Source organism: Myxococcus sp. AM011 (assembly GCF_013372595.1).
GTDB lineage: Bacteria > Myxococcota > Myxococcia > Myxococcales > Myxococcaceae > Myxococcus > Myxococcus eversor.
Genome location: NZ_JABXEM010000034.1, coordinates 1 through 54,988 on the forward strand (window position 1 = coordinate 1; position 54,988 = coordinate 54,988).

General features: G+C 69.5%; 49 protein-coding genes and 1 riboswitch. Of the genes, 26 read left to right on the forward strand and 23 right to left on the reverse strand.

Annotation, left to right across the window (positions count from 1 at the left end):
• Positions 1-2: 2 nt before the first annotated feature.
• The 3 genes from HUW62_RS09600 to HUW62_RS09610 form a co-directional block, all read right to left on the reverse strand.
• A complete protein-coding gene (locus HUW62_RS09600) occupies positions 3-524 on the reverse strand; it encodes an OsmC family protein (RefSeq protein ID WP_176434242.1) in 522 nt (173 codons plus the stop codon).
• Between the two features lie 119 nt (positions 525-643).
• Positions 644-2,056, reverse strand: coding sequence for an SLC13 family permease (locus tag HUW62_RS09605; protein WP_176434243.1), 1,413 nt, complete (start codon positions 2,054-2,056; stop codon positions 644-646).
• Positions 2,057-2,452: 396 nt separating this feature from the next.
• On the reverse strand, positions 2,453-2,884 hold the full coding sequence (locus tag HUW62_RS09610) for a CBS domain-containing protein (RefSeq protein WP_163864524.1): 432 nt from the start codon (positions 2,882-2,884) through the stop codon (positions 2,453-2,455).
• A gap of 226 nt (positions 2,885-3,110) precedes the next feature.
• A riboswitch (TPP riboswitch) is annotated at positions 3,111-3,221 on the forward strand.
• A 46-nt stretch (positions 3,222-3,267) separates the two neighbouring features.
• Here HUW62_RS09610 and thiC point away from each other — a divergent pair.
• A complete protein-coding gene (gene thiC, locus HUW62_RS09615) occupies positions 3,268-5,142 on the forward strand; it encodes a phosphomethylpyrimidine synthase ThiC (RefSeq protein WP_176434244.1) in 1,875 nt (624 codons plus the stop codon).
• Between the two features lie 140 nt (positions 5,143-5,282).
• Positions 5,283-5,672, forward strand: coding sequence for a DUF4870 domain-containing protein (locus tag HUW62_RS09620; RefSeq protein WP_163864526.1), 390 nt, complete (start codon positions 5,283-5,285; stop codon positions 5,670-5,672).
• Between the two features lie 102 nt (positions 5,673-5,774).
• Here HUW62_RS09620 and moaA read toward each other — a convergent pair whose 3' ends face one another.
• The 3 genes from moaA to thiO form a co-directional block, all read right to left on the reverse strand.
• Positions 5,775-6,788 (reverse strand): GTP 3',8-cyclase MoaA, encoded by a 1,014-nt coding sequence (gene moaA / locus HUW62_RS09625; protein ID WP_176434245.1) that lies wholly within the window; start codon positions 6,786-6,788, stop codon positions 5,775-5,777.
• 64 nt (positions 6,789-6,852) lie between these two features.
• A complete protein-coding gene (locus tag HUW62_RS09630) occupies positions 6,853-8,106 on the reverse strand; it encodes an HD-GYP domain-containing protein (protein ID WP_163864528.1) in 1,254 nt (417 codons plus the stop codon).
• A gap of 166 nt (positions 8,107-8,272) precedes the next feature.
• Entirely contained in the window at positions 8,273-9,391 is a 1,119-nt protein-coding gene (gene thiO, locus HUW62_RS09635; protein WP_163864529.1) for a glycine oxidase ThiO, read from the reverse strand.
• 313 nt (positions 9,392-9,704) lie between these two features.
• Here thiO and hisG point away from each other — a divergent pair, with 313 nt between their 5' ends.
• From hisG to HUW62_RS09685, 10 genes are all read left to right on the forward strand, one after another.
• The gene (gene hisG, locus HUW62_RS09640) at positions 9,705-10,565 is read left to right on the forward strand and encodes an ATP phosphoribosyltransferase (protein ID WP_163864530.1); all 861 of its coding nucleotides are present in this window, start codon (positions 9,705-9,707) and stop codon (positions 10,563-10,565) included.
• Positions 10,565-11,872, forward strand: a complete 1,308-nt coding sequence (hisD, locus tag HUW62_RS09645) for a histidinol dehydrogenase (RefSeq protein WP_163864531.1) — start codon at positions 10,565-10,567, stop codon at positions 11,870-11,872. Before hisG ends, hisD begins: the two co-directional genes overlap by 1 nt.
• A complete protein-coding gene (locus tag HUW62_RS09650; RefSeq protein WP_176434246.1) occupies positions 11,869-12,909 on the forward strand; it encodes an aminotransferase class I/II-fold pyridoxal phosphate-dependent enzyme in 1,041 nt (346 codons plus the stop codon). Before hisD ends, HUW62_RS09650 begins: the two co-directional genes overlap by 4 nt.
• Positions 12,906-13,499: an imidazole glycerol phosphate synthase subunit HisH gene (gene hisH, locus HUW62_RS09655; RefSeq protein ID WP_163864533.1), complete on the forward strand. Its 594-nt coding sequence runs from the start codon at positions 12,906-12,908 to the stop codon at positions 13,497-13,499. The genes HUW62_RS09650 and hisH overlap by 4 nt, the downstream gene beginning before the upstream one ends.
• Positions 13,496-14,212 (forward strand): HisA/HisF-related TIM barrel protein, encoded by a 717-nt coding sequence (locus tag HUW62_RS09660; protein ID WP_176434247.1) that lies wholly within the window; start codon positions 13,496-13,498, stop codon positions 14,210-14,212. Before hisH ends, HUW62_RS09660 begins: the two co-directional genes overlap by 4 nt.
• On the forward strand, positions 14,209-14,745 hold the full coding sequence (locus HUW62_RS09665; RefSeq protein WP_176434248.1) for an imidazoleglycerol-phosphate dehydratase: 537 nt from the start codon (positions 14,209-14,211) through the stop codon (positions 14,743-14,745). Before HUW62_RS09660 ends, HUW62_RS09665 begins: the two co-directional genes overlap by 4 nt.
• Positions 14,742-15,506 carry an imidazole glycerol phosphate synthase subunit HisF gene (gene hisF, locus HUW62_RS09670; protein ID WP_205522614.1) on the forward strand — a complete coding sequence of 255 codons (765 nt, stop codon included), beginning with the start codon at positions 14,742-14,744 and terminating at the stop codon, positions 15,504-15,506. Before HUW62_RS09665 ends, hisF begins: the two co-directional genes overlap by 4 nt.
• A complete protein-coding gene (gene hisN, locus HUW62_RS09675; RefSeq protein WP_176434249.1) occupies positions 15,503-16,285 on the forward strand; it encodes a histidinol-phosphatase in 783 nt (260 codons plus the stop codon). Before hisF ends, hisN begins: the two co-directional genes overlap by 4 nt.
• Positions 16,282-16,914, forward strand: a complete 633-nt coding sequence (gene hisIE, locus HUW62_RS09680; protein WP_163864538.1) for a bifunctional phosphoribosyl-AMP cyclohydrolase/phosphoribosyl-ATP diphosphatase HisIE — start codon at positions 16,282-16,284, stop codon at positions 16,912-16,914. The genes hisN and hisIE overlap by 4 nt, the downstream gene beginning before the upstream one ends.
• A gap of 272 nt (positions 16,915-17,186) precedes the next feature.
• Positions 17,187-17,639: a DofB protein gene (locus HUW62_RS09685; protein WP_141647391.1), complete on the forward strand. Its 453-nt coding sequence runs from the start codon at positions 17,187-17,189 to the stop codon at positions 17,637-17,639.
• An 11-nt stretch (positions 17,640-17,650) separates the two neighbouring features.
• Here the strand turns inward: HUW62_RS09685 and HUW62_RS09690 are convergent, their stop codons facing one another.
• Complete coding sequence (locus HUW62_RS09690) at positions 17,651-18,439, reverse strand: hypothetical protein (RefSeq protein ID WP_255203334.1); 789 nt, start codon at positions 18,437-18,439, stop codon at positions 17,651-17,653.
• A 221-nt stretch (positions 18,440-18,660) separates the two neighbouring features.
• Between HUW62_RS09690 and lpdA the strand changes: the two genes are divergently transcribed.
• From lpdA to lipB, 5 genes are all read left to right on the forward strand, one after another.
• Positions 18,661-20,058, forward strand: a complete 1,398-nt coding sequence (gene lpdA / locus HUW62_RS09695; protein WP_176434250.1) for a dihydrolipoyl dehydrogenase — start codon at positions 18,661-18,663, stop codon at positions 20,056-20,058.
• A 297-nt stretch (positions 20,059-20,355) separates the two neighbouring features.
• Positions 20,356-21,285 (forward strand): lipoyl synthase, encoded by a 930-nt coding sequence (gene lipA, locus HUW62_RS09700; RefSeq protein WP_163864541.1) that lies wholly within the window; start codon positions 20,356-20,358, stop codon positions 21,283-21,285.
• A gap of 56 nt (positions 21,286-21,341) precedes the next feature.
• Positions 21,342-22,598, forward strand: coding sequence for a dihydrolipoamide acetyltransferase family protein (locus HUW62_RS09705; protein WP_163864542.1), 1,257 nt, complete (start codon positions 21,342-21,344; stop codon positions 22,596-22,598).
• A 163-nt stretch (positions 22,599-22,761) separates the two neighbouring features.
• On the forward strand, positions 22,762-24,579 hold the full coding sequence (locus HUW62_RS09710) for a ClpX C4-type zinc finger protein (protein ID WP_176434251.1): 1,818 nt from the start codon (positions 22,762-22,764) through the stop codon (positions 24,577-24,579).
• A complete protein-coding gene (gene lipB / locus HUW62_RS09715; RefSeq protein ID WP_163864544.1) occupies positions 24,576-25,661 on the forward strand; it encodes a lipoyl(octanoyl) transferase LipB in 1,086 nt (361 codons plus the stop codon). The genes HUW62_RS09710 and lipB overlap by 4 nt, the downstream gene beginning before the upstream one ends.
• A gap of 21 nt (positions 25,662-25,682) precedes the next feature.
• On the opposite strand, the gene HUW62_RS09720 is transcribed toward lipB, so the two are convergent.
• The 3 genes from HUW62_RS09720 to glp all read right to left on the reverse strand — a co-directional run bounded on the left by HUW62_RS09720 (position 25,683) and on the right by glp (position 28,590).
• Positions 25,683-26,519, reverse strand: a complete 837-nt coding sequence (locus HUW62_RS09720) for an MBL fold metallo-hydrolase (RefSeq protein WP_163864744.1) — start codon at positions 26,517-26,519, stop codon at positions 25,683-25,685.
• Between the two features lie 49 nt (positions 26,520-26,568).
• A complete protein-coding gene (gene ribA, locus HUW62_RS09725) occupies positions 26,569-27,243 on the reverse strand; it encodes a GTP cyclohydrolase II (protein ID WP_163864545.1) in 675 nt (224 codons plus the stop codon).
• A 114-nt stretch (positions 27,244-27,357) separates the two neighbouring features.
• Complete coding sequence (glp, locus tag HUW62_RS09730; protein WP_163864546.1) at positions 27,358-28,590, reverse strand: gephyrin-like molybdotransferase Glp; 1,233 nt, start codon at positions 28,588-28,590, stop codon at positions 27,358-27,360.
• A 175-nt stretch (positions 28,591-28,765) separates the two neighbouring features.
• Between glp and HUW62_RS09735 the strand changes: the two genes are divergently transcribed.
• The 4 genes from HUW62_RS09735 (at position 28,766) to HUW62_RS09750 (ending at position 35,731) form a co-directional block, all read left to right on the forward strand.
• Positions 28,766-30,196 (forward strand): protease inhibitor I42 family protein, encoded by a 1,431-nt coding sequence (locus HUW62_RS09735; protein ID WP_163864547.1) that lies wholly within the window; start codon positions 28,766-28,768, stop codon positions 30,194-30,196.
• 111 nt (positions 30,197-30,307) lie between these two features.
• Positions 30,308-34,219 (forward strand): ribonuclease R, encoded by a 3,912-nt coding sequence (rnr, locus tag HUW62_RS09740; RefSeq protein WP_176434252.1) that lies wholly within the window; start codon positions 30,308-30,310, stop codon positions 34,217-34,219.
• Between the two features lie 422 nt (positions 34,220-34,641).
• The gene (locus tag HUW62_RS09745) at positions 34,642-35,403 is read left to right on the forward strand and encodes a hypothetical protein (RefSeq protein ID WP_240356251.1); all 762 of its coding nucleotides are present in this window, start codon (positions 34,642-34,644) and stop codon (positions 35,401-35,403) included.
• A gap of 106 nt (positions 35,404-35,509) precedes the next feature.
• Positions 35,510-35,731, forward strand: coding sequence for a DUF3185 family protein (locus tag HUW62_RS09750; RefSeq protein ID WP_176434253.1), 222 nt, complete (start codon positions 35,510-35,512; stop codon positions 35,729-35,731).
• A 24-nt stretch (positions 35,732-35,755) separates the two neighbouring features.
• On the opposite strand, the gene HUW62_RS09755 is transcribed toward HUW62_RS09750, so the two are convergent.
• From HUW62_RS09755 to HUW62_RS09785, 7 genes are all read right to left on the reverse strand, one after another.
• Positions 35,756-37,036: an MgtC/SapB family protein gene (locus tag HUW62_RS09755; RefSeq protein WP_240356252.1), complete on the reverse strand. Its 1,281-nt coding sequence runs from the start codon at positions 37,034-37,036 to the stop codon at positions 35,756-35,758.
• Positions 37,037-37,070: 34 nt separating this feature from the next.
• Positions 37,071-38,153 (reverse strand): aquaporin, encoded by a 1,083-nt coding sequence (locus tag HUW62_RS09760; RefSeq protein WP_176434254.1) that lies wholly within the window; start codon positions 38,151-38,153, stop codon positions 37,071-37,073.
• Positions 38,154-38,312: 159 nt separating this feature from the next.
• Positions 38,313-39,164, reverse strand: a complete 852-nt coding sequence (fghA, locus tag HUW62_RS09765; RefSeq protein WP_176434255.1) for an S-formylglutathione hydrolase — start codon at positions 39,162-39,164, stop codon at positions 38,313-38,315.
• Entirely contained in the window at positions 39,161-40,273 is a 1,113-nt protein-coding gene (locus HUW62_RS09770; protein WP_163864553.1) for an S-(hydroxymethyl)glutathione dehydrogenase/class III alcohol dehydrogenase, read from the reverse strand. Before HUW62_RS09770 ends, fghA begins: the two co-directional genes overlap by 4 nt.
• A 172-nt stretch (positions 40,274-40,445) precedes the next feature.
• Positions 40,446-41,234 (reverse strand): tetratricopeptide repeat protein, encoded by a 789-nt coding sequence (locus HUW62_RS09775; RefSeq protein ID WP_163864554.1) that lies wholly within the window; start codon positions 41,232-41,234, stop codon positions 40,446-40,448.
• A 292-nt stretch (positions 41,235-41,526) separates the two neighbouring features.
• Positions 41,527-41,682 (reverse strand): hypothetical protein, encoded by a 156-nt coding sequence (locus tag HUW62_RS09780; protein ID WP_176434256.1) that lies wholly within the window; start codon positions 41,680-41,682, stop codon positions 41,527-41,529.
• A complete protein-coding gene (locus HUW62_RS09785; protein ID WP_163864556.1) occupies positions 41,679-41,921 on the reverse strand; it encodes a hypothetical protein in 243 nt (80 codons plus the stop codon). The genes HUW62_RS09780 and HUW62_RS09785 overlap by 4 nt, the downstream gene beginning before the upstream one ends.
• 38 nt (positions 41,922-41,959) lie before the next feature.
• Here HUW62_RS09785 and HUW62_RS09790 point away from each other — a divergent pair, with 38 nt between their 5' ends.
• Both HUW62_RS09790 and HUW62_RS09795 read left to right on the forward strand, forming a co-directional pair.
• On the forward strand, positions 41,960-43,507 hold the full coding sequence (locus HUW62_RS09790; RefSeq protein WP_176434257.1) for an alkaline phosphatase: 1,548 nt from the start codon (positions 41,960-41,962) through the stop codon (positions 43,505-43,507).
• Positions 43,504-43,956, forward strand: coding sequence for a hypothetical protein (locus HUW62_RS09795; RefSeq protein WP_176434258.1), 453 nt, complete (start codon positions 43,504-43,506; stop codon positions 43,954-43,956). The genes HUW62_RS09790 and HUW62_RS09795 overlap by 4 nt, the downstream gene beginning before the upstream one ends.
• A gap of 5 nt (positions 43,957-43,961) precedes the next feature.
• Here HUW62_RS09795 and HUW62_RS09800 read toward each other — a convergent pair whose 3' ends face one another.
• The gene (locus tag HUW62_RS09800) at positions 43,962-45,191 is read right to left on the reverse strand and encodes a metallophosphoesterase (protein ID WP_176434259.1); all 1,230 of its coding nucleotides are present in this window, start codon (positions 45,189-45,191) and stop codon (positions 43,962-43,964) included.
• A gap of 176 nt (positions 45,192-45,367) precedes the next feature.
• Here HUW62_RS09800 and HUW62_RS09805 point away from each other — a divergent pair, with 176 nt between their 5' ends.
• Positions 45,368-46,138: an SDR family oxidoreductase gene (locus tag HUW62_RS09805; protein ID WP_176434260.1), complete on the forward strand. Its 771-nt coding sequence runs from the start codon at positions 45,368-45,370 to the stop codon at positions 46,136-46,138.
• Positions 46,139-46,183: 45 nt separating this feature from the next.
• Here the strand turns inward: HUW62_RS09805 and HUW62_RS09810 are convergent, their stop codons facing one another.
• From HUW62_RS09810 to HUW62_RS09825, 4 genes are read right to left on the reverse strand one after another with little or no spacing between them, the layout of a single operon-like run.
• Positions 46,184-47,389 (reverse strand): ABC transporter permease, encoded by a 1,206-nt coding sequence (locus HUW62_RS09810; RefSeq protein ID WP_176434261.1) that lies wholly within the window; start codon positions 47,387-47,389, stop codon positions 46,184-46,186.
• A gap of 26 nt (positions 47,390-47,415) precedes the next feature.
• Positions 47,416-48,882, reverse strand: a complete 1,467-nt coding sequence (locus HUW62_RS09815; RefSeq protein ID WP_176434262.1) for an efflux RND transporter periplasmic adaptor subunit — start codon at positions 48,880-48,882, stop codon at positions 47,416-47,418.
• A 43-nt stretch (positions 48,883-48,925) separates the two neighbouring features.
• Entirely contained in the window at positions 48,926-49,645 is a 720-nt protein-coding gene (locus HUW62_RS09820; RefSeq protein ID WP_163864746.1) for an ABC transporter ATP-binding protein, read from the reverse strand.
• An 8-nt stretch (positions 49,646-49,653) separates the two neighbouring features.
• Complete coding sequence (locus HUW62_RS09825) at positions 49,654-51,162, reverse strand: TolC family protein (protein ID WP_255203335.1); 1,509 nt, start codon at positions 51,160-51,162, stop codon at positions 49,654-49,656.
• 525 nt (positions 51,163-51,687) lie between these two features.
• Between HUW62_RS09825 and HUW62_RS09830 the strand changes: the two genes are divergently transcribed.
• On the forward strand, positions 51,688-52,968 hold the full coding sequence (locus HUW62_RS09830; RefSeq protein ID WP_240356254.1) for a sensor histidine kinase KdpD: 1,281 nt from the start codon (positions 51,688-51,690) through the stop codon (positions 52,966-52,968).
• Positions 52,969-52,971: 3 nt separating this feature from the next.
• Positions 52,972-54,321, forward strand: coding sequence for a sigma-54 dependent transcriptional regulator (locus HUW62_RS09835; RefSeq protein WP_163864563.1), 1,350 nt, complete (start codon positions 52,972-52,974; stop codon positions 54,319-54,321).
• Positions 54,322-54,367: 46 nt separating this feature from the next.
• Here HUW62_RS09835 and HUW62_RS09840 read toward each other — a convergent pair whose 3' ends face one another.
• Entirely contained in the window at positions 54,368-54,958 is a 591-nt protein-coding gene (locus HUW62_RS09840; RefSeq protein WP_163864564.1) for a hypothetical protein, read from the reverse strand.
• Positions 54,959-54,988 lie beyond the last annotated feature (30 nt).

The window sequence follows — 54,988 nt, forward strand, 5'->3', positions numbered from 1 at the left end:
GGTCAGGGGAGGGCGATGCTCACGGGGGGCTTCGCGAGAGGAGCGTCGGGCGCGGCGCGGGGGCTCGCGGCGCGGGCATGCCACGTCTCGACGACGGCCTCGATGCGCGGCGTTATCTGGATGACGGAGCTGGGGAAGCAGTGGGCGGGCAGCTCGGAGAAGATGAGCCGCACCACCTCCGCGTCCAGGTCCGTGGCGACGGCCACATGGGGACGCACGATGAGGTCGGTGAGGTGCGGCGGCTGGCCGGGCCCGCCCACGACGCGCGCCACCGCGCAGCTCTGGTAGAAGAGGACGTTGACGTCCGCCTCGCGCGCCCTCTCCAGGAACGCCAGCAGCGTGCGTCCCTCCACCGCGCCCACCAGCAGCGTCTCCGGAGCCCAGCGTCCGTCCTCCGTCGCGCCGGGCTCGACGAGCGGCAGACCGATGGGCACGGGAGGCGCCCGGTCGCTCGTCAGCACGGCACCCCGCTCGCCTTGCCAATACAGACGCGTTTCGTACTCAGTGATGGTCACGGACGTCATGGGCGCTCCTTCCGCCGGGCCCTGTTCCGGCATTGCCCTTTCAACCCGTGTGCCGCGGAGGTGCTTCATGGTGGACCGGGGATTCACCCTCCAGCCCCGGACGGGCGAGCGAGGGTAACTCATGGAAGCCCGAAGAGCCGTAGCACCGTGGGGCCCGTCAAGCTGACCAGCAGACAACCGGCCAACATGAGGGGAAGCCCCAACTTGAGCAACTCGGTGGTGTCGAGTCCCTCGCCCGCGGCCATGGCGTTGGGCGGGGTGCTGATGGCGAAGGGGATGCCGAACGAGCACCCCATGGCGACGAGGATGGGCGTGGACGCGGAGGGCTCCACGCTCAGGGCCAGGGGCATGAGCAGCGCGGCGGTGCCGGTGTTGCTCATCAGCGCGGACAGCCCCGCCGCGACGACGACGAGCGCCCCCAAGCGGGCCTCGCGAGGCCACGCCTCCAGCCGGGCGCCATCGAGTGCGTGGGCGACGAGGCCGGAGTGTTCCAGCAGTCTTCCCAGCGCGAGGCCACCGGCGATGAGCAGCATCGTGGACCAGTCGAGTCGTCCCAGGTCCTCGCGCTTGAGCAGTCCGGTGCCGAACAGCAGCGCGGTGGCACCGAGGGCCACCACCGGTGCGGGCACGCCGTGCAGCGGCTCCGTCAGCCAGGCCACCACGCAGGCGGCGCTCACCGCGAGCACCCGTCGACCGGAGCTGTCGAGCATGCGGGCTGGCTGTGCGGGCAAGGTCAGCAGGCCGCGCATGGGGAAGCGCAGCAGCACGAGGCCGAAGCCCAGGAGCAACATGAGGAGGGTGAGGGGCAGGGCAAAGGCCATCCAGCCCGCGAAGGTGACGTGTGCGTGAGCGCTGGCGGCGGAGACCGCGAGGGCGTTGGGGCCGCTGCCCACGGGCGTCGCCATTCCGCCCAGGTTCGCGCCCAGCGCCACGCCCGCGAGCAGGGCCGGTCGCAGCGGAGCGCCCGGAGGCGAGGCGAGCAGCAGGGGCCTCATCGCGGCGAGCATCATCGCCGCCGCGGCCACGTTGGACATCCACATGGAGAGGAAGGCCACGCCGCCCATCACCAGCAGGAGCAGCAGCCGGGGCCGGCCTCGCGACAGGCGGACGACGTGCCGGGCCACGGCGGAGTCGAGGCCGTGCCGCATGGCCGCCACCTCCAGCGTGAAGCCTCCGAGGAACAGGATGAGCACCGGGTCCGAGCACCAGGCGAGCACGGACGACAGCCGATACTCCGAACCCAGGGGACCGAGGACCACGGGGGTGGTGCCCAAGAGGAGCAGGGTGGGCACGAAAGGAGGAACCAGCTCCGTGAGCCACAGCACCAGGCACACGCCGGCCACCAGCACCGTGCGCGACGCGACGTCTCCTTGCACGCCGAAGCCCGCGAGTCCCGCCACCGCGCCGAGTCCCACCAGCGCCAGCACGGGCCGCGTCCAACGACGTGGCGACGAGGGCGGAGGAGTCGCCTGGAGAGGCGAGGGGAGCAGGGCCTCTGCGTCATCGCTTGTCGTGGCGAGAGGGGAAGTCATGCGGAGGGCTCGTCACGGAGGTCAGGGAGAGGGCAACAAGGGAAGGTGTCTCAGCGCTATCTCACTCACGCGAACGTGAGCGGCAACAGAGGAAGGCGTCTTGGCGCCGCCTCGCTCAGGCGGATGTGCGCGGCGAGAGCGGAAGGTGTCTTGGCGCACCTGCTCTTGTTTCGGCTGCCGGGCAGCGAGACTCGGCGCCCGGAGTGGGTGAGGCAGCCAACGGAGTGTCATGGACAGGGCCTCGGCGCCGAATCACGGCGTTGGCGGTTCCGCCGAGTTCTTCCGGCGGAGGCGGCACTCGAGCCGTCCCCCACCACCGTTGCTGAAGAAACGGCGCAAGGAGCAACAATCCTCCGCGCCCGCCATCCAGGAGAGTGGCGCGAGGCGACCCCGCGCTCAGGCGTTGAATTCCCTGGCCAGCTCGCGGCGGTCCTTGTCCTCGATGAGGTGCTGCGCGTAGCGCACCAGATCCGCCTCGGTGATGATTCCGAGCAGCGCGCCGTCCTGCCCGACGACGGGAAGGCAGCCGAACTTGTTGCGCAGCATCATCACCACCGCATCGCGCAGGGACGCATCGGGGGGCACCGTCGTCACGTCGCGGGTCATGATGTCGGCCGCCCACAGCGGCTGCGCGGCCGGGTCAGACGCATGCGTTGCCGCGGCCCGGAGCAGGTCGCGGTGGGTGATGAGGCCCACGAGCTTTCCCTGCCGGAGGACAGGCAGGTGCCGGATGCGGTGCAGGCGCAGCAGCTCCTCCGCCTTGCCCAGGTTCTGCGTCTCCTTGAGCGTGACCACCTCACGGGTCATCAGTTCGCCGACGATCTGCATGTGTGGGGCTCTCCCGGTCCTGGATTGAACTCTCCGGGAGGCCATTGCACGGCGGAGGCCAGCCCGGCTTCCCTCGGGCCGCTGCGATTCCCGCGCCCCGCGCGCGCAAGCTTTGCGCCTCCATGGGGTGTCCCGCATTCCTTGCGCGTGGGGGTGTTCACTGGAGCGCGCCCACCCCTGGCCTCCGGGTGGGTTGAAGCCCGTCCCCGTGTGCGCTAGATGCTCACCCAGTCGCTAGGGGTGCCCCTCGTAAGGGGCTGAGACGGCCGCGTGGCGCGGCCAACCCTTGGAACCTGAACCGGGTCATACCGGCGGAGGGAAGCGGCCCGGAAACCCCCTGGGGGCTTCCGTCTGCCTTCCCGCCCGTCCTCGAGGAGAGAGAGATGAGCGGAGCGTCCAGAAGCCTCAAGGTCGATGGCAAGGTGCTCGAAGGCATCAGCCAGGGCCCATTGCCAGCGTCTCGCAAGGTGTTCGTGAGTGGGGAGCTGCACCCCGACTTGCGCGTCCCCGTGCGCGAAATCAGTCAGACCCCCACCCGACACGGACCGGGCGCGGAGGCCCGGGTGACGGAGAATCCCCCCGTGTTCGTCTACGACTCCAGCGGTCCGTACACGGACCCGGAGAGGGACATCGACCTGCGCCGGGGGCTGCCCGCCACCCGCGAGCCCTGGGTGCTGCGCCGCGAGGACACGGAGGAGCTGTCGGGCATCACCTCCCGGTACGGCAAGGAGCGCGAGGCGGACCCCCGGCTGGCGGGGCTGCGCTTCGGCCACCGCCGCAAGCCTCGCGTCGCGCGCCAGGGCAAGAACGTCACCCAGTTGCACTACGCCCGGCGCGGCATCATCACCCCTGAGATGGAGTACGTGGCGCTGCGCGAGAACCTGCGCATGGACGCGTCACTGTCCGCGCAGCACGCGGGCCACTCCTGGGGCGCGTCCATTCCCCGCGTCATCACCCCGGAGTTCGTGCGCGAGGAGATTGCCCGGGGCCGCGCCATCATCCCCGCCAACATCAACCACCCGGAGCTGGAGCCGATGATCATCGGCCGCAACTTCCTGGTGAAGATCAACGCGAACATCGGCAACTCCGCCGTGTCCTCCTCCATCGAGGAGGAGGTGGAGAAGATGGTCTGGTCCATCCGCTGGGGCGCGGACACGGTGATGGACCTGTCCACCGGCCGGAACATCCACGAGACGCGCGAATGGATTCTGCGCAACGCCCCGGTGCCCATCGGCACGGTGCCCATCTACCAGGCGCTGGAGAAGGTGGGCGGCAAGGCGGAGGAGCTGACGTGGGACATCTTCCGCGACACGCTCATCGAGCAGGCCGAGCAGGGCGTGGACTACTTCACCATCCACGCCGGCGTGCTGCTGCGCTACGTGCCGCTCACCGCGAAGCGCCTCACCGGCATCGTCAGCCGAGGCGGCTCCATCCTCGCGAAGTGGTGCCTGTCCCACCACCAGGAGAACTTCCTCTACACGCACTTCGAGGAGATCTGCGAGATCATGAAGGCGTACGACGTCAGCTTCAGCCTGGGTGACGGGCTGCGGCCGGGCTCCATCGCCGACGCGAACGACGCGGCGCAGTTCGGCGAGCTGGAGACGCTGGGAGAGCTGACCAAGATCGCCTGGAAGCACGACGTGCAGACGATGATCGAGGGCCCGGGCCACGTCCCCATGCACCTCATCCAGGAGAACATGACCAAGCAGCTCGCCGTGTGCGACGAGGCGCCGTTCTACACGCTGGGGCCCCTCACCACGGACATCGCTCCGGGGTACGACCACTTCACCAGCGGCATCGGCGCCGCGATGATCGGCTGGTTCGGCTGCGCGATGCTCTGCTACGTGACGCCCAAGGAACACCTGGGCCTGCCGGACCGCGACGATGTGAAGGAAGGCGTCATCACGTACAAGATCGCCGCCCACGCCGCCGACCTGGCCAAGGGGCATCCAGGCGCTCAGGCCCGCGACAACGCGCTGTCCAAGGCCCGCTTCGAGTTCCGCTGGGAGGACCAGTTCAACCTCTCCCTGGACCCCGAGCGCGCCCGCGCCTTCCACGACGAGACGCTGCCCGCCGACGGCGCCAAGGTCGCCCACTTCTGCTCCATGTGCGGACCCCAGTTCTGCTCCATGAAAATCACCCAGGATGTTCGCGACTACGCGGCGAAGACCGGAGTCACGGACGCCGCCGCGCTCGACTCGGGGATGGAGCAGAAGAGTGAGGAATTCCGGAAGGCGGGCAGCGAGTTGTATCGCTGAGCCAGGCAACCCGAAATCGAGGGCGTCAAACGACCCGTTACATCACCTGTCCGAGACGTGACAATGAGAGTGGGTGCATGTCATGTTAGGGAGGCATGGGCGCGGCGTTCGCGCCCTCGATTATCTGGAGGGGATACTTCATGGAGACTCCGCCGCGGGAGCAAATGGGTTCGTACATCACCGGCGCGCCGATGCCGACCCAGGATGAGAAGACGATGGGGCTGATCGCCCACATGGGAACCATCCTGGCCAACTTCGTGGGCCTGGGCTTCGCGGTTCCGCTGGTGCTGATGCTGACCAAGGGCAAGGAGTCGTCCTTTGTTCGCGAGCACTCGGTGGAGTCGCTGAACTTCCAGATCACCCTCTTCATCGCCGGCCTCGTGGGCGTGGCCACGTCGTGTATCGGCATCGGCCTGGTGCTGCTGCCCATCGTCGGCATCCTGGCGCTGGTGTTCGGCATCATCGGCGGGCTGAAGGCGAACGAGGGTCAGTTGTACAAGTACCCGTTCGCCATCCGGTTGGTGAAGTAGTCGGCCGCGGCGCCGGCTCCCCTCGGGGAGCCTGGAGCCACTCGGGCGGGCCTTGCGCGAGCGCGTGGGCCCGCCCGTCGTCTTTCCGGCGTGACGCGCGGCTCAGCCGCCGATGCCCATCATCGACAGCAGCGTGGCGCCGTTGCCGGGCTCGGTGAAGCGGTGGCCCTCGGGCTTGTCGCCCAGGGCGCCGCGGATGGCTCGGGCCAGCTCCACGTCGGTGGCTCCGCCGCGGATGAGCTGGTGCAGCGGCGCCTGCGCGCGGCCCCCCAGGCAGCTTCGCAGGTCGCCATTCGACGCCACGCGCACGCGGTTGCACCCGCCGCAGAAGTTCTGCGTCAACGGGGAGATGAAGCCCACGCGGCCCCCGGGCGCCTTCCAGTAGCGCGCGGGACCGGACGTCACGGAGTCGGCGGCGGCGCCTGCCTCCTCGGGCTCGGCGGAGAGGTCCAGGCCCTCGGCGCGCAGCCGCTCCATCAGCTCGGCGGTGGGCACCGGGACGCCCTGGCCAAAGGGCATCAGCTCGATGAAGCGCGGGGTGATGCCGCGTGCGTGCGCGTACTCCACCAGCGCGCGGGCCTCGCCGTCATTCACGCCCCGCATCACCACGACGTTGAGCTTGAGCGAGGCGTAGTGGGAGGCCGCCGCCGCGTCGATGCCTCGGAGGATGGCGTCGAAGTCACCCTGCTTGGAGATGCGGCGGAAGGTCTCCGGCGACAGCGTGTCCAGGCTGAGGTTGAGCTGGTCGACCCCCGCCTCGCGCAGCGGGCTGGCCAGGGCCTCCAGATGGCTGGCGTTGGTGGTGATGGCCAGGTGCCGCACGCCGGGGAGGGCGGCGATGCGGCGGGCGATGTCCAGGATGTCCGGACGCAGGAGCGGCTCGCCCCCGGTGAGGCGCACGCGGCGGATGCCCAGCGCGGCGAAGATGCTGGCGATGCGTCCCAGCTCCTCCGCGTTCAACAGGTCCTTCTTGCCACCCCAGGACGCGGGCGAGCAGTACGCGCAGCGGAAGTTGCAGCGGTCCGTGATGCTCAGCCGCAGGTACGTCATCCGACGCCCCTGCGCATCCAGCAAGGGCGGGGCGAGCGGATCCGTCTGGAGGGCGGGCGTCGTCACGGGCGGCCTGACTTCATAACAGCCGCTCGGGGGACGTTCATCTCAATCCCCCGGCGTGAGGGCCTCAGCCCTCGCTGCCCGTCGCCGAGCGGATGACGGGTGGTGCCTTCACCTCGGCGGACTCGCTCGGGGTGGCGCGCGGGGCGGAGACGGGGGCGGAAGAAGGCTCCGGGTCGTCGTCCAGGTCCGTCAGCCGCGCCAGCTCCGCTTCGGCCTCGTTCGCCTCGGCCTCGGCCACGGGGAGATTCAGCTTCCTGAGCGCCATCTCCTCCTTGATGCGGATGAGGCCGTCCTCGCCGATGTCCAGGAAGGCCCGGACGACTTCCGGGTCGAACTGGGTGTTGGCGCAGCGGCGGATCTCCTGGATGGCGTTCGCGAAGGAGGTGCCCTTGCGGTACGGCCGGTCGCTCGTCATCGCGTCCAGCGTGTCCGCCACGGCGAAGATGCGCGCGCCGATGTGGATCTCCTGACGCTGGAGGTTGCGCGGGTAGCCCGCGCCATCCCAGCGCTCCTGGTGGGACAGGACGATGGAGGACGGCGTGGAGAGGAAGGGGATGGCTTGAATCATCTGGAAGCCGATCTCCGGATGCTTGCGCATCTCCAGCCACTCGTCGGGGGTGAGCTTGCCCGGCTTGAGCAGCACCGCGTCCGGCACGCCAATCTTGCCGATGTCGTGCAGGAGCGCGCCGCGGCCAATCTCCTCCAGTTCCTTGCCGCCGATGCCCATGCGCCCGGCGATGGCGGACGTGTAGCTGACCACTCGCAGCGAGTGGTCGCTCGTCTCGTGCTCGCGCGCGTCCAGCGCGGCCACCAGCGCCAGCAGCGTGTTCTGGTAGGTGTTGGCGATGTTGTGGAGCGCGCTGCGCAGCTCCGCGGTCCTGTCGCGGACCTTGCGCTCCAACTTCTTCTGGTAGCGCTTGCGGGCCATCTCGATGCGGCGCTTGGCGAGCGCGCGCTCGATGGCTCGGATGAGGTCGGTGAGCTTGGGTGGCTTGAGCAGGTAGTCCACCGCGCCCCGGCGCAGGCAGTCCACCGCGGACTCCGTGTCGCCATAGCCGGTGAGCATGATGACGGACGTGTCCGGCAGTCGCTCCCGCAGGTTCTCCAGCAACCAGAGGCCGTCCTTGCCCGGCATCTTCATGTCGCTGATGACGAGCGGCGTGTCCTCCTCGCCAGCCACGTCCAGCGCCATCTCGGCGCCGCTCGCGACGACGCAGTTGTAGCCCTCTTCACGCAGGAGGACGGAGATGACGTCTCGGACGGAGTCGTCATCGTCGACGATGAGGATTCGGGGTGGGGCAGGGGGGATGGCTTCCACGGCGGGAGATTCTAAAGGTTTCCGGGTTTCAATGGCGAATGAGTCAGGGAAATTACCACCTTCCTCCACTTGCAGGTTGACAGTCCAGTGCGCTGGTCCGGAAGACGACCCTGGGAGGGAGGGCGACCGGGCAGGCGTGGACGCACTCTGGGAGGAAGTCGAGCGTTCAGGCCCGGGCCCGGGCACCCGCGCGGTCGTACCGGAAGGGTGCCAGGTCCAGGGTGGCCCGCTCTCCGAGGACGGCCTCGGCCACGAGCTTCGCGGTGATGGGAGCCAGGAGGATGCCGTTGCGGAAGTGTCCGGTGGCGAGAAAGAGGCCCGGGGTAGGCCCCTCCCCGAGGTAGGGCCGCTTGTCCTCCGTCCAGGGGCGGAAGCCGGCCCACGTCTCGGTGATGGGGGCGGAGCCGAGCTCCGGACACAGCTCCAGGACCATGTCGAGGATGCGGGCCAGCCCCGCGGCCGTCACCTGCTTGTCGAAGCCCACCATCTCCATGGTGCTGCCCGCGATGATGCGGCCGTCCGCGCGGGGGACGACGTAGCCCTTCTCCGACGTGAGGATGTGCTGGAGCAGCGGCAAGCGCGTCTGGAGCTGGATCATCTGCCCGCGCGCGGGACGCACGGCCTTCGCCTCCACGCCCGCGCCCTGGACGAGGGACGACCACGAACCCGCGGCGAGCACCACCGCGTCCGCGCGCAGCACCTCGCCATCCAGGTCCACGCCCGCCGCGCGGCCCGCTTCGTGGACGATGCCGCGCACGTAGCCGCTTCGAAACCCGGCGCCCACGCGCGCGGCGGCCATCGTCAAGGCGCGGACGAGGAGCCGATTGTCCACTTGATGATCATCCGGGAAGTGGGCGGCGGCCACGGCCTTCGTGGACAGGCGCGGCTCCAGCGCGCGGGCCTGGGCGCCATCGAGCACCTCCGCGCGAAGGCCCTGCGCGCGTTGCCACAGCACGGTGGCTTCGAGGTGCCGCACCGCTTCGTCGCTGAAGGCGACCTTGAGGACGCCGCTGGGGCGGTAGGCGATGTCGACGCCGGACAGTTCGCGCAGCTCCTCGGCGAAGGCGGGGTAGAGGGCGAGGCTTCGCAGGCACAGGTCGAGGAAGGGACCGGGGCCGTCGGATTCCATCTGCGGGGCGAGCATTCCCGCGGCGGCGCTGCTGGCCTCGGCGCCGGGGATGGAGCGCTCCAGCACGGTGACGCGCGCGCCCGCCTGCCGAAGCCGCAGGGCGATGCCGCAGCCCATGATGCCCCCGCCCACGATGATGACGTCCGAGACTCGCATGGGCTTCTTTCCTGCTCGTCCCGTCGAGGGTTTGCAAGCAACTTGGACCTCGGTTCGAGAGGTCGGGTTGACGGCGAGGGGCCTTTGCCATTACTCATGGGGCCGTGCGTCTCTCTTCCGTGCATCCCCATCATGCGCATCATCGGCTCGGCCCCGACGGGACCGTTCGCCACGCGCATGCCTGGGTGAGCCACTAGACGCACCACCCTCCCGGCACCTGCCGCAGCGAATGAAGGCCCGTCCCCCCCGGACGGGCCTTTTTTCGTTTGCGCGCGGCCCTTCGATTCCCCCGCAACCCCCCGTAGGTCCAACCATGTTGCTGAAGATCGCTCTTCCCAACAAAGGCCGCCTTTCCGAAGAGGTTCGTGAGCTTTTCAACGATGCGGGCCTGGAGGTGCGCGGCAGAGGAGAGCGCGCACTCACCGCGTCGCTCGGTGGCGAGTTCGAGGCCATCTTCGTGCGCGCCCAGGACATCCCGGAGTTCGTCGCGGACGGCGCGGCGCACGCGGGTGTCACGGGATGGGATTTGGTGAACGAGGCGGGGCGTGAGCTCGAACACCTGATGGACCTGGAGTTCGGCAGGTGTCGGCTCGTCGTGGCGGCGCGCGAGGAGAGCGGAATCACCCAGGCCAGCGATGTCCGCGACGGCATGCGCGTGGCGTCGTGCTTCCCCCGGCTGACGCAGGACTACTTCGCGAAGCGGGGGCAGCGCATCACCGTGGTCCCCGTCTCGGGAGCGGCGGAGATTGCTCCGCACCTGGGCATCGCGGACCTCGTGGTGGACCTGACGTCCACGGGCTCCACGCTGAAGATGAACGGGCTGCGCGAGGTGGCCACGGTGCTGGAGTCCAGCGCGCGACTGGTCTCCAGCAACTCGAACGTCCCGGAGGCGCGCAAGCGGCTGGACGAATTGAAGCTGGCGCTGGGCTCGGTGCTCGCGGCGCGCGGCAAGCGCTACCTGATGGCCAACGTGCCTCGGGATGTCCTCACCGAGGTCCGGGAGGTTCTTCCCGGCCTCAATGGCCCCACGGTGGTGGACGTGCTGGGCGGAGGGATGTTCGTCGCCGTGCACGCGGTGGTGCCGGCGAAGACCATCTACCGCACCGTCAACGCGCTGAAGGCGCTGGGTGCCGAGGGCATCCTCGTCACCCGCATCGAAAGGCTGGTGGCGTGATGACGCCGCTTCCTTCGTTCCTTCGCTATCGAGGCCCCCTGGCCAGCCTGTCCCTGGAGGACCGGCGCCGGCTGTTGGACCGAGGCGGAGATGTGGACACGCGCATCTCCGCGCGAGTGCGGGAGCTCATCGCCAAGGTCCGGCTGGATGGGGACTGGGCGCTCTTCGAGATGGCGCGCCAGTTCGACCGCGCGGAGCTCGTCTCGCTGGAGGTGCCTCGGGCGCGCTGTGAGCAGGCGCTCGAATCGTTGGACCCGTCGCTGGCGCGGGCCCTGGCGCGCGCGGCGCGGAACATCGCGAAGGCGCACGAGGCACAGAAGCCTCGCGCGGTGGAGGTGGAGACCGAGCCGGGCGTGCTCGTGGGCCGCAGGCCGGACCCGTTGGGTCGGGTGGGCGTGTATGCGCCGGGGGGCAGGGCGGTGTACCCGAGCAGCGTGTTGATGGGTGTGGTGCCGGCGAAGGTCGCGGGTGTGGGGGAGGTCATCGTCTGCTCGCCTCCGGGGCCGGACGGACTGCCCCACGCGAGCGTGCTGGCGGCGGCGGTGCTGGCGGGCGCGGACCGCGTCTTCGCGCTGGGGGGAGCGGGCGCGGTGGCGGCCATGGCGTACGGCACGGAGAGCGTTCCCCGCGTGGACCGCATCGTCGGGCCGGGCAATGCGTACGTGGCGGAGGCGAAGCTCCAGGTGGTGGGCGCGGTGGCCATCGAAGCACCCGCGGGGCCGAGCGAAATCCTGGTCGTCGCGGACGAGACGGCGAGCCCGGACGCGGTGGCGAGGGAGATGCTGGCGCAGGCGGAGCACGACCCGGACGCGGCCTGCGTGACGGTGGCGCTGGGCGAGGGCATGGCGGACGCCATCTCCGAGCAGGTGCGGCGCCTGTCGCTGGAGGCGAAGCGGCAGGAGATTGTCACTTCGGCGCTGCGCTCACGAGGGGCCGTGCTGAGCGTGACGTCGCTGGAGGAGGCGTGGCCCTTCGTGGCGGACTTCGCGCCGGAGCACCTGTTGCTCGCCACCGCGTCGCCCTCGGTGGACCTCGCGCGCGTGCGCAACGCGGGGACCGTCTTCCTCGGGGAGCGCTCCTCGGTGGCCTACGGCGACTACATGACGGGCTCCAACCACGTGCTGCCCACGGCGGGACTGGCGAGGGCCTACTCGGGATTGAACCTCCTCGACTTCTACCGGTGGACCACCTACCAGCGCGTGGAGCGCGCCGCGTCCCAGGCGATGGCGGAGGACGTGGGCCTGCTGGCGGACAGCGAGGGACTCTTCGCGCACGCGGACGCCGCGCGGGCATGGAGGCTCGAGTGATTCCCTCGCGTGCGTCCTTCCGGGACATTCCGCTGTATTCGCCAGCGAAGCGGCCCTGTCGCGTGGACCTGAGCGACAACACCAACCTCTTCGGCGTGCCACCCGCGGCGGCGCGAGTGCTGCGTGAGTCCGCCGTGGAGTCGCTGTCGCGCTATCCCCGGGGCTATGCACCCGACCTGCGCGGAGCCCTGGCCGAGCAGCTCGGCGTGGGGCCCGAGTGGGTGACGACGGGCTGTGGCTCCGACGACGTCCTCGACAGCGCCCTGCGTGCATTCCTGGAGCCGGGCGAGCTGCTCGCGTTCCAGGACCCGACGTTCGTGATGATGCCGCTGTTCGCGCAGGTGAACGGACTGCGGACGGTGGCGGTGCCCCTGCGCGCGGACTTCGACGTGGAGCCCGAGTGGTTGGTGTCCACGGAGGCGAAGGTCATCTACCTGTGCTCGCCGAACAATCCCACGGGCACGGTGCTGTCGCGCGCGGCGGTGGAGCGCGTGGTGGAGCGCGCGCCGGGGCTGGTCATCATCGACGAGGCGTATGCCGACTTCGCGCGCGGGCCCGGATTCATGGACCTGGCGCGCACGAGGACCAACGTGCTGGTGACGCGCACGTTCTCGAAGGCCTTCGGGCTCGCGGGGATGCGCGTGGGTTGGGGCGTGGGACACCCGAGGCTCGTGGCCGAAGTCGAGAAGGCGCGGGGCCCGTACAAGCTCACCACGCTCGCGGAGGCGATGGCCGTGGCCACGCTGCGCGAGGACTCGGGCTGGGTGCGCGCTCGCGTGGAGGAGGCGGTGGCCAACCGGGAGCGCCTGCGGGGCGAGCTGGTGGCGATGGGACTGAAGCCGCTGCCTTCGGAGGGCAACTTCCTGATGGTGCCATTGCCCGGAGCGCCGGGAGTGGCGGAGCGGATGCGGGAGCGCGACGTGAATGTGCGGGCCTTCCAGGGGCTGACCGGAATCGGAGATGCGCTCCGAATCGGCAGTGCTCCCTGGCCCCTGCTGGAGACGGCGCTGGTGGCGCTGCGGGAGTCCTTGCGATGAGAGTCACCTTGTTCGATTACGGCGCTGGAAACATCCACTCGCTGGCCAAGGCGTTGGCCACGGCGGAGGGAGTCGATGTTCGCGTGGAGGTGGACCCGGCGCGGGCGGTGGACACGGAGGTGCTCGTGCTACCCGGTGTGGGGGCCTTCGGTGCCGCGGCGGCGCGACTGGCTCCCGGGCGCGAGGTGATGCGTTCGGCCCTGGAGCGTGGCCTGCCGTGCCTGGGCATCTGCCTGGGCATGCAGCTTCTCTTCGATTCGAGTGACGAGGGAGAAGGTCAGGGCCTGGGCTACTTCCCCGGGCGGGTGACGCGGCTTGCGGCGCGTCGAGTCCCCCAGATTGGCTGGAACCAGGTGGACGAAGACAGCACGTTGTCCGGCGCGAAGCTGGACACCGTGTACTACGCGCACAGCTTCGTCTGCCGCGCGGAGGATGCGTCCGTCGTGACGGGGTGGACGACGCACGAGGAGGACCGTTTCCCCGCCGTCGTCCGGCGCGGCCGGGTGGTGGGCGTGCAGTTCCACCCGGAGAAGTCCTCGTCCTCGGGCGTGGCCTTCGTGCGGGCCTTCTTGCGCGAGGTGGCGTCATGAGGGCGATTCCGGCCATCGACTTGCGCGAAGGCGCCTGCGTGCAGCTCGTCGGGGGCTCGTATGACGACGAACGCGTGCGCGTGAAGGACCCGCTGGACGCGCTGCTGCGGTGGCGTGCCTTCGGCTTCCGCGCCTTCCATGTCGTCGACCTGGATGCGGCGCTGGGAAAGGGTTCCAACGCGGACGTCGTGACGAGACTCACCGCGCATGAACCGGGGCTCACCTTCACGGTGGGCGGTGGCGTGAGGGAACTGGAGAAGGTGGAGGCCCTGCTGGAGGGGGGCGCCTCCGCGGTGGTGGTGGGGACTCGGGCCATCGAGGATCCGGCGTGGCTGGCGGAAGCCGCCAGGCGCTATCCCGGACGCGTGGTGGTGGCCGCCGACGTGCGAGGCCGCGAGGTGGTGACGCGAGGTTGGACGGCGGGCAGTGGCAGGACGGTGGGGGACGTGCTCGCGACGTTGGACCCGCTGCCGCTTGGAGGGTTGTTGGTGACGGCGGTCCACAAGGAGGGGCAGCTCGAAGGCGTGGACCTGGCGCTGATGCGGGAGGTGGTGGTGCGCAGCCGCCACCGGCTCTACGCGTCGGGCGGGGTGACGACGTTGGAGGACTTGAGGGCGCTGGCCTCGGTGGGGGCGTACGGGGCGGTCATCGGCATGGCGCTGTACACGGGACGACTGGATGCGCGCGACGTCGCGCGGGAGTTCGCGGAATGACCACCGTCACTCGGGAGACGAAGGAGACGCAGGTCCGTGTGGAGCTGTCCCTGGGCAAGGGCGCCACGCAGGTGGACACGGGGCTCAAGTTCTTCGACCACATGCTCGCGACCTTCGCGCGCTACGCGGGGCTCGACTTGAAGCTTCACGCGCGGGGCGACCTCACGCACCACTTGATGGAGGACGTGGCGATTACGTTGGGCACGGCGGTGCAGCGGGTGATTCCTGCGACGGCGGCGCGGTTCGCGGAGCGCACGCTCCCCATGGACGACGCGCTGGTGCAGGCGTGTATCGATGCGGGCGGACGGTTCTTCTACCAGGGGCCGCTGAAGAACCGGCTCTACGAGCACTGGATGCGGTCGTTCTGCGAGCACGCGAAGGTGACGTTGCACCTGCGGGTGTTGAGAGGGAAGGACAGCCACCACGTCACCGAGGCGGCGTTCAAGGCGCTGGGGCTCGCGTTGCGCGATGCGATGGTGGACTCCGGCACCGTGTTCAGCATGAAGGGCTCCGTGGCCCTGGAGGTGCTCTGATGCTGACCCGACGACTCATCGTGTGTCTGGATGTGAAGGGCGGCCGGGTGGTGAAGGGCGTGCGCTTCGAGGGACTCCGCGACGTGGGAGACCCGGTGGAGCTGGCCTTGCGCTACGAGCAGGAGGGCGCGGACGAGGTGACGTTCCTCGACATCTCCGCGAGCAACGAGGAGCGGGACACGCTCCTGGACCTGGTGCGGCGCACGGCGGAGCGGCTGTTCATTCCGTTGACCGTGGGAGGCGGGGTGCGCACGGCCGACGATGTGGGCCGAGCGCTTCGGGCGGGCGCGGACAAGGTGAGCATCAACTCGGCGGCGGTGGCTCGGCCCGAGGTGCTCACGGAGTGCGCGGAGCGCTTCGGTGCGCAGTGCGTGGTGGCGAGCATCGATGCGCGAAAGGATGGCTCGGGCTGGCGTGTCCATACGCACGGGGGGCGCAAGCCCACGGAGCTGGAGGCGGTGGCATGGGCTCGCGAGTGCGTGGCGCGCGGCGCGGGCGAAGTGCTGCTCACCAGCATCGACCAGGATGGAGCGCGCTCTGGCTATGACCTGGAGCTGACGCGCGCGGTGGCGGACGCGGTGGATGTGCCCGTCATCGCCTCTGGCGGCGCGGGCAATGCGGAGCACGTGCGTGAAGGACTCACGCGTGGCGGCGCGGACGCGGCGCTGGTGGCGGGCATCCTCCACGATGGTCTCACCACGGTGGGTGCCATCAAGTCGCTGCTCCGCGAGAGCGGCCTTCCGATTCGGAGCACGACATGACGACGAGCGCACAAGGATTGATGCAGGCCGCCGCGGAAGTCGCGCGCAAGGCAGGAGACGTGGCGCTGGGCTACTTCCGGAGCGGCATCGCCGTGGACACCAAGAGCGACGGCACACCCGTCACCGTCGCGGACCGCACGGCCGAGAAGACCGCGCGAGAATGGCTCGAGGCCCGCTTCCCGGACGACGGCATCCTGGGGGAAGAGTTCGGAGAGACGCGGCCGGGTGCTCAGCGTCGCTGGATCCTGGACCCCATCGACGGAACCAAGACCTTCATCCGTGGCGTGCCACTGTGGGGCACCCTCGTGGCCCTGGCGGAAGGGGAGCGCATCCTCGTGGGCGCCGCATACTTCCCCGCCGTGAACGAACTGCTCGTGGCCGCACCCGGTCAGGGTTGTTTCTGGAACGACCAGCGCGCGAAGGTGTCCGAGCAGGCCGACCTCTCCCGCGCGGTGGTGCTCACCACCGACGAGCGCTTCCGCCAGTACCCCGAGCGCGGTGATGCCTGGCGCCGCTTCACCTTCGACGCCGCCATCTCCCGGACCTGGGGCGACTGCTACGGATATCTATTGGTGGCCACCGGCCGTGCCGAGGTCATGGTCGACGAGCTGCTCTCACCCTGGGACGCCGCCGCGCTCCAGCCCATCATCGACGAGGCCGGGGGCGTCTTCACCGATTGGACGGGGCGACGGACCTCCTTCGGCGGCAACGGCATCGCCACCAACGCGGCCCTGGCCCGTGTCACCCGCGAGCGCCTGGGCGCGACGGAGGCCGAATGAACCTGGACCTGGACCGACTCGACTTCACCAAGGGCGGTGGTCTGGTGACGGTGGTGACGCAGGACGCGCGCACCGGTGACGTGCTGATGGTGGCGCACGCGGACCGCGAGGCCCTGGAGCGCACGCTCGCCACGGGACAGATGCACTACCGCTCGCGCACGCGCGGGCTCTGGCACAAGGGCGCCACCAGCGGGAACACGCAGCAGGTGGTGTCCCTTCGCGCCGACTGCGATGGAGACGCGGTGCTGGCCCGCGTCGAGAAAGCAGGTCCCGCCTGTCACACCGGAGACGTGACGTGCTTCGGTCCCGGAAGCGAGGACGCACTGGCCTCGCTCGATGCCACCCTCGCCGAACGCGCCGCCCGCCCCGATGCCCCGGGCGAGAAACCCAGCTACACACGCCGCCTGCTCGCGGACCGCAACCTGCGCCTCAAGAAGCTGGGCGAAGAGGCCGCGGAGCTGGTGACGGCTTGCGCGGATTCGGACGCCGGACGCGCGGCCGAGGAGGCAGCCGATCTCCTCTACCACCTGCTCGTCGCGGTAAGGCCGCTCGGACTTTCCTTGGAAGACGTGAAGGCTGTCCTCGCCCGTCGTGCCGCGAAGCCTCCGCTTCCTGGCAATGCTGGATGAGGAAGTCTCACCTCGCGTGAAGAGGACACGGGCTCTCAGGGCAATCCACGTATCAAACCCCGTTTTCAGCCCGTGTCAGCGTCGACCCGGATGGATTTCTCCGTCACCGCTGCATCCGGACAGCAGGGCCGCGACGGAGGAGTGATTGCGTGCAGCAGTGACTCTCTTCAACGAAAGGAGTGTTCCTGCTACACATCCAGACGCGCGGCGCTGTGGAGAACGCCGGCCGGGCGCTTCTTGGAATCGAAACCGTCCGCCTCACCGGAGGCATCGTGAACGGCCCCACCACGTACAAGGCAGAGCTCATCGACCGAGTCATCTTCTCCCGCTGGCAGAATCCTCCGACCAAGGAGGACGTGGCGGCGATGCTGGCTCAGATGGAGGAGGCCTCGACGCGGCTCAACTCGCGTCTCATCTACATCGGTTCCGTGAGCCCGAAGTCCAAGGTTCCCGACGCGAACGAGCGCACCATCCTCAACAACTTCCTCGTCGACGCGAGGAAGACGTGTGTCGAGCAGGCGTGGCTCATCTACGAGGGCACGGACCTGCAGCACAACCTCCAGCGCGTCATCATCTCCGGCGTGCTCATCCTCACCCGGACGTTCGACAACTTCCTTTCGGTCGCGAAGTCGGGCGAGTCCATCGTCAAGGACGTCAGCGCCGTCCTGAAGAAGGATGCGGCGCCCATCTTCCAACTCGCCAAGGACCGCGGTCTGGTCGCCTGACCCCCCGGCGCTCAGCGCGCGCCGAGGATCTCCAACTCGAGGAGCTTGCCGTCCGCGCTCTCGGGGAACACGCTGACCGCGTCCACATCCACCAGGGGCGCGGCGGGGTTGCAGGTCTCCCACTCGCCCGTGCCTCGGAACCGGCACACGGTGGGATTGACGAACGAGAAGCCCCCTTCCGGATCATTCAAGCCCACGCCCTTCGGCGTGCGGACGATGGCTCTCAAGGTGCCCGGCCCCTGGGCTCGGATGCGGAACCCCATCAGGTGCTTGAGCGTGGGCGCGTAGCCCGCGCGCAGCGCTCCATCCGCCGACCAGCGGTCGCCTCGCGTCGCGTTGCTCACCGCCACGCCCGTGACGATATCGCCGTCGAACGCCTGGAGCGCGGGCTGGGCCCCCAGGAGTTGATCCGGTTTCACGGGCGCGGACTCCACCGGCTTCGCGCTGGCCGCGGTGAGCAGCGCCGGGGCCTGGGCGCCTTGCTGCGCGGCGGCGGCGCGCAGCACCGACAGGGGCAGCAGCTCCGGGCCCTGGCACCGGGACACCAGCCCGTCCACGAGGGTGCGCACGGTGGGGGGAAGGTTGACCTCCGCCTGGGCCGCGGGCGCGAGCCCCAGTCGGGCGAGGGTGTCACAGGCCGCCGGAAGGGCCGGCCCGGCGTGATCCATGCTCCACTGGAGCTCGGGGATGTTCGGCGGCTGACCGATGGCCGTCTCCAGGAGCGCTCGGGACACGGTCTGCGCGCAGGCGTTGACGTTCGGGGGGCAGTGCTCGCAGAGCGAGGCGAGCAGTCCCCGCAACGGAGTGTCCGCCCCCTGGGAGAAGGGCGCGCGGGCGGGGCCTCGGACGTTTCATCCTGGTGCGTCACGCACCACAGCCGGGAGAAGGCGATCAACGCCACGAGCATCAGCAGGAGGGTCCTGAGCGGGAAACGGCGCACGAGCAATCTCCTTGATTCCAACCGGGAGCGGGGGTTATCAGCCCCACCGGGTTCCATCCGCAAATAATGACGGAGGCGTGCGTGGCTGAGACGTTCGACGTGGTGATCATCGGTTCGGGCCCTGGCGGCTACGTGGGTGCCATCCGCGCGGGGCAACTCGGGCTGAAGACGGCCATCATCGAGAAGGACAAGCGTCTGGGCGGTACCTGCCTCCACCGCGGGTGCATCCCCACCAAGTCCCTCCTGTGGACGGCGGAGTTGTTCCACCACGTCAAGGAGGCGGGGGACTTCGGCATCGACCTGTCGAGCCCGACGATCAACTGGCCGAACGCGATGAAGCACAAGGACAAGGTCGTCACCAAGGGTGCCAACGGCATCGACTTCTTGATGAAGAAGAACAAGGTGACGGTCATCAAGGGCCACGGCCGCATCGCCGGCAAGGGCAAGGTGGAAGTCACCGCCGAGGATGGCTCCAAGCAGGTCCTGGACGCGAAGAACATCATCATCGCGACGGGCTCGGTGCCCAAGTCCCTGCCGAACGTGCCGGTGGACCACAAGCGCGTGCTCAACAGCGACTCCATCCTGCAGATCGACCGCATCCCCAAGAGCATCATCGTCCTGGGCGCGGGCGCGGTCGGCTGCGAGTTCGCCTCCGTCTTCAACCACGTGGGCAGCAAGACCTCCATCGTGGAGTACCTGCCCGCGCTGCTCCCCATCGAGGACGCGGACATCTCCAAGGAGCTGGAGAAGATCTTCCGTCGTCGCGGCATCGACGTGCACACCGGCTCCGCGGTGGAGAAGGTGGAGCACACGGCGGATGGCGTGCGCGTCACCATGAAGGTGGGCAACGAGACCAAGACGCTGGAGGCGGAGATCCTCCTGTCCGCCGTCGGCCGCTCGCCTGTTACCGAGGACGTGGGCCTGGACAAGACGTCCATCAAGACCGAGCGCGGCTACATCAAGGTCGACACCATGCTGCGCACCAGCGAGGCCAACGTCTACGCGGTGGGCGACGTCATCCCCACGCCGATGCTCGCCCACATGGCCAGCGCCGAGTGCGTGCTCGCGGTGGAGCACATCGCCGGGAAGAACCCGCAGCCCATCAACTACGACCTCACCCCGTCCGCCACGTACTGCTACCCCGAGGTCGCCTCGGTGGGCCTGACGGAGAAGAAGGCGAAGGAGCGCGGCTACGACGTCAAGATCGGCAATGCCCCGTTCGGCGCGGTGACGAAGGCGGCCATCACCAACGAGGCCACCGGCCTCATCAAGATCGTCTCCGACAAGAAGTACGACGAGGTGCTGGGCATCCACATCATCGGGCCGCACGCCACGGAGCTGCTCGCCGAGGCCTGCGTCGCGCTGAAGCTGGAGATCACCACCGAGGAGCTGGCGGGCACCATCCACGCCCACCCGACGCTCTCGGAGATCGTCCACGAGGGCGCCGAGGCCACGCTGGGCCACCCGCGCCACTTCTAGGCCGCGTGTGAGTCCTGGGCTCCTCATGGGAGCCCGCTCGGGCCGTCCCGGAGCCGCGTCTCCGAGGACGGCCTTTTCGTGTCCGGGCGCTCGGAAGCACGGGTGGACGCCTGGGGAGCGGGCCCGCCGGAAGGAGCCGGGGTGGGCCGGCCCGAGGCGCTCCCCAGGGCTGCCCGGCCACGTCGGGAGCATTAGTAGGAAGACGACGCGCGCGAAGGGCCTGCCAGAGCTGACGCCTCGCGTTAGAGGCTTCAGGCTTGAACGTCTTCCGCCCAAACCATAGAAGGCCCGCGACCCATGGCGACTCCTGATCGGTTCCCGCTGCCCCAGGTGACTGAGACCACCCGCAAGCCGGACTGGCTGAAGGTCCGCCTGCCGCACGGCGAAGGGTACGAGCGGGTCAAGGCCATCGTGAAGCGCACGAAGCTGGCCACCGTCTGCGAGGAGGCCCGCTGCCCGAACATCGCCGAGTGCTGGGGCGGTGGCACGGCCACGGTGATGTTGATGGGCGAGGTGTGCACGCGCGCGTGCCGCTTCTGCCACGTGAAGGTGGGGGCGCCCCCGCCGTTGGACCCGATGGAGCCCATCCACCTGGCCCAGGCCGTCAAGGAGATGGACCTGGAGTACATCGTCGTCACGTCGGTGAACCGGGATGACCGGCCGGACGGCGGCGCCAGCCACTTCGCCTCCGCCATCCGCGAGCTGCGCCGGGAGAGCCCGCGCACCATCGTCGAGGTGCTCATCCCCGACTTCAAGGGCGTGGAGCAGGACCTGGCCACGGTGGCCGAGGCGAAGCCGCACGTCGTCGCCCACAACGTGGAGACGGTGGAGCGCCTCACCCCGACGGTGAGAGACCGCCGCGCGAAGTACGCCCAGTCGCTCAAGGTGCTCGAGTATTTGAAGAACCGTCCGGAGGGCCTCTACACGAAGACGTCCGTCATGGTGGGCCTGGGCGAGACGGACGCGGAGCTGGAGCAGACCTTCAAGGACCTGCGCGAGGTGGGCGTGGACGTGCTCACGCTGGGCCAGTACCTGCAGCCCTCGCAGTACCACCTGCGGGTGGAGCGCTTCGTCACCCCGGCGCAGTTCGAGTCGTACAAGAAGCTGGCCGAGTCCTACGGCTTCCTCTACGTGGCCGCGGGTCCGCTGGTGCGCTCCAGCTACCGCGCCGCCGAGTTCTTCATGAAGGGCCTGATGGAGCGCGAGCGCCTCGAGCGGCTCGGCTGACCGGGCCTCCATTCGTGGCTTGACGCAACCCCCGTTCCTCTCGGAAAGACACCCCCATGGCAACCTTCGAATTCAAGCTCCCCGACCTCGGTGAAGGCGTGATGGAGGGCGAGCTGGTCAAGTGGCACGTCAAGGCTGGCGACGTCGTCAAGGAAGACCAGGTGCTCGCCGAGGTGATGACGGACAAGGCCACCGTCACCGTCCCCAGCCCGAAGGCCGGGCGCGTCGTGTCGACGCACGGCAAGGAAGGGGACATCGCGAAGGTGCACCACCCCCTCGTCACGCTGGAGATCGAGGGTGCGGCTCCCGCGCAGGCCTCGGGCCATGGCGCTCCGGCGCAGGCGGCGGCTCCCGCGCAGGCCCAGGCGGCGGCTCCGGCCGCGGGGGCCTCGGCGCAGGCCTCGAAGGTGCTGGCCACGCCGGTGACCCGGCGCATGGCGCGCGAGCACGGGCTGGACCTGGCGGCCATCCCCGGCAGCGGTCCGCAGGGACGGGTGACGAAGGCGGACGTGGTGGCGGCGCTGGAGGGTGGCGGGGAGCAGAAGAACGTGGTGGCGGCTCCGGCGCAGGCGCGTCCGGCGGCGCCGGCCGTGTCGTCGGGTCGGGCGGACGAGCGCGTTCCCTTGCGCGGCCTTCGCAAGAAGATCGCCGAGAAGATGGTGCGCTCGAAGTTCACGATGCCGCACTTCGCCTTCGTGGAGGAGGTGGACGCGACGGACCTGGTCGCGCTGCGCACCCGGCTCAACGCGCAGCTCGCGGCGTCGGGTGACACGACGAAGCTGAACTACCTGCCGTTCATCATCAAGGCGACCATCGCCGCGCTGAAGAAGTTCCCGCACCTGAACGCCAACTTCGACGAGGCGGCGCAGGAGCTGGTGGTGCGTGGCGAGTACAACATCGGCATGGCGGTGGCGACGCCGGACGGCCTCACGGTGGCGGTGGTGAAGGACGCGGACCGGTTGACGCTGGCGGAGATTGCTCGCGAGACGGCGCGGCTGGGCGCGGCGGCCAAGGAGCGCAAGCTGACGCTGGCGGAGATGACGGGCGGAACCTTCACCATCACCTCGCTGGGGCAGAGCGGCGGCCTGTTCGCCACGCCCATCATCAACCACCCCGAGGTGGGCATCATGGGCGTGCACAAGCTCAAGAAGCGCCCGGCCGTGGTGAAGGATCAGATCGTCATCCGCGACATGATGAACCTGTCGCTCTCGTGCGATCACCGCGTCATCGACGGCTCGGTGGCCGCGGACTTCGTCTACGAAGTCATCAAGTACCTGGAGAAGCCGGACCTGCTGTTCCTCGCCATGGCGTGAGGTCGCGCCGAGCGGGGCCCGGGCGGGAGGCTCGTCCGGGTTTCGGGGGCCGGGAAGGCCCCTGGGCCGCCGGGGAGAGGGCTGACCGCTCGCCGGGCATTCCGTCCGGCGGCATGCGTCGAGGCCGGGCGGTGGTCCACCAAGACGGTTAGGCTCTGTCCGTATGGCCGAGAACCCTCGCGAGCTGATCCGCGCCGCGCAGTCCGCCGAGCTGCGGGGTGATGTGACTCGCGCCGTGGAGTGCCTGCTCAAGGCGGCGGCGCACTACCGGAGCGCGGGCAATGCTCCCCGAGCGCTCCAGTTGCTGCGCCATGCGCGCCGGCTGGACATGAGCCGCCTGGACATCCTCGAAGCGGTGAATCGCCTGGAAGGGATGGCGGAGACGGCGTCGTCCTCGGAGGACGAGGACTCCGGGTTGGCGGATGAGTTGGTTCGCTCCGTCGAGGCAGTGCCGCTCCCGGAACTCGCTCTTCGGCAACGGCTGATGGAAGAGGCGTTGCGCGACGTGGAGTCCCAGCCTCCGACGAAGTCCCCCGAGCTCGCGGCCTGGGTGTTGGACACGGAGGTGAGCGAAGACCTCCAGAGGCTGGAGGCCCAGCTTGTTCGCGTCGCGGCCTCCGTGGCGCCAGGGCCTTCCGAGGGGCACGGTCCTTCGGTGGCTCGGGAGGCTCCGTCCTTCCGCGCTTCGGAGTTCGTGCGTGCGGAGCGCCCACGTGGCGCCGTGGATGAGCAGCTCTTCGAGACGGCATGGAGGCCAGGAGGGGCGGAAGGGGAGGAGTCCTTCGGTGGAGGCCTGATGCTCACGCCGTTGGGGCAGGCCGACGTGCGTGACTTGGACTCGGATGGGGAGGTCCCCGCTTCGCATGTGTCGGAGGAAGCCACGCCGAGGCGCCGGCGCGGACCGCGCATCATCGAGCGTGGACCCACGCGCGCGGACGCGGCGCTGGATGCCTGGTGCTCGTTCTGTTGCCGCCCTCGCGCGGAAGTTGGCGACCTGGTCGCGGGACCTGCCGGGGCCTTCATCTGCAAGGCGTGTCTGACGGAATCCACCTCGCTGCTCGGGGACGTGAGCCCCGTGCCTCGTCCGGTGGAACAGCCGCGTTCACCGGTGCGCTCCGAGCCGGAGGTGGAGTTCGTGGGTTCGTCGGTACGCTCCGAGCCCGCGATGGGGCTCGTCGAGCTGCCACGTTCGTCGGTGCGCTCCGTGCCTGCGGTGCAGTCCGTGGGGCCGCCGAGTTCGCAGGTGCGCTCCGAGTCCGCGATGGAGTTCGTGGGTCAGCCCGACGTCCGTGTCGCGCTGGAGCGAGCGCTTCAATCGGGTGGTCGCTGCATCTTGCTCGTGGGCGCCGAGGGTTGGGGGAAGAGCACTCTCCTCCATTCACTCCAGCGTCAGCACAGAGGAGTCATCATCCCGGTGGCCTCGCTCGGAGAGGCTGCATCGGCCTCGTCCGTATCGACGGTGGCCTCGCTCGCGGATGTCGCATCGGCCTCGCCCGTGTTCATCGAGGACGTGGAGCGCCTGGGCTCTGAAGAGGCTTTCATCCTCTCCACCTTCCTGTCTCGTGAGGCGCGACCGTGCGTGGTGCTCAGCGCGCGAGGACTCGCCGCCGAGCCGGGGAAGCTCCTCCTGCGCGGAGGCGAGGAGTGCCTCTCCGTGCCCACGACGGAGGCCCTGTCGCGCACGGTGCGCGGGCTCATCCCCGTGAGCATCCTGGAGCACGTCCAGGTGCTGCTCTGCCTGCGTCAGCCCACGCGAGCGGACTACGTGGAGATGGCCCGCGCGCGACTCGCGCTGCGTGAGCCCAAGACAGTGCTGTCCGACAGCATCCTCACGGCCTTCGCCGCCGAGGCCGAGCGCTCACCCCGCGCCGGCCACGAGCTGCGGGCCCTCCTCCAGCGGGTTCCCCCAGGTACGTGGGAACTCGAGAACGTGACGAAGCCGACGCCCCCTCGAAAGGGCCGGCGGAAGGGAACGTCGTGAACACCATCACCGTCTACCGGCTCGGCCGGGTCGAGTACGAGGACGGCCTCAACCTGATGCGCCTCTTCGGCGATTCACGTCGAGAAGGACTCAGCGGCGACGTGCTGCTCCTGCTCGAACACCCACCCATCCTGACGCTGGGCCGGGGCGCGAAGCGGGAGAACATCACCGCCTCCGATGCGAGCCTCTCCGCCGAGGACGTGAATGTCTTCGAGACCAATCGGGGCGGCGACGTCACGTACCACGGGCCCGGACAGATTGTCGGCTACCCCATCTTCCTGCTCCCGGAGTCGCGCCGCGACGTCCGCCGCTACGTGCGCGACGTGGAGCGCTCCATCATGGAGGTGCTGGCCGAGTGGGGCATCACCGCGGGCCCCATCCCCAAGTGGCCCGGTGTCTGGATTGGTGAAGACGGCGCGCCCGACACGCGGAAGATCGCCGCCATCGGTGTCCACCTGTCCCGGTGGCTCACGACGCACGGCTTCGCGCTCAACGTGAACACGAAGATGGAGCACTTCCGCTTCATCGTGCCCTGTGGAATCCGCGAGGCCGGCGTCACGTCCATGCAGCGCGAGCGTGGCAGCCCGGTCCCCGTCCCCGACGTGGAAGAGGCGCTCGCCCGGAGCTTCTGCGCGGTGTTCGACAGCGAGCGCGTGGATGCGCCGCCGCCCCTGCGCACCGTCAGCATCGCCGTCGTCCGAGGCCACGGTCCGGAGGCGCGCGTGCTGCTCGGGCGACGTCGCCCCGAGCGCGGCGGCTTCTGGCAGATCCTCACCGGCCGCGTTGAAGTAGGGGAGTCACCTGCCCAGGCCGCCAGCCGCGAACTGGAGGAGGAGACGGGCCTGCGGCTCCCCACGGAGGACCTGGCCTACCGCCATTCCTTCGCCATCGGCGAGACGCTGCCTCCCGTCATCGCCGAGGAGAGCGCCTTCGCCGTGCACGCCCCGCCGGACGCCGAGGTCCGTCTGGGGCCCGAGCACGAGGCCTTCGAGTGGGTGGACGTGCCCACCGCGCTGGAGCGCCTGCCCTTCGTCGGGCTGCGCGAGGCGGTGAAGCGCGCGGTGTCGTGGCGCGGCGCCTGAGGCCGCGTCCACGTCGCGCGGCTACAGCTTGAGGACCATCGCTTCCTTGGCGGCGATGGCCTCCGGGCGATGCTTGCGCACCTGCCGCAGCAGCTTGTCCATGGCCGCGTCGTCGCGCCCGGGGTCGTGGTGGAAGAGCACCAGCGTCTTCACCTGCGCGGCATCCGCGGCGGCCACGGCGGCCTGCCACGTGGAGTGGCCCCAGCCCGTGCGCGCCGGCCCACAGCGGCCGTGGTACTCGTCCTCCGTGTACATGGAATCGTAGATGAGCAGGTCCGCGCCGCGCGCGAACTCGAACATCACCGGGTCCAACTCACTGCCGTGCTCCACGTCCGTGGCGTACACCACGGAGCGACCCCCGCACTCCACGCGGTACCCCAGGCTGCCTCCTGGGTGGTTCAGCTCCAGCCACCGCACCTCGGCCGGGCCAATCTGGAGCGTCCCACCCGGTGACAAGTCGCGGTAGGTGAGCTTCGCGCGGAAGGCTCCCTCCGCCGTCACCGGGAAGTAGGGCTGCACCATCTGCCCGCTCAGCAGCTCCCGCGTGGTGCGCCCGTTGCGCGACGGACCGTTCACGGTCAGCTCGCTCGTCGGGATGAAGATGGGCGCGAAGAAGGGAAGGCCCTGCAGGTGGTCGTAGTGGTAGTGCGAGATGAAGATGTTGCCGCGCACCGGACCCGCGCCCGGCGTGAGCAGCGAATCGCCCAGCGCCCGCGCTCCCGAGCCCAGGTCGAAGATCAGCAGCTCGTCCCCACACCGCACCTCCACGCACGGCGTGTTGCCGCCATAGCGCCTGGTCTGCGGACCGGGGGAGGGGATGGAGCCTCGCACTCCCCAGAAGCGCACCTCGAAGGGCACGCGGGCCTGATTGCGCACGACGGCGTTGCGCCGCCGCGCTGGCGTCTTCTCAGCCGGCCTTGGCTTCCGTGTCGTCGTCCTCGGCGAAGAGCTCAATCAGGTGCCCCGTACGCTCGCGCTTCGTCCTCAAATAGTCGAGGTTATGCGGATTGTGCTCGGTCCGGGAAGGGATTCGACGCAGGACGGGAATGCCTTCCTCCACCATCCCCGCGATCTTCAGGGGGTTGTTGGTGATGAGGTCCACCGAGCGTACGTCCAGCGAGCGCAGCATCTCCGCCGCGATGTCGTAGCTGCGCAAATCATCCGCGAAGCCGAGCTGACGGTTCGCCTCGTACGTGTCCAGCCCCTTGGCCTGGAGGGCGTACGCCTTGATCTTGTTCCCCAGGCCGATGCCCCGGCCCTCCTGACGCAGGTACAGCACCACGCCCAGCTTCTGCTGGGTGATGAAGTCCAGCGCCCGGTCCAACTGCTCGCGGCAGTCGCACTTCAGGCTGCCAAAGACTTCGCTCGTCAGGCACTCGGAGTGGATTCGCACCGGCACCCCCTCCACGCCCGACACGTTGCCCGCGACCAGCGCCACGTGCTCCCGGCCATTGCGGCGGTCCCTGAACACGATGGTCCGCAAGGGACCCCGCTGCGTGGGGATTTCCGCTTCCGAGAACCGCTCGAGGTGCTGCGTGGGCTTACGGGTCGGAAGAACCTGGGGTGAGCGAATGTCCGACATGTTGTTTCAGTCTCCAGATGCGAAGCACCCTGTTAGGTGCCCCCATGAGCGCAAGTCAAGGCGGACTCACCTGACGTTCACCCGAAGAGATGCACGACGGGCGACTCCGGTTTCTCAAGCCCCCCAGGAGAGCGGTAGCAATTCCACCGCGTCCCCATGAGACAAGCTGCTGGCTTCCCGGCCAAAGTGCAGCAGATGCGTGGCCGCCGCCGCTGAACGGAGCACGCCCGACGTCTGCGTGGCCAGGGGGCGGGCCCAGAGGTTGCCATCCCTCCAGGCGGCCGTCACCCGGACGAAATGCGCCAGCCCCGGAGGCTTGGACAGCCGACCGTCCAGGCGCCCGGGAACCCGCGCGGGCTCCACGTCCAGGTGGCCGAGCAGTCGGCGGATCGCCGGCCTGACGAACAGCTCGAACGTCACCAGCGACGAGGTGGGGTTGCCGGGCAGCCCGAAGAACAGGGTGCTGCCGCGCTTGCCCACCACCAACGGCTTGCCGGGCTTGATGGCCACGCGCCACAGGTGCTGCTGCACGCCGATGGCGGCGAGGACCTCCTTCACGTAGTCGCGCTCGCCCACGGACACGCCCGCGCTGGTGAGCACCACGTCGAAGCCCTGGGCCCGCGCCAGGAACTCCCCCACGGAGTCGCGGGTGTCCTGGGCGATGCCCAACAGGGACGGCTGCCCTCCCGCGCGGCGGACCGCCAGGGCCAGGGACGGGGCGTTGGTGTCGACGATGCGGCCCCGGGGCGGCTCGTCGGCGCGGCACAGCTCGTCGCCGGTGGAGAGGATGGCCACCCGGGGGGCGCGTGGGACGGGCGCGGACAGGATGCCCTGGGCCCAGAGCATCCCCAGCTCGGGGATGCCCAGCGGCGTGCCCCGGGCGAGCAGCAGCGCCCCTTCCTTCGCGTCCTCGCCCCGAGGCCTCACGTGCTGGCCCGGCTCCACGGCCTCCAGGATGTCCACCTGATCCGCGCCCCCGTCCGGCACCGGCCGGGCCCGCTCGCGCATGACCACGGCGTCCGCGCCCTGGGGGAGGGGAGCGCCGGTCATGATCCGCACGCAGGTGCCCGGGCGGACCTCCTGGCGTGGCGTGCCTCCCGCGTAGACGGTCTCCAACACCGGCAGTCTCACCGGCAGCGGGCCCGCCAGGTCCTCGGCGCGCACCGCGTAGCCGTCCATCGCCGAGTTGTCCCAGGGTGGCAGCGTCCGCTGGGCGAGCACGTCCTCCGCGAGCGTCCGGCCCAGGCCATCATCGAGGGCCAGCCACTCGGCGGACAGGGGCGTGGCCAGGGCCAGAACCCGGGCTCGGGCCTCGTCTTCCGGAAGCAGCGTCGCGGCGTCGTTCATGAGCGTCATCTTCAGCCCGGTTCGCACCGAAAGTCCGAGAGAAAATCAAGTGTTAGTTTGACAGCCCACCTGATCATCGTTACAAGCTTCAATCATCGCGAAGCCTGCCAGTCCTCCTGGGGGTGGCGTGGCAACCCGTTGAAAGTACACGGGAACTCTCAAGGAGACAGCGTCGATGGCCAAGCCCAAGTCCGGGGCCAAGAAGGCGACTCCCGCTGGAAAGACTGGCGCGAAGTCCGCCGCGAAGAAGGATAAATCCGCCCGGCTGGACCTGATCAAGAACGCGTCCAAGCGGGTCGCTACTTCGACGACGAAGGTGGTGAAGGCGGTCGCGGAGTCAGTAGCGAAGGGCGTGAAGGGTTCATCGAAGAAGGCGGCCGTCGAGACCGCTCCCGACAAGGAGAAGGTCGTCGAAAAGGACAAGGCTGTCGAGAAGGAGAAGGCCGCTGACAAGGCGCCTTCCAAGAAGTCAGCGGCGAAGCCCGCTCCCGCGGCGAAGTCCGCCACGGCGAAGCAGGCCGCCGCTCCCGCCGCGAAGACTCCCGCTGGGACGAAGGGCGCGTCGGGCAAGGGCTCCAAGTCCTCCGCTCCCGCGGTGCCCGCCGTGGAGAAGCCGAAGCCGCGCGCCACCAAGCTGCCGCCCCCGGGCGAGCCGCTCACCAAGCGTGAAATGGAGCAGCTGCTGACCGCCGGAGAGGGCCGTGGCGTGATGGGCGAGGGCAGCCTCAAGGGCCGCCTGGTCGTCCTCAACGAAATGCCCAACCTGGTGGTGGTGGGACGCGACAAGCGAGAGCTCACCTTCCTGCTCCAGGGGCCGGATCAGGAGGTCCTCCCGGCCTACGTGAATCACAAGGTCTCCGTCAGCGGGATGATCCGCAAGACGACCAACCACGGCGGCGTGGTGGACGTGCGCAAGTACTCCGCCAAGAAGCCGGAGGCGGAAGTCGTCGAGGCGCCGCCCGCGGACACCGAGCCCCGGCTGCGCTACCTGTCGCCCGGCGAGGTCTCCATGGTGACGGCGGCCGGCATGGGCGCGGGCATCAAGGGCTTCGCGGCCGTGCGCGGAAATCTGGAGATGAACGGCGAGGAGTTCATCCTCGTCGTCTCCAACGGCGGCACCCGCCAGCAGGTGTCCTTCCTCATCGAGGGGAAGGCCGCCGTGAAGAGCCTGCGCAAGAACGTGGGCCACACGCTGCAGGTCATGGGCGTGGTGGACAAGCTCTCCGGCTGGGGTGGTCGCATCATCGCGGAGAACGTGGAGCCGCGGCCGTCGGAAGCGCGCGCGGTGTCTCGCGATGAGATGGAGATGGTCCACATCGAGGGCGAGGTGCCCACGTCCGTGGACGTGAGGCTCAACCACGGCCTCACCGTGCGCCTGCCCGAGCAGCCTGGGTTCACCTGGGCCATCGAGCCCACGGCGGCCAAGCGCGTGGGCCTGCGCGAAGCCAATTTCGAGCCGGTTCCCAGCGGCGGTCCGGCGACCCGCGAGTTTTTCTTCACTCCCCGTAACCCGGGGACTTTCGAGGTGGAGTTCTTCCTGGCCAAGGCGCTGACGCCGGGCCTGGTGGATCGCTCCTTCAAGATCAACGTCACGGTCAAGCCCTGAAGAACGTCGCTTCCCGGAGGAAGGCTCCGGGAAGCAGTCGGTTGCCGGGGGGTTCCCGCCCGGCCGCTTCGGGCTTACCCGTTCCCGTAGCGGCCGAGCCGCGACCCCACCGTGAGCATTTCTTCAGACCTTCTCCAGCAGATCCTCTCCGAAGCCGACCACCCGCTGGGCATCAAGGAGCTCCTGCGACTCGCGGGCCTGCACCCTGGCCAGCAGACCGAGCTCAAGCGCTCCCTCCGGGAGCTGGTACGCCAAGGCCAGGCCGTCAAAGAGGGCAAGCGCTTCCTGCGCCCCGGTCCTCCCCCTGACGGCGGCCCGCCCGTGCCTCCGCCTGTCGTGCCGGAGGTCGCCGCCGTGCATGCGGATCCCCGGCCCCGTCATGAGCGGGCCCGTCCTCAGGACCCCCCCACGCGCGAGCGCCTCACGGGCCATGGTGCTCGAGGCCAGGAAGGCGGCTTCAAGGGCCGTGCTCCCGACGCCCGTGGCGCACGCGACTCCGGCCGCACGGACGGCGGCCGAGGGCGCGAGCGCCGTGACTTCAACAAGCAGGGTTCTTCACGCCGTGAAGAGGGCCGTGAGCGCTTCGGCCATCGAGGCCCGCGTCGCCCGGCCTTCGGCGAGGTGCTGGACACGGTGGAGGGCGTCCTCCACGTCCACCGCGACGGCTTCGGCTTCGTGCATCCCGTGGGAGGGGAGGGCGAGAACATCTTCCTGCCCCCGGCCGAGGCGCAGCGCGCGCTCGACAATGACCGGGTGGTGGTGGAGGTGGCGGGTCGGCCCGGCCGGTACGAGGGGCGCCTGGTGCGCGTCGTCGACCGTCGCCGCGAACTGGCGGTAGGCGTCTACACGACGCAGGGCCGCCACGCGCTGGTGCTGCCCACCGACACCAGCCTTCCCGGTCCCATCCGCGTGCCTCAGACGCAGATGGCGCAGGAGGGGGATCTGGTGAAGGTGCGCCTGGGCGTGGGCGCGAACCTGTTGGAGCCGGGGCGCGGGCTCTTCGGCGAAGTGGCCGGCTCGCTCGGCAAGCCGGGGACTCCGAGCTCCGAGGTGATTGGCATCGCCTACTCGCAGGGCTTCTCGGATGAGTTCCCTCCGGAGGTCATGGACGAGGCGGACCGCTACGCCGTGACGGTGTCGGCGGAGGAGGCGAGCGGGGAGGAGCGCAAGGATTTGCGCTCGATGCAGTTGGTCACCATCGACGGTGAGGACGCGCGCGACTTCGACGACGCGGTGTACGTGGAGGACCTCGCGGGCGGTTGGCGGTTGGTGGTCGCCATCGCGGACGTGACGCACTACGTGCGTGAGCGCAGCGCGCTGGATGCGGAGGCCTTGCGCCGCGCGACGTCCGTGTACCTGCCGGACCGCGTGCTGCCCATGCTGCCGGAGCGGCTCAGCAACGGCATCTGCTCCCTGAAGCCGGACGAAGACCGGATGTGCATGGTGGCGGACATGACGTTCGACGCCCAGGGCCAGCGGCGCTCGTCCACGTTGTACCCGGCGGTGATGCGCAGCGCGGCGCGCTGCACGTACAACGAGGTGCAGGACGTCCTTGATGGCAAGAGCGTGCCGCACCGTGATGCCTTCAAGCCGCACTTCGAGAAGATGATGTCGCTGGCCCGCGCGCTGATGAAGATGCGCAAGGAGCGGGGCGCCATCGACTTCGACATTCCCGAGCACAAGGTGGTGCTGGGCAAGGATGGCCTGCCCGAGCGCATGGACAAGCGCGAGCGCAAGGACAGCCACCGGCTCATCGAGGAGTGCATGCTCGCCGCCAACGAGGCGGTGGCGCGCTTCTTCCAGGACGAGGGCCTGCCCACGGTGTACCGGTTCCATGGCGAGCCGGACCCGGAGAAGCTGGCCGCCTTCGGGGCGCTGGCGCAGGCGTATGGCTTCAAGCTGCAAATCGATGATGGCGTGTCCTCGAAGGAACTGGATGCGTTCATCAGTCAGCTCGCGGGTCACCCGGAGCAGCGGGCGCTGAACCAGCTCCTGCTGCGTTCGATGATGCAGGCCGTGTACACGCCGTCGAAGGTGGGCCACTACGGGCTCGCGGCGGAGCACTACCTGCACTTCACCTCGCCCATCCGGCGCTATCCGGACCTGTTGGTGCATCGGTTGTTGAAGGCGCACTGGGCACGACAGGGACGCAAGCCGTCGCTGGCGATGTTGGACCGCGAGGAGGAGAAGCTGGAGGACATGGCGATGCAGTGCTCCGACAGGGAGCGCGCGGCCATGCAGGTGGAGCGGGAGGTGGTGTCCTTCTACGCGACCCTGATGATGAAGGACCGGGTCGGCGAGGAGTTCGCGGCCACCGTGGCGGCCATCACCGACTTCGGGTTCTTCGTCGAGCTGGACGCCGAGCACGTCGAGGGTCTGGTGAAGGCGGAGACGCTGGGGCCGGGCTCGAAGCTGGACAAGCAGACGCACTCGCTGGTGTATCCGAACGGGCGGCGCGTGCGCGTGGGACAGAAGCTCCGCGTGCGGCTGCTGTCGGCGAACCCGACGGCGCGGAAGATCGACTTCGACGCGCTCCAGTTCGAGGGCGAGGCGCCGTTGACGCGCCATGAGGGCGGCGCGGCCGCGCGTCGTCGCCCCGAGGCTCGCGAGCAGCAGTTGCCGTATGGCAAGCCCAAGCCGGGCAATCCGGGACAGTGGGAGCGCGACACGAGCAAGGGCGCACCGGCTCGTTCCTGGGCCGCGCGTGAGGAACCGTCGCGTCCTCGAGGGCGCTTCGTGCGAGAAGGGCGTCGAGAAGAGGCCGCCGTGCCTTCGCGCGGCGAGCCCACGTTCAAGAAGCCCTGGAAGGACGACGCGGCGAAGACGCAATCCGGTCCTCGGTCCGCGGGGGATGCGCAGGGGCCGAAGCGACGGATGTTCGTGCGGCCGGAGCAGGGGGCGGGCTCGGATGTGAGCAGCGTTCCCGTGCAGGAGGCACAGGAAGTCCGCGAGGAGGTTGTGCCCGAGGTGCCTGCCACGCCGACGTGGTCGGAGCCTGACGCGAGCGAGATCGCGGGGTCGTCACCGCATCCCGGGTTTGACCGGCTGCGTGCGTTGGCCTCGCAGGGCCAGCCCCCGAAGAAGGGTGGCCGGCCTTCGCAGCCGCAGTCGCGGCACGGGCATGGCGGACATGGAGGCAAGCCTTCGTCGAAGGATTCTCGCTTCAACCGCCCCGCGTCCGTCATCGTGCCTCCGAAGCCGCCCGCCGAGGTGAAGCCCGAGTTCGCGCCGGAGAACTGGCAGCCTTCCGTTCCGCCCGAGCCTCCAGCGAAGCCGCCGGTTCGCGAGCAACTGGAGCCCGTCGCGCGTTCGACGCCCGAGGTGGTGGCGGCGCGGACGGTGGAGGTTCCTTCGAAGCCGCCCGAGCGTTTGCCGACTCCGGCTGAAACGGTCATCGCTCCGCCTGCGGCCCAGTCGCCGGTGGCTCGGCCCGCCGTGGTCTCCACTCAGTCAGGACCCGAGAGCGTCACGTCGGCGCCCGAGAAGGCACCAGCTCGTGTGAAGCGCGCGGCCGCCGTCAAGCGCGGTGTGGCCACGGCGACCTCGAGCGCTGCCTCGACGAAGGCGGCGTCCAAGGTCGCCTCGGCGTCGCGTCAGCTGAGCGCGAAACCGAAGGCGATGTCTGATGCCACGTCGGCGTCGCGCACTCCGAGCGCGAAACCGAAGGCTGCGCCCCGTGTGGCGTCGGGCACTTCGACCGCGAAACCGAAGGCGGTGGGGAAGAAGTCCCCCACGCTGACGCCCGCGAAGCCGTCACGCGCCAAGTCGCCCAAGGCCCAGCCGCCGAAGACCAAGGCGTCCAATGCCAAGTCGCCCAAGACGAAGGCGTCCACGACCCAGGTGGCCAAGGCGAAGGCTCCAAAGGTCTCGGCGTCCAAGTCCCAGGCGAAAGCGCTGAAGGCAAAGCCCGTGAAGGCTACTGCCTCAAAGGCGAAGTCGCCCGCGAGCCAGGCGAAGCGCCCCGCCAAGGCATCCAAATCGTCGACGTCGGCAGGTAAGGGGAAGGGGCGCGCGAAGCGCTGAGGTTCGGCGTTCGCTCGCATCCTCGCGTCGGCCGCCATGTGCGGAAGGTGCGCGCGAAGCGCTGAGGTTCGGTGTTGCGCGAATCCGCGTGTCGGCCACCATCCGCGTATGAAGCGCTGAGGGTCAGCGTTCGCTTGCATCCCTGCGTCCGCAGGCAGATTCGGACGGAGCGTGAGCTCGCGAAGCGCTGAGGTCCGGAGTTCGCGCGCATCCGCGCGTCAGATGGAAATCACCAGACCGGGAGCGCAGGGCGCGTCGCGAGTGAATTTTTCCCCGGGGACGTCGTCCCGAGCGTGCCGTGCTGATGGACCTTCGGTGTCCTCGGCCAGGCATCCTGCTCAGCCCCCGGAGATGACATGTATTCGCGCGCCCTCGTTTCAGCCCTCGTTGTGTTCGCCTTCGCCGGTTGTGCGGGCATGACCATGACCACGACCTCGACGGGACTCGACGGCAAGACGACCGTACGCAGCTCCGACCCGGCGGAGCAGGCTCGTATCGACGCGAGGGAGCGTGAGAATGAGGACTACGCCAAGGCCATCGCCGAAGCGCCTCGGCGCTCGCCTCAGGCTCCCATCCAGGTCGCCGTGTTCGAGACGACCGTCGCCGAAGCGCTCTCCAAGTCACTCGACCGGAAGCAGTTCGACGAATCTCTCCGGCGCGAACTCTCCGCCGACCCGCTGTTGCGCATCGTGGCGGTGACGGGCCTGTCTGGCAGCGCGACGCGAGTCGGTGCGTCGGACGAGGAGCGCATCTCCGCCGCCCGCGAGAAGGGCATCTCTCCGGATGTGTGGATCCTTCCGCATGTCATGCTGGAGGACGCGGTGGGGACGAGTGGCGGGAAGCTCGTCTCGATGAAGGCCTTCACGCTTCGCAGTGGCGTGGTGTCCGCCTACGGCACCGGCACGTCGAGGCCCGAGGCGCAGGGCTCCATCTTCCAGAACGCGCAGGTGGTGGCGGGCGCCGCGATGAAGATTCGTGCCGCCGTCGTGGGGGAACTCGGGCCCAACCTGCCCGACCGCGAAGCAGTGGCCGGACTGCAGAGGGCACGGCAGCAGAAGGCGGCGGACTCCATCGCGGAGCAGGCCGGCATCCTTCCCGAGGACGACACGGCGACCCGGATGAGGAAGCTCATGGACCTGGCGAAGCAGCCCAAGCAGCCGGCGCAGTCGTCCGTGCAGGAGTAGGCCTCACCCGTCGGGATGCCCATCCCCAACGCCACACCGCCCCTCATTTCCACCGAGGGGCTTCCCGGAGCGCTATAACGCTCACGGTTCAACTCGAGGAGTCTCCGTGGGAATCATCCGGTTGGTGGGAGTGATGCTCGCCGTCGCGGGCGGCGTGTTGCTGTGGACGGGGCTGAATGCGCGCGAGTCGCTGACCGAGCGCGCGACGCAGGTCATCACGGGCAAGTACAGCGAGAACACCACGCTGTACATCGCTGGCGGTGGCGCCGCGCTGGCGGGCGGCATCCTCCTCGCGCTGTTCGGAGGCGGCTCGCGCAAGCGTCGCTAGCCACGGACCGACTCCCCCCAAGGCTCAAGGGAGCAGCGCGCCGATTCGGGTCTGGACGAAGGCCCCGGCCAGTCCCAGGGCGAACACCGCGCCGAGCGCCCAGCCCAGTCGCACGGTGAGCGCCCGTTGCCCGGAGACGCGTGCCACCACCACGAAGCTGACGGCGGCGCTCGCGAGTGACGCGATGGTGGCGCCGACTCCCGCGGTGGTCGGTGACAGCGACCCATGTGAACTCAGTGACGCGGCCGAGGCCACCGCCGACGCGCTCGACACCAGTCCTCCCAGCGCGCTCACCGCATAGAAACCCGCGTGGCCCAACAGGCTCTGTCCCACCGTGCCCACCACCTGGAAGAAGAGCAACATCGCGCCGAACTTGAGCGCGGACTTGAGCGAGAAGGGGCTCTCCAGGGGCAACGACGGCGCGGCGCCCGCGCTGCTCGGGGCCTGGCGAACCCTCACCAGCGCGAGCCCCATGCTCGACAGCAGGATGAGCGAGAGCGGCACCACGGAGTTCACCATCGCGCGATACGACAGGATGCCGAGCAGGACGGCATTGCGCAGCGCCATCGCCGCCGTGGCCAGCATGACGCCTCGGTACGCGACGTCCTGGAGCCGTCCGTCCGTCTCCTTCACGCGATGGGCCAGCTCCGTCACCGTGACGGTGCTGTTGACGAGTCCGCCCAGGAACCCCGTCACCTCCACGCCGCGCGTGCCGAAGAGCTTGAGCAACACGTAGTTCACGAACCCCATCGCCGCGACGAGGATGACCGTCACCCACGCGACGCGAGGCACGATGAGCCCCCAGGGGTCCACGGGCTCGGTCGGCAACACCGGGTAGATGGCGAAGGCGAGGATGGCCAGCAGGATGGCCGAGCGCAGCTCCTCTGCGGTGATCTTGCTGCTGAAGCCCGCCAGCCGCTCCTTCCACGTGAGCAACCCCGCGCTCGTCACGGCCACCGCCGCGGGCGTCACCACATGCCCCAGGCCACACAGCACTCCCGTGAAGCCGGTGACGAGCAGCGCGGCGGAGGTGGTCAGCTCCGCGCCCTCGTTCGCGCGCAGCGACTGCCAGTTCAGGAAGCCCACCAACACGCCCAGCAGGGCCACCGCGGTGATGGCGAACGGAGTGCCCAGCAGCCCGCCCATGGCACCCAGCAGCGATGCGAAGCCGAAGGTGCGCAAGCCGGCTTCCTTGCCACGCCACTCACGCTCCAACCCCACGAACAGGCCCACCCCCAAGGCCAGCGTCAAGCGCATCAACGTCTCGAGCGGCGGCCACGCAACGGCCGGCGGAAGTCCTTCCATCAAGGGGGTGCCTCTCCTTCGTGGAGCGAAGTCTTCAAGTGGTGTGGCGCGGCGCCTCGCGCGCGGCGTCGCCGACGGCATGCAGCCGGGACCATCCCCGCTCACGCAACAGATGCTGGATGGGTTCTCGCAGCGATGCCCGGAGGCGCTGCATGGCGTCCGGAGTCCCGTCTTCGCTCACGGACACCCGCCAGGAGGTGCCCCCGCCTACCAGTGGCGGCGCCTCCTCACCGGGCAGGATGAGTCGCACCACGAGCGGCGGCGGCCCGTGCGCATCGCCTTCACCTGCGGCGCCATCCACCGTGGCCCGAGCCCGGTCCCCCGCGGAGAGGCCATTGAAGACGGTGACGGCCTGCTCGGCCACGGTGGGGCGCGAGCATTGGAAGATGACGCGCCAGGGGCGGCGCGCGGGTTTCTCCGTGGGCATCATCAGCCAACGGAAGAGCAGCACGGCGAGCGTGGCGCCGAGCATCTGCGCGGCGACGAAGGACTCGACATCCATCGCATGCAGGGCACTGGCGCGGGTGCTCACCGCGCGCGCGAGGATGAGCGCGGGATTGGCGAGCGAGCGTGAATCGGTGAACCAGACGGTGGCGGCGACATAGCTGGCGACGACCAGGGGCGTGGCGGACGGACGGCCGCGCACGCACCCTCGCACCACCACCAGCAGGCCGAACGTGGCGACCAGCTCCGTGAGGAACTGGGAGGAGCTGGCGGAAGGCGCGCGCGTCGCGATGAGCAGGGGCTCGCCGCACATGAGATGCGCCACCAGCCGTCCGACCAGACCCCCGCCGAGCTGGGCGAGCACGTAGCGAGGCACGTCCTTCCACGGCGTGCCGTCCTCCAGCGCGTCCGCGAAGGTGAGGGCGGGATTGAAGTGCGCCCCGGACAACGGCTGGAGCACCAGCGTGAGGCAGGCGAGGACGGCGCCCGCGGCCAGGGACATGAAGAGGCGCCCGTCGGTGGCGCTCACACCCAGGTGCTCCGCGCCGTGGTGGGCGCCCTCGAGTGCCACCACGAGCAGCCCGCAGCCGAGCGCTTCGACCGCGAGCCGGCGGGGCCGGTTCAGGCGCCCCGTGCCGGACGATGTCGTCGTGGATGGAAGTGCACCCGTCATCGCCTGACCCTCCAGCGGATCTCCCACCCTATGCCTCGACGAAAGGGTCGTCAAAGCCGGGCGCGAGGGTTCGCGCGAATGCCGACGAGCAGACAGACGGGCTCGCTCGCGGGGGCTCGGACGTCTCTGTCTCCGAGCCCCCACGAGCTGTCCGCGAGGCTATGCGTTCAGCGCCGCGGCGTGGTGCCGCAGGTGGTCCTCCATGAACGTGGAGATGAAGTAGTAGCCGTGGTCATACCCATCATGGATGCGCAGCGTGAGCGGCTGCCCCGTGGCGTCGCAGGCCTCCTTCAGCAGCTCCGGCTTGAGCTGCTCCTGGAGGAACTTGTCGCCCGTGCCCTGGTCCACCAGCAGCGGGGGAAGCCGCGTCTTCGCGGAGCGGATGAGCTCCGTGGCGTCGTACTCGCGCCACGTGGCCGTGTCCTCGCCCAGATAGCCCTTGAACGCCTTCTGTCCCCAGGGCACGCGCATGGGCGCGACGATGGGTGCGAAGGCGGACACGGAACGGTAGCGCCCCGGATTGCGCAGCGCGCACACCAGCGCGCCATGGCCTCCCATGGAGTGCCCGAAGATGCCCTGGCGGTCCTCCCGGGCGGGGAAGTGCTCGGTGATGAGCGCGGGCAATTCCCGGGTGACGTACGTGCCCATGCGGTAGCGCGCGGACCAGGGCGCCTGGGTGGCGTCCAGGTAGAAACCCGCGCCCACGCCGAAGTCCCACGCCGCATCCTCGCCGGGATAACCCGCGCCGCGCGGACTGGTGTCGGGGGCCACCAGCATCAACCCCAGCTCGGAAGCCACGCGCTGCGCACCTCCCTTGATGAGGAAGGTGTCCTCCGTGCACGTGAGGCCGGCGAGGTAGTAGAGCACCGGCACCTTGCGCTCCCGCGCCTGCGGCGGAACGAAGACGCCGAAGCGCATCTCACCCCCGCACGCCTCGGACCCGTGCTTGTAGAAGCCGACGGTGCCGTCGAAGCAGCGGTGCTGGCTCAGCAGTGTGGGGGCCGCCGTCATGAGTACTTCACCACGCTGCGGATGGACTCGCCCCGGTGCATCAGGTCGAAGCCCTGGTTGATGTCCTCCAGCTTCAGCGTATGGGTGATGAGGTCGTCGACGTTGATCTTCCCGTTCATGTACCAGTCGACAATCTGGGGCACGTCCGTGCGGCCCCGCGCGCCACCGAACGCGCTGCCCTTCCACACGCGCCCCGTGACGAGCTGGAACGGCCGCGTCTTGATCTCCTGCCCGGCTCCCGCCACGCCGATGACGATGCTCTCGCCCCAGCCCCGGTGGCAGCACTCGAGCGCCTGGCGCATCGTGTTCACGTTGCCGATGCACTCGAAGCTGTAGTCCGCGCCGCCGTTCGTCAGGTTGACGAGGTAGGGCACCAGGTCCCCCTCGACTTCCTTCGGGTTGACGAAGTGGGTGAGGCCGAACTTCTCCGCCATCGCCTTGCGCGCGGGGTTGATGTCCACGCCGACAATCTGGTCAGCGCCCACCATGCGCGCGGCCTGCACCACGTTGAGGCCGATTCCACCGAGCCCGAAGACGACGACGCGCGCGCCCGCCTCCACCTTCGCCGTGTACACCACCGCGCCGATGCCCGTCGTCACGCCGCAGCCGATGTAGCAGACCTTGTCGAACGGAGCGTCCTCGCGAATCTTCGCGACCGCTATCTCCGGCAGCACCGTGAACTGCGCGAAGGTCGACGTGCCCATGTAGTGGTGCACGCTCTGCTTGCCCAGCCGGAAGCGACTGGTGCCGTCCGGCATCAGCCCCTTGCCCTGCGTCGCGCGGATGGCGGTACACAGGTTCGTCTTGCGCGACAGGCACGACTTACACTGCCGGCACTCCGGCGTGTACAGCGGGATGACGTGGTCGCCCTTGCGCAGCGTCGTCACGCCCGGCCCCACGTCCACCACCACGCCCGCGCCCTCGTGCCCGAGGATGGCGGGGAACAGCCCCTCCGGGTCCTGCCCGGAGAGCGTGAACTCGTCCGTGTGGCAGATGCCGGTGGCCTTCAGCTCGATGAGCACCTCTCCCGCCTTGGGCCCCTCGAGGTGAACCGTCTCGATGCTCAACGGCTTTCCTGCCTCGAGCGCCACCGCCGCGCGCACGTCCATACACGAGCCTCCCTGTGAAGTTTGAGGCCCCAGCGTAATGCGCGCGGTGCCCCCGGGGCACGACGGAATCACCGCGTGACGCCCAGGAAACGCTTCTGCTGGCCTAGAAAAGAAGAAGGGCCTGGAACCGGTGCGCGGTTCCAGGCCCTGGAGCTTCAGGAAGGCGAGGGGACTACGGCGTGCCCGCCGCGGCCTGGGCCTTGGTGGCCTTCTGCGCCTCGCTGAACTTCTTGGTCATGTCCGCGAACTGGACCTGGAAGTCGTCCATGCGCTTCTGGTGCTCGGCGGCGCGGGCGTTCGCCTCGGCGACGACGGCCGGGTCCTTCGCGTTCTCGGCGGCCTCCGACAGCGCCATCTCCTTCTGCTGCCGCTCGTACTCCATGAGGCGGCCCATCACCACGCGCTTGTTGAGGTACGTGTTGGCGTGGTTGGGGTTGATGGCGATGACCTGGTCGTAATAGTTGAGCGACTTCTCCAGGTCGGCCTTGACGATGGGCGCCGCCATGGAGCGCGCGCCACCGCGCTGGGCGTAGATCTCCGCGATCCACCCGAGGGACGCATCGTCCTTCGGTTCCAGCTTCAGGGCCTCGTTGAAGTACTTCTCGGCCGATTCCGTGGCGCCGCCCTGCATGTTCATGCTGGCGAGCGTCCGGTATGTCTCGGCCCTCTCCGCCGGCGTGGTCTTCATCTCGAGGATCTTCAGGACGGCCTCGCTGGCCTTGTCGGTCTCCCCGAGCTGGAGGTGGGCGAACGCCTTCTTCTCCCAGACCTTCTCCTGCTTGGGGTCCGCCTGGAGCGACAGCGCGTACGCCGCGGCGGCCTCCTTGTACTCCTTCTTGCTCAAGTGATTGCTGCCCTTGATGCGCTCCGCCTTGCCGACGTCCTCTTCGCCTTTACAGGCCACCGTGCCGCTCAGGGCGAGAACTCCGAACACCAGACCGACTCGTGCCAGTCGCTTCATGTGTATGAACCTTTCGAGCGGGCCTGGGGAGTCGACCCCGGCCCCATCCATCCTGCTGTCCGCTCATCGTGTGGGACCCGGCCTCACGGGTCCGAAAGCCCGGCAAGCATACCCGAAGTCCCGCTCCCAGCACCCATGCCAGGCGAGCCTGCCCTCCAAGCATTCGGCCTCCCTCGGTCCCCCCCGAGTCTCGCCCCCCGTCCAGCCCTGGCGGTGACTCGGGGTACGGGTGGAGGAGGCGCGGCCCTGTCCCCCCGACCCGGACCTTGCCCGGCGTCGTGCCCGTGGACCGTTAGGGGCCCGTCGCGCGAATCGAGTCGATGTCGAACGCGATGCCCACGCCCGACACCGGGTCCAGGCGCAGGTCGGTGATGGTCCCGTTCCACCCCGCGACGCCCTGCATGTTGAACGTGAGCGTCTGGTAGGTGCCGCCGCCGGGGTGGTTCACGGTCGCCAGATCCAAGAGCTGGCCGGCGTGCGGTTCCGCACGTCGTTGAGCTGATTGTCGGAGGGGGGGACCTCCTCGCCCGGCAGGGGACGTCGGGTGAGCAGCGCCACGTTGCGCTTGATGACGTTGAAGCGCTCGCTGCCGTCCTCCGGGAACACGCCGTGGCCGACGTGCTCGAAGAAGAACGCGTGACTTTCGGGTGGCGGCGGTGGTGCTGGATGCCTGGCGGGAGTGGCCATAGTGTGAAGGCTGGTTCCTTCTTCGGAGCGTGCGCCCCTTGACTGTCCTCACTCGACGAACCGTGCTCCAGGGGCTCGCCGTCACCGCCGCGGGGTGTGCCTCGACGCGGCCGATTCGCGCGCCGCGTCCCGGGCCGTCGCTGCCACTGGGCGCGCAGCTGGGAGACGTGCGCACCGGCGCCGTCACCGTCTGGGGCAAGGCGGACCGGGCCTCGCGTCTCGTGGTGGAGTGGAGCGAGGACTCCCGGCTCGTGAAGGGCGTGCACCGCATTGAGGGCGCCGCGCTCACCGAGGCCACGGACTACACCGGCGTGGTGGATCTCACCGGCCTGCCGGCGGGGCGCGAGGTCTTCGTGCGAGTGCTCGCGGAGGATGGCGGCGGGACTGGCGAGGAGTGGCGTGGGCGGTTCCTCACGTCACCGGACTCGGCCCGGGACGTGTGCTTCGCGTGGAGCGCGGACGTGTGCGGTCAGGGTTGGGGCATCAACCCGGAGTGGGGCGGGTACCGGGGCTTCGCGGCGGTGCACGCCTTGCGTCCCGACTTCTTCCTTCACGTCGGCGATGTCATCTACGCGGACAACCCGCTACTCCCAGAGGTCGTCCTCCCGGATGGGCGCGTATGGCGCAACCGCGTGACGCCCGCGAAGTCGAAGGTCGCCGAGACGCTGGAGGAGCTGCGCGGGAACTTCGCCTACAACTTCCTGGATGAGTCCCTGCGGGCCCTCGCGAAGGACGTGCCCATCGCGTACCAGTGGGATGACCACGAGGTGCGCAACAACTGGTATCCGGGGCGCAGCCTCGCAGGTGACGCCCGCTACACGCAGGTCGCGGACGAGGCGGTGCTCGGTGCTCGGGCGCGTCAGGCGTTCTTCGAGTACTCGCCCGTGGGCGGCGCCGCGCGAGCCGAGGGACGCATCCATCGCCAGCTCTCACAGGGCCCGATGCTGGACGTGTTCATCCCGGACGTGCGCGCCTTCCGGGCGCCGAACTCCGTCAATCGCCAGGAGCAGCAGGGGCCGGAGACGGCGTTCCTCGGACGCGCGCAGCTCGATGGGCTCAAGCAGGCGCTGGCGGCGTCACGGGCGACGTGGAAGGTGATTGCCACGAGCATGCCGCTGGGGCTCATCGTCCCGGCGGAGAAGCTTCCGGACGGAGCTCACATCATGGAGGCGTGGGCCAACGGCCCGGGTTCGCCGCTGGGTCGCGAGTTGGAGCTGGCGGAGCTGCTGTCCTTCTTGAAGGAGCGGAAGGTGCGCAACGTGGTGTTCGTCACCGCGGACGTGCACTACCCGGCCATGCATCACTTCCACCCGGACCGGGCGCGCTTCCGCGACTTCGACCCGTTCTGGGAGTTCGTCGCGGGGCCACTCAATGCGGGCACGTTCGGTCCGAGCGCGCTCGATGAGACCTTCGGTCCGGAGGTGAAGTGGCATCGGCCAGCGACGGTGATGAACGCGGCGCCGTGGGAAGGGCAGCAGTACTTCGGCAGCGTTCGCATCCAGGGGAATAGCGGCGTGATGACCGCCGCCATCCATGACCTGACGGGCAAGGCGCTGCACTCCGTGGAGCTGGAGCCGTACCGATGACGCTCATGTTCATCGTCCTGCTGGTGGGGCTGGGCGTGGCTGCGGCCCTCTTCTTCTCATCGAAGCGCCCGTTGGTGCTCCCGGTGCCGAAGCGCTCCGCGCTGGAGGTCTGCAATCACTGCGGCCAGGCGCGGACGCTGCTCGACGAAGAGCTGGACGACGTCCACTTGAACGATGAACAGCGCCGGCAGGAGCAGAGCGGCGCCGTCGACTATCACGTCTGGTGGTGTGGCTACTGCGAGGACGGCGTGGTGACGCGCAATGCGCAGTTCGTCCAGACGGTGGGCGTGTGCCGGGCATGCAGCGGTCGCGCGGAGCAGTCCATGAAGACCGTCGTTCCCGCCACGGTGACCCGCGGTGGAGAGCTCCAGGTGGAGCTGGCCTGCCAGGGCTGTGGCCATCTCCAACGCTTCTGGCGGTACACGCCCCGCGTCACGCTCGCGAAGTGAGCCTGCTACGTCGTGAGCACCAGTTTGACGAGCTCCGGGGGACTGCCGACGCGCATGGGCGGCCCCCAGAAGCCGCAGCCCCGGCTCACGTAGATATGCGAGTCCTGGTGCTGGTAGAGCCCCGCCGCGTGCTCCCACGCGAAGCCGATGAACAGCGTCATCGGGACGAGCTGCCCGCCGTGGGTGTGGCCTGAAATCTGGAGGTCCATCCCTCGCTCGGCGGCCACCTTGAAGTTCGCGGGCTGGTGCGCGAGCAACACGGCCGCCCGGTCCGGCTCTCGTCCCGCGAGCGCCAGGTCCAGGTCGTAGCCCTTCCGGTTGTTCCGTCTCCAGCCACTCCAGTCGTCAACACCGACCAGGTCCAGAGAGGCGCCCGCGTCGCCGACGCGCACATGGCGGTTGCGCAGCGTCTGGATGTCGAGCGACTGGAGGAACGCCGTCCACTCCTCGTCACCGGAGTAGTAGTCATGATTGCCGGTGACGAAGTAGCTGCCGTAGCGGGAGCGCAGCCCTTGGAGCGCGGCCACCGCGCCGCCCAGCGTGGGCACGTCACCGTCCACCAGGTCACCGGTGATGGCGACCAGGTCCGGCTTGAGGGCATTCGTCTGCCGCACCAGTTCGTCCATGTAGCGGCGCTCGATGAACGGACCCACGTGGATGTCCGTGAGCTGGACGATGGAGAGCCCATCCAGCTCGCGTGGCAGCCTGGGAATCCGGATGGCCAGCTCCGTCACCAGCGGCGGTGCGAACGCCCGCCAGTGGCCGTACGACGCCAGCCCTCCACCCGCGAGCGCCGCGCCTCCCGCGAGCGCGCGTCCGAGGAACTTCCTGCGCTCCTCGTCCACGGGTGGCTCGGTGGGTGATGGAGCCTCCTGAACGGAGGTCGAGAGCGCGGGTAGGGTGGCAGTGTCTCGCCGCCGTCGGACCCATCGTCCCAGACCGACCAGCGCCCGCAGCAGATCCATGGCCAGGAGCGCGAGCACCAGGCAGAGCGCCACGCCCATCCAGGTATACGTGGCCACCGTCACGGTGCGCTCCAGTCCCTCCGGGAGCGCATCCAGCAGCGTGCGCCGCATCCCCAGCAGCAGCGTCAGAAGCCCGAGCACGACGATGGCCACGAAGCGGGCCGCGCGACTCCGCACCAACTCCCGGACCAGCCGTCGGTAGAGGTACAGGTGGCCCAGCACCGCGCCGAGTCCGATGAGCATCGAGAAGGAGAAGAGACGGAACGGCATGCGCGAGCGACCCGAGGCGAGAACGAAAGGGAAGGGTAACACGGTGCCCATGCCGGGGCCGCTCTGTCGACAGGATGGCGCCCGCGTCCTCGCGATTGAACAGAGTCCCTTCCAGGTCCGCTTCGGGCGGGTAGATTCCGCGGCGCGCGACAGGCGAGCGTCACGAGGGGACACGCATGGACAAGGTCATCGTCATCACAGGGGCGAGTGGAGGCATTGGCGCGGGGCTGGCTCGCGTGGCGGGAGCGCGTGGGGCGAAGCTGGTGCTGGCCGCTCGCCGTCGGGCAGAGCTGGAGGTCGTCGCCAATCGCTCCGGTCGCGACTCGCTCGCCGTCGTCACCGACGTGACGTCGCGCGCGCAGGTGGAGCGGCTTCGCGACGCGGCGCTGGAGCGCTTCGGCCGCATCGACGTCTGGGTGAACAACGCCGGACGCGGCATCACCCGCTCCGTGGCCGAGCTCACCGACGAGGACCTGGAGTCGATGTGGCACGACAATGTCCACAGCGCGCTCTACGGGATGCAGGCTGTCCTGCCGCACTTCCAGGCGCGCAACGCGGGACAGATTCTCAACATCTCCAGCACGCTGGGGCGCCTGCCCGTCGTGCCCCATCGTTCGGCGTACAGCGCGGCCAAGCACGCGTTGAACGCGCTGAGCGCCTGTCTCCGGCTGGAGCTGCGCCAGACGCACCCGGGAATCTCCGTCACGGTGGTGATGCCCGGCGTCGTGGCCACGGAGTTCGGTTCGAACGCGCTGGGCGGCGGGCCGGACTCACGCGCGCTTCCCGGAGCCCAACCCGTCGAGGAGGCCGTGGAGGTCATCCTCGACGCCATCGCCCACCCACGTCCGGAGGTCTTCACGAAGGCGTCCACGCACGCCGAAGTGGAGCGCTACTACCACGACGTCGCCGCGTTCGAGGCGGACCCGGGCATGCGTCCCGGGCGATGAGCGTGTCGTGACGCCCGGGAGTCGTGGTGCTCCCGGGCGCGTGCGTCACTCGTAGCGGAGCGACTCGATGGGGGCCAGGCTCGCGGCACGTCGCGCGGGCCAGATGCCGAAGAACACGCCCACGGAGGCGGAGAAGGCGATGGCCACCACGATGGCCTCGGGGGCCACCACCATGGTCCACCCCATGAGCTTCTGGAGCACCGCCGCGCCACCCACGCCCAACACCAGGCCGAGCGTGCCACCGGCCAGACACAGCACCAGGGACTCGACGAGGAACTGGAGCAGGATGTCCGTGCCCGTGGCTCCCAGCGCCTTGCGCAGACCAATCTCGCGCGTCCGCTCCGTCACGGAGACGAGCATGATGTTCATGATGCCGATGCCTCCCACCAACAGGGAGATGGCGGCGATGCCGGCCAAGAGCAGCGAGAAGGTCTGCGTCGTCTCCTGCACCGTCGCGAGCAGCGAGGCCTGGTCCCGGATGTTGAAGTCGGCCTGCTCCTCCGGGCGGAGCCGGTGCTCCCGGCGCAGCTTGAGGTCGATCTCCGCCATCGCGTCATCCATGCCCTTGTCGGTGGCGGCCTGCACGGCGATGGAGCGGATGCGGTCGCTGCCCATCACCCGGAACTGCGCGGTGGACAGCGGGATGTAGAGGCTCTCGTCGGGGTTGGCGAAGCCCTGCGAGCCCTTCTCCGCGAGCACGCCGATGACCTCGAAGGGGATGCCTCGGATGCGTACCGTCTCGCCCACCAATGCCGAGGAGTCCCGCAGGCCGAGCTGCGCGCCCGCCAGCGCTCCCAGCACCACCACGCGACGACGGCCCCGGTCCTCCGCGTCGGTGAACAGCCGGCCCGCCACGATGTTGGACTCGTTGATGGTGAAGTAGGCCGGCCACGTGCCCACCACCGACAGGTTCGCGTTGCCCGCGCCGTACTCCACCTGGAAGCGCGACTCGATTTCCGGCGCCACGGCCTGGATGTGCTTTGCGTTGGTGCGCAGCGCCTCCGCGTCGTCGATGGTCATCGTCGCCTGGCCTCGGCCCAGTCCTCCCGAGAACGACTGTCCGGGGCGCACCGTCAGGACGTTCGTCCCGAGCGTCTTCAGGCGCTGCTCCACCGAGCGCTGGGCCCCTTCGCCCAACGCCACCATGGTGATGACCGCGGCGATGCCGATGACGATGCCCAGCATGGTCAACAGCGACCGCAGCTTGTTGGCGAGGACCGCGTCGAACGCGACCAAGATGATTTCACCCATGACCTGCCTCCTCCTCCGCTCACCCGCTAACGCCCGCCGCGCCCACCACCCGCACCACCACCCATGCCCGGCATCATTCCGCCGGTCGCCGCCTTCATCCTCTCGTTGCGCTGCTGTTGCTGCTGCTGGAGCTGCGCCACGGACACCAGCAGCACCTGCTCGCCCGCCTCCAGCCCGCTGACGACCTCCGAGCTCTCCCAGTCACTCAGGCCCAGCATCACCTTGCGCGGCTCCGGTCCTTTCGGGCCCTGCACGAAGACGAGCCCCGGCCGCGTGTCACCCGTCGCCTGCCCGCCTTCGCGACCACCCCGATTGCGTCGCCCCTCGCCCGCGCCCTCCGGCGCCCCGGCCGTCGTCGGCGTCGCCACGTTCACCGGCGTGACTGTCCCCGCGGCCACCGCGCCCTTGTCTCCGGCGGGAGGCGTGCCCTCGGTGCCGCTCGTCGGAGCCGCGCTCGTGCCACCCGTGCCCGAGCCGCCCCGTCCACGACCTTCGCCCGCTGGACGCATCAGCGAGCGCACCGAGTCCTCCGTGAGCCCCACCGCCAGCGCCGCGGCGCGAGCATCCCGCAGGCTGACCACGGCGGAGTTGGGGACGGTGATGGCGTCGCGGCGGCGCGAGATTTCAATGGCCACCTCCGCGTTCATTCCCGGGCGCAGGAGGCCGTCCGGGTTGTCCAGGCGCACCAGCACCGGGAAGAGGGTGACGTTCTGCTCCACCAGCGCCTGCGGTTCGATCTTCACGACCTCGCCGACGAAGGTCTTTCCCGGGTACGCCTCCATCGTCACGCGCGCCTTGAGGCCCGCCTTGATCTGGCCCACGTCCGTCTCGTCCACCTTGGCGCGCACCTGCATGACGGACAGGTCCGCCATCTTGAACAGCGTGCTGCCACCGGACACGTTGGAGGTGGCCGACGCGATGATGAGCCCGGGCTGAATCGTCCGCTCCAGCAGCGTCCCGGCGCTGGGGGCGCGGATGGTGACGTCGCGGCTGCGCTCCTTGGCGAGCTGGAGGTTCGTCTCCGCGCGCACCTTGGCCGCTTGCGCGGTGGCGTAGGCGTCCACCGTCGTCTCGAACTCCTGCTGGGTGACGTAGCCGGACTGGCGCAGCGTCTCCATGCGCTGGCGCTGGGCCGACGTCGTGTTCAGCCGCACCCGCGCGGACTCCAGGTCCGCCTGGGCCTGGGCCAGCGCGTTCTGCACGTCGCGCGGATCTATCTCCGCGAGCAGCGCGTCCTTCTCCACCTTGTCGCCGGTGTCGAACAGCACGCGCAGCACTTCACCGGAGGCCTTGGACTTCACCTCCACCACGCGCAGCGGCTCCACCAGGCCGGCGGACTCCGCGACGACCTCCATGTCGCGGCGCTCCACCACCGCCACGGCGGCCGAGCGCTCCGGTGTCTTGGGCTCCGTGCTCCGCTGGGTGGCCCAGACGCCCGCTCCAATCAGGACCGCCGCGACACCCGTGATGACCATCTTCTTCGCCTTGCTCACGACGTCCTCCAGGTCTTCGTGGCCGCGCGGTGCGCGGTCCGGCTCAATTCCGCTTCAGCTCATCCCGCTCGATGACGCCGTCCTTCAAGAACAGCACCCGCCGCGCGTACGCCGCGATGTCCGACTCGTGCGTGACGATCATCAACGTCTGGCCCTGGGAATGAAGCTCCCCGAAGAGGGCCATGATCTCCTCACCCGTCTTGCTGTCGAGCGCGCCCGTGGGCTCGTCCGCCAGCAGCAGCGCCGGCTGCGTCACCAATGCGCGGGCAATGGCCACGCGCTGACGCTGACCGCCGGACAGCTCGTTGGGCCGGTGGTCCTTGCGTCCGCCCAGGCCCACCTTCTCCAGCATCGCCGCCGCGCGCTCCTGGCGGACCTTCTTCGGCACGCGCGCGTACACCAGCGGCAGCGCCACGTTGTCCAGCGCGGAGGCGCGGGGCAGCAGGTTGAAGCTCTGGAACACGAAGCCCAGCTCGCGGTTGCGGATGCGCGCCAGCGCGTTCTCCGTCATGCCCGCGACGGGCTGGCCGTTGAGCCAGTACTGCCCGCCGCTCGGCACATCCAGGCAGCCGATGAGGTTCATGAAGGTGGACTTGCCGGAGCCCGAGGGGCCCATGACGGCCACGTACTCGTTGCGGCGGATGGTGAGGTCCACGCCGCGCAGCGCGCGCACCACCTCCGAGCCCATCGTGTAGTCCTTGCGCAGGCCCTCCACGCGGATGACCACGTCCGCGATGTCCCGCGCCGTCGCGTTGCTCTCCATGGCGGTGCTCACAACGGCCTCCCGGCGAGCGCTTCCAGCTCGGCGCGCGCGATGCGGTAGTCGAACCGAGATGACACGAGGTTGCTCTCCGCCTGGACCAGGTTCTCCTGGGACGTCAGCAGCTCCAGGATGGTGGTGGCGCCCAGACGGTAGCGCTCTTCCTGCACCTTGAGGTCCTCGCGCGCCACTTCCACGGCCTGCTCGGACAGGGTGATGCGGTCGGCCGAGAGGCGAAGCTGAGCCAGCGCCTGGCTGGCCCCCGACCTCACCGCGCGCCGCGTGTCAGCCAGCTGCGCCATGGAGGTGACTTCCTGAGTCTTGGCCCGCTGCACCCGCTCCTCACGCAGGAAGCCGTCGAAGATGGGGTAGGAGAGGCCCAGGCGCACCGACCAGCTCGTCCTGCCGCCGGTGAAGCTCGGGTCCTGGTTGAGCCAGTCATAGCCTGCCGTCAGACGCACGTTCGGCAGGTAGGTCGCCTTCGCGACATTCACACCCGCCTCGGAGGCGCGCAGCGTGGAGGCCGCGGCGAGCACCGCGGGCGCGTTGGACTCCAACTCGGTGATGAGCGCCGCCTCGGTGAGGGTGAACGGCTGGGGGCCCAGGTTCTCGCTGGCCTGGGCTTGCGCCGGACCGTCCTCGCCGATGAGGCGTCCCAGCGACAGGGCCGCCGAGGTGCGCTGGGTCTCCGCCGTCCGCAGCGCCTCTTGGGCCGTGGTGTAGTCCAGCCGCGCCCGCAGCAGGTCCGAGCGCGTCGCCGAGCCCACCGCGAGCCGCCGCTCCGCCGCATCCTCGTTCTGCTTGGCCCGCTCGATACGCGAGCGCGCCACCGCTTCCAGGCCTGTCGCCCGAAGGGCTTCGTAGAAAGAGCGCTGGACGTCGAGCACCGCGCTGGCGCGCTGCGCGGTGAGCTGCGCCCCCGCCGCGCCGGACTGTGCGCGGGTCTGCTTGCGCGTGGCGCTCCGCTGCCCGCCGGTGAAGACGTTCCACGAGGAGGAGACGCCCGCGCCGTACGTGTCATTGGAGCCGGAGACGACGGTGCCCGTATCGCCCAGGATGCGCTGGCTGCTGGAGAGCGAGCCAGACGCGCTCGCCGAGAGCGAGGGGATGTAGGCGCCCACCGCGCTCAGCTCCGCGGCCTCGGCGTTGGTGACGGAGCCCTCGGCCTGCACCACCGCGGGATTCGTCTTGAGCGCCCGCGCGATGGCCTCCTCGAGCGTGACAGTCACGCCCTCGGCCGCGACCTGGGCCGTGAGGCTCTGGGCGGGGGCCTGTGCCTGCGCGCCGTCCTGAGGTGTGGCCTGGGCCGGCGCGGAGGCATTCTTCTGGGCCGCATCCTGGGTGGGCGCATCGGCCGGAGCCTTCTGCGTCTGGGCGGCGTTCTTCTCCGTGCCGGTGGCCTGGGTGGGCGCCTGCGCCGCGCCCATTCCCGGCGTCGCGACGAGGCCGAGCAGGCCCAGCGTCAGCGCCGTCATCCGGTGGGGCCGTCTCTTGAACCACGCTCTCTTGAGCATCGTCATCGCAGCCATGTCCCGTTGAGGGCCGGTGCGCTTCTGGCGCGTCCGGCGGTTCCGAAGCAGGGTGACTGCATGCTCCTTGCCAGTTTTCAACACATCGAAATCTCAGGGGAAACCCGCGATGGGCCTGTGAGCAGCGCCGCTTGAGTGCGGATTCCGCATGCGGTCCGCACGGCCTGGGCCGGCCTGGCCCGCGCGGCGTGAGGTTCGCGCTCCATGGAGAGGGGCCGTGGAGAGGGGCCACCTGCGGCGGGTGGAGGTTGGGCCTCGTGCTTGCACAAGGAGGCCGCGTCGGATGGGCGCACCTCGCGTCGCGGCCCGCTCGACCTCCATTGTCGCGGCCCCCTCGCCGCGCCCACCCTCGGGGAGAGACATGCACATGGGCTCGACAGCAACCAGCCAAGGGGTAGCCCGCGCGGCGCCACGCCATGTGAGAAGGAAGTGCGGATTCCGCACCGTGCATGCAGAGTTCGCAGCGAGCGGAGGCACCTCATGGAGTGGGATTCACCTCGAGAAGGGGCATCGTCGATGAGCGGCGTGTCCCGTTGGAGACCGCGCGGTCCCTGGATGCCCTGGGTGGCGGCGGGGTTGATGTGCGCCGTGCTCCTGTCCGCGGTGCTCTTCATCCGCAGGTCGGCGATGGAGTCCTCCTCGTTGGTGGTGCGAGGCATGGCCAACGTCCTGATGCTCGCCGGGTTGGAGGCCTTCCGGGAGGGCACCGGCGTCCCGAGCCAGCAGTCCTTGGACGCCTTCCTCGCGGCGAACCAGGAAGGGGGCCTGCGCTACGTGGCCATCATCGAGGATGGAAAGGTGCTGGAGTCGGCGGGTGAAGGCTCGCTGGGAGAAATCCAGGACGGCCCCTTGCTGCGAATCGAAGCGGGTCGAGGCCGCTTCATCCATCGACTGCGCAAGCCCAAGCCAGAGACTCCGGCCGTGGCGAACGCGGGCACTCCCCCCGTGGAACCGGCGGCCCCCCAGGAGCCGCGCCGCAATCTGCGCATCGGCTACGAGTACGAGCCTGTCACCGCGCTGGAGTTGACGGACCGCGCGCAGCGCCTGCTGTTCATCGCGGCGGTGTCGTGCGTGGGAATCCTGGGCCTGGCCTTCGCCTTCTCGCGCTCCCTGGCGCAGCGCGAGGCCCTGGCGGCGGAGCTGGAGCGCGGGCGCAGACTCGCCGCGCTGGGCACCATGTCCGCCGTGCTGGCGCATGAGCTGCGCAACCCGCTGGCCTCGCTCAAGGGACACGCGCAGCTGCTCGCGGAGCGCGTGGAGCGCGACGAGGTGCTGCGTCCCAAGGCGGACCGCATCGTCGGCGAGGCGGTGCGGCTGGAGCAGCTGATGAATGACCTGCTGTCCTTCGTGCGCAGTGGAGAGCTGCGGCGCACGGGGACGGACCCCAACGAGGTGCTGCGCGCGGCGGTGGAGGCCACGGGCGAGGCCAGTGTGAATGCGCACTACCTGCCGGACCGCGCGAAGTGGGAGCTGGACCCGGGACGCTTCCAGCAGGCGCTGGAGAACGTGCTGCGCAACGCGGTGCAGGTGAGCCCTGCGGGGCAGCGGGTGGAGGTGGACGTGGCGCAGGAGGGCCAGTCGCTCGTGTTCATCGTGAGGGACTACGGGCCGGGCATTCCGAAGGGGGACGAGGAGCGCATCTTCGAGCCCTTCGTCACCGGGCGGCTGCGCGGCGTGGGGTTGGGGCTCGCCATCACCCGGCGAATCGTGGAGCTGCATGGCGGCTCGGTGAGCGCGAAGACTCATTCTGGCGGCGGCGCGGAGTTCCGGCTCACCGTCCCGGCGAGGGGGACCTGAGCCATGGCGCGCATCCTGGTGGCGGATGACGAGGAGGGCGTGCGCTCGTTCATCGCGGAGGCGCTGGAAGTCGAAGGCCACGTGGTGACGCAGGCGGCGGACGGTGAAGAGGCCGCGCGGCTCCTGGCGAAGCAGGGCGTGGATCTGCTGGTGACGGACCTGCGGATGCCGGGGATGGACGGGCTGACGCTGCTGCGCAAGGTGCGCGAGGAGCAGCCGGACGTGGAGGTCGTCGTCCTCACCGCGGTGGGCTCGGTGGAGAGCGCGGTGTCGGCGATGAAGGCCGGCGCCTTCGAGTACCTCCTCAAGCCCGTGGGCAGCCCGGCCGAGCTGCGGCTGACGGTGGCGCGGGCCCTGGAGCGCCGCGCGCTGTTGAACTTGAAGACGGAGGTGCGTCAGTCCACCACCGAGGTGGTGCTGAGCTGGGGCGCGCCGTCGATGGGACCGGTGGTGGAGGCGCTGCGCAAGGTGTCACCCACGCAGGCCACGGTGTTGCTGGTGGGGGAGAGCGGCACGGGCAAGGAGGTCGCCGCGCGCGCGCTGCACCAGTGGGGTGAGCGCTCGGAGGGGCCCTTCGTCGCGGTCAACTGCGCGGCCCTGACGGAGACGCTGCTGGAGAGCGAGCTGTTCGGCCACGAGAAGGGCGCCTTCACCGGCGCGGTGGCGCAGCGGCGCGGTCGCATCGAACTGGCCCAGGGCGGGACGTTCTTCCTGGACGAGGTGGGGGAGCTGAAGGCGGAGCTGCAGGCCAAGCTCCTGCGCGTGCTCCAGGAGCGGCGCTTCGAGCGCGTGGGTGGCACGCGGACGCTGGAGGCGGACGTGCGCTGGGTGGCGGCGACCAACCGCGACCTCAGGACGATGATGGCCCATGGCGAGTTCCGCGAGGACCTCTACCACCGGCTGGCGGTGTTCCCCATCCGGATGCCCTCGCTGAGAGAGCGCCGCGAGGACCTGCGTCCCCTGTCGGAGCTGCTGTTGCGCCGCATTGGCGACGAGCTGGGGCGCCCGGGGCTGAAGTTGTCTCCGGAGGCGTCCGAGCGATTGGAGGCCTTCTCCTGGCCGGGCAACGTGCGCGAGCTGCGCAACGCCCTGGAGCGCGCGGCCATCCTCGCGGACGGCGCGGTGGTGGAGTCGCGTCACCTGTGGCTGGACCCCACGAGCGCACCGGCGACGACGCTCGCGCCCGTCACGGGCACCGCGCGCCTGCCGGACAAGACGCTGGAGGAGTTGGAGCGGATGGCGATCGACCAGGCCATCGCGGACGAGGGTGGCAACCGGAAGCGCGCCGCGCAGCGGCTGGGCATCGGGTTGCGCACGCTCTACGACAAGCTGCGGCGCTACGGAATGCAGTGAAGCCCGGGGGGCGCGAGCGACAGCCGCCGCGCCCCTCGGTTCGACATCACGGAGGGCCGTAGCCCTGCACGCGGGAGTTCAGCTCCACCGCGGTGGCGTAGATCTGCGCCCACGTCTTGAACTTCAGCTTGTCGCCGAAGCCCTTCTGGTCATTGGCGTAGTCGAACAGGTCCTTGCGGAAGAGGGCGTCGGCCGCCTTGCGCGCGCTGCCGTCCAGGGGCGTGCCCTTGCGGTCGTAGTACCGCAGCAGGTCATAGCCGTAGTCGTGCGTCTTCGCGGCCGGGTCGAACTCCTTGTCCGGGCCAATCTTGCCGGGCGCGGACGCGGAGCCGTGCGGATCCTGCATGCGCTGACCGTGCTTCGTCTGAATGGCGTAGGGCTTGTAGCCCATGACCTTCTCGAAGTCGGCCGGAGGCGGACGAGCACCCGTCAGGTACTCGTTCATCAGCTTGCCGTGGTCCCCGGCGGGAGCGGCGCCGACCTTGGCCGTGCGCTCCGTCGCGCTGGTGCCTCGGGCGAAGGTGTCCTGGGTGTTCGGCCGGACCGGAACCGCCGTGTTGGACCGCTCGGCGGTCGGCGTCTCGGAGCTGTTGGAGAGCGGGCGGCGGGGGGCGACTGGGGGATTGCGCACGAGCATGGAGGACCCGGGGGAAAGCTTCTCTTGAAT

What these genes read in the sequence shown, in the direction of transcription:
- thiC (WP_176434244.1), top strand. Translation starts at nt 3,268, where the DNA reads ATGAGCGGAGCGTCCAGAAGCCTCAAGGTCGATGGCAAGGTGCTCGAA.
- fghA (WP_176434255.1), bottom strand. Translation starts at nt 39,164, where the DNA reads ATGACGGCGGCCCCCACACTGCTGAGCCAGCACCGCTGCTTCGACGGC.
- HUW62_RS09785 (WP_163864556.1), bottom strand. Translation starts at nt 41,921, where the DNA reads ATGGCCACTCCCGCCAGGCATCCAGCACCACCGCCGCCACCCGAAAGT.
- HUW62_RS09760 (WP_176434254.1), bottom strand. Translation starts at nt 38,153, where the DNA reads ATGACGGGTGCACTTCCATCCACGACGACATCGTCCGGCACGGGGCGC.
- hisIE (WP_163864538.1), top strand. Translation starts at nt 16,282, where the DNA reads ATGAACCTGGACCTGGACCGACTCGACTTCACCAAGGGCGGTGGTCTG.
- HUW62_RS09745 (WP_240356251.1), top strand. Translation starts at nt 34,642, where the DNA reads ATGACCACGACCTCGACGGGACTCGACGGCAAGACGACCGTACGCAGC.
- HUW62_RS09620 (WP_163864526.1), top strand. Translation starts at nt 5,283, where the DNA reads ATGGAGACTCCGCCGCGGGAGCAAATGGGTTCGTACATCACCGGCGCG.
- HUW62_RS09770 (WP_163864553.1), bottom strand. Translation starts at nt 40,273, where the DNA reads ATGGACGTGCGCGCGGCGGTGGCGCTCGAGGCAGGAAAGCCGTTGAGC.
- lipA (WP_163864541.1), top strand. Translation starts at nt 20,356, where the DNA reads ATGGCGACTCCTGATCGGTTCCCGCTGCCCCAGGTGACTGAGACCACC.
- HUW62_RS09820 (WP_163864746.1), bottom strand. Translation starts at nt 49,645, where the DNA reads ATGGAGAGCAACGCGACGGCGCGGGACATCGCGGACGTGGTCATCCGC.
- HUW62_RS09835 (WP_163864563.1), top strand. Translation starts at nt 52,972, where the DNA reads ATGGCGCGCATCCTGGTGGCGGATGACGAGGAGGGCGTGCGCTCGTTC.
- glp (WP_163864546.1), bottom strand. Translation starts at nt 28,590, where the DNA reads ATGAACGACGCCGCGACGCTGCTTCCGGAAGACGAGGCCCGAGCCCGG.
- HUW62_RS09795 (WP_176434258.1), top strand. Translation starts at nt 43,504, where the DNA reads ATGACGCTCATGTTCATCGTCCTGCTGGTGGGGCTGGGCGTGGCTGCG.
- HUW62_RS09705 (WP_163864542.1), top strand. Translation starts at nt 21,342, where the DNA reads ATGGCAACCTTCGAATTCAAGCTCCCCGACCTCGGTGAAGGCGTGATG.
- HUW62_RS09610 (WP_163864524.1), bottom strand. Translation starts at nt 2,884, where the DNA reads ATGCAGATCGTCGGCGAACTGATGACCCGTGAGGTGGTCACGCTCAAG.
- hisH (WP_163864533.1), top strand. Translation starts at nt 12,906, where the DNA reads ATGAGAGTCACCTTGTTCGATTACGGCGCTGGAAACATCCACTCGCTG.
- hisG (WP_163864530.1), top strand. Translation starts at nt 9,705, where the DNA reads ATGTTGCTGAAGATCGCTCTTCCCAACAAAGGCCGCCTTTCCGAAGAG.
- HUW62_RS09600 (WP_176434242.1), bottom strand. Translation starts at nt 524, where the DNA reads ATGACGTCCGTGACCATCACTGAGTACGAAACGCGTCTGTATTGGCAA.
- HUW62_RS09805 (WP_176434260.1), top strand. Translation starts at nt 45,368, where the DNA reads ATGGACAAGGTCATCGTCATCACAGGGGCGAGTGGAGGCATTGGCGCG.
- HUW62_RS09825 (WP_255203335.1), bottom strand. Translation starts at nt 51,162, where the DNA reads ATGACGATGCTCAAGAGAGCGTGGTTCAAGAGACGGCCCCACCGGATG.
- hisD (WP_163864531.1), top strand. Translation starts at nt 10,565, where the DNA reads ATGACGCCGCTTCCTTCGTTCCTTCGCTATCGAGGCCCCCTGGCCAGC.
- HUW62_RS09755 (WP_240356252.1), bottom strand. Translation starts at nt 37,036, where the DNA reads ATGGAAGGACTTCCGCCGGCCGTTGCGTGGCCGCCGCTCGAGACGTTG.
- HUW62_RS09800 (WP_176434259.1), bottom strand. Translation starts at nt 45,191, where the DNA reads ATGCCGTTCCGTCTCTTCTCCTTCTCGATGCTCATCGGACTCGGCGCG.
- HUW62_RS09735 (WP_163864547.1), top strand. Translation starts at nt 28,766, where the DNA reads ATGGCCAAGCCCAAGTCCGGGGCCAAGAAGGCGACTCCCGCTGGAAAG.
- ribA (WP_163864545.1), bottom strand. Translation starts at nt 27,243, where the DNA reads ATGTCGGACATTCGCTCACCCCAGGTTCTTCCGACCCGTAAGCCCACG.
- thiO (WP_163864529.1), bottom strand. Translation starts at nt 9,391, where the DNA reads ATGCGAGTCTCGGACGTCATCATCGTGGGCGGGGGCATCATGGGCTGC.
- HUW62_RS09605 (WP_176434243.1), bottom strand. Translation starts at nt 2,056, where the DNA reads ATGACTTCCCCTCTCGCCACGACAAGCGATGACGCAGAGGCCCTGCTC.
- HUW62_RS09830 (WP_240356254.1), top strand. Translation starts at nt 51,688, where the DNA reads ATGAGCGGCGTGTCCCGTTGGAGACCGCGCGGTCCCTGGATGCCCTGG.
- HUW62_RS09775 (WP_163864554.1), bottom strand. Translation starts at nt 41,234, where the DNA reads ATGAAGCGACTGGCACGAGTCGGTCTGGTGTTCGGAGTTCTCGCCCTG.
- HUW62_RS09660 (WP_176434247.1), top strand. Translation starts at nt 13,496, where the DNA reads ATGAGGGCGATTCCGGCCATCGACTTGCGCGAAGGCGCCTGCGTGCAG.
- HUW62_RS09840 (WP_163864564.1), bottom strand. Translation starts at nt 54,958, where the DNA reads ATGCTCGTGCGCAATCCCCCAGTCGCCCCCCGCCGCCCGCTCTCCAAC.
- HUW62_RS09810 (WP_176434261.1), bottom strand. Translation starts at nt 47,389, where the DNA reads ATGGGTGAAATCATCTTGGTCGCGTTCGACGCGGTCCTCGCCAACAAG.
- HUW62_RS09710 (WP_176434251.1), top strand. Translation starts at nt 22,762, where the DNA reads ATGGCCGAGAACCCTCGCGAGCTGATCCGCGCCGCGCAGTCCGCCGAG.
- HUW62_RS09665 (WP_176434248.1), top strand. Translation starts at nt 14,209, where the DNA reads ATGACCACCGTCACTCGGGAGACGAAGGAGACGCAGGTCCGTGTGGAG.
- hisN (WP_176434249.1), top strand. Translation starts at nt 15,503, where the DNA reads ATGACGACGAGCGCACAAGGATTGATGCAGGCCGCCGCGGAAGTCGCG.